At 35.8% G+C, this 57,671-nt stretch carries 56 protein-coding genes and 3 pseudogenes (1 of these 59 running past the window's edge); 42 read left to right on the forward strand and 17 right to left on the reverse strand.

Annotated features, from left to right (window positions below; all coding sequences use genetic code 11):
- Window positions 1-314: RNA-guided endonuclease InsQ/TnpB family protein (locus ACFQ3N_RS09920; protein ID WP_390361940.1), on the forward strand; the 314-nt coding region annotated here is incomplete at its 5' end.
- 164 nt (window positions 315-478) lie between these two features.
- On the opposite strand, the pseudogene trhA reads toward ACFQ3N_RS09920, so the two are convergent.
- Both trhA and tnpB (ACFQ3N_RS09930) read right to left on the reverse strand, forming a co-directional pair.
- Window positions 479-853, reverse strand: a pseudogene (gene trhA / locus ACFQ3N_RS09925) (PAQR family membrane homeostasis protein TrhA); the annotation flags it as partial.
- A 78-nt stretch (window positions 854-931) separates the two neighbouring features.
- Window positions 932-1,846 (reverse strand): annotated as a pseudogene (gene tnpB, locus ACFQ3N_RS09930) (IS200/IS605 family element RNA-guided endonuclease TnpB); the annotation flags it as partial.
- 454 nt (window positions 1,847-2,300) lie between these two features.
- Here tnpB (ACFQ3N_RS09930) and cbpB point away from each other — a divergent pair.
- From cbpB to ACFQ3N_RS09955, 5 genes are all read left to right on the forward strand, one after another.
- On the forward strand, window positions 2,301-2,744 hold the full coding sequence (cbpB, locus tag ACFQ3N_RS09935; protein ID WP_390361942.1) for a cyclic-di-AMP-binding protein CbpB: 444 nt from the start codon (window positions 2,301-2,303) through the stop codon (window positions 2,742-2,744).
- Window positions 2,745-2,839: 95 nt separating this feature from the next.
- Window positions 2,840-4,327, forward strand: a complete 1,488-nt coding sequence (locus ACFQ3N_RS09940) for an MDR family MFS transporter (RefSeq protein WP_390361944.1) — start codon at window positions 2,840-2,842, stop codon at window positions 4,325-4,327.
- A gap of 68 nt (window positions 4,328-4,395) precedes the next feature.
- Window positions 4,396-5,115, forward strand: a complete 720-nt coding sequence (gene dapD / locus ACFQ3N_RS09945; protein ID WP_390361946.1) for a 2,3,4,5-tetrahydropyridine-2,6-dicarboxylate N-acetyltransferase — start codon at window positions 4,396-4,398, stop codon at window positions 5,113-5,115.
- A gap of 13 nt (window positions 5,116-5,128) precedes the next feature.
- Window positions 5,129-6,250 carry an N-acetyldiaminopimelate deacetylase gene (locus ACFQ3N_RS09950; protein WP_390361948.1) on the forward strand — a complete coding sequence of 374 codons (1,122 nt, stop codon included), beginning with the start codon at window positions 5,129-5,131 and terminating at the stop codon, window positions 6,248-6,250.
- Between the two features lie 71 nt (window positions 6,251-6,321).
- On the forward strand, window positions 6,322-6,564 hold the full coding sequence (locus ACFQ3N_RS09955) for a YkuS family protein (RefSeq protein ID WP_390361950.1): 243 nt from the start codon (window positions 6,322-6,324) through the stop codon (window positions 6,562-6,564).
- Between the two features lie 144 nt (window positions 6,565-6,708).
- Here ACFQ3N_RS09955 and ACFQ3N_RS09960 read toward each other — a convergent pair whose 3' ends face one another.
- Entirely contained in the window at window positions 6,709-7,542 is an 834-nt protein-coding gene (locus ACFQ3N_RS09960; RefSeq protein ID WP_390361952.1) for a mechanosensitive ion channel family protein, read from the reverse strand.
- A 317-nt stretch (window positions 7,543-7,859) separates the two neighbouring features.
- Here ACFQ3N_RS09960 and ACFQ3N_RS09965 point away from each other — a divergent pair, with 317 nt between their 5' ends.
- From ACFQ3N_RS09965 to ACFQ3N_RS09985, 5 genes are all read left to right on the forward strand, one after another.
- Window positions 7,860-8,402, forward strand: coding sequence for a peroxiredoxin (locus tag ACFQ3N_RS09965; RefSeq protein ID WP_390361954.1), 543 nt, complete (start codon window positions 7,860-7,862; stop codon window positions 8,400-8,402).
- Window positions 8,403-8,529: 127 nt separating this feature from the next.
- On the forward strand, window positions 8,530-8,982 hold the full coding sequence (locus ACFQ3N_RS09970; protein ID WP_390361956.1) for a TlpA disulfide reductase family protein: 453 nt from the start codon (window positions 8,530-8,532) through the stop codon (window positions 8,980-8,982).
- Between the two features lie 418 nt (window positions 8,983-9,400).
- Window positions 9,401-11,152, forward strand: a complete 1,752-nt coding sequence (locus ACFQ3N_RS09975) for an ABC transporter ATP-binding protein (RefSeq protein WP_390361958.1) — start codon at window positions 9,401-9,403, stop codon at window positions 11,150-11,152.
- A 12-nt stretch (window positions 11,153-11,164) separates the two neighbouring features.
- On the forward strand, window positions 11,165-13,006 hold the full coding sequence (locus ACFQ3N_RS09980; RefSeq protein WP_390361960.1) for an ABC transporter ATP-binding protein: 1,842 nt from the start codon (window positions 11,165-11,167) through the stop codon (window positions 13,004-13,006).
- A gap of 525 nt (window positions 13,007-13,531) precedes the next feature.
- Entirely contained in the window at window positions 13,532-14,197 is a 666-nt protein-coding gene (locus ACFQ3N_RS09985) for a potassium channel family protein (protein ID WP_390361962.1), read from the forward strand.
- A 763-nt stretch (window positions 14,198-14,960) separates the two neighbouring features.
- Here the strand turns inward: ACFQ3N_RS09985 and ACFQ3N_RS09990 are convergent.
- The 4 genes from ACFQ3N_RS09990 to def all read right to left on the reverse strand — a co-directional run bounded on the left by ACFQ3N_RS09990 (window position 14,961) and on the right by def (window position 18,167).
- Complete coding sequence (locus tag ACFQ3N_RS09990; RefSeq protein ID WP_390361964.1) at window positions 14,961-15,215, reverse strand: hypothetical protein; 255 nt, start codon at window positions 15,213-15,215, stop codon at window positions 14,961-14,963.
- Window positions 15,216-15,228: 13 nt separating this feature from the next.
- Window positions 15,229-16,896: a ribonuclease J1 gene (gene rnjA / locus ACFQ3N_RS09995; RefSeq protein WP_390361966.1), complete on the reverse strand. Its 1,668-nt coding sequence runs from the start codon at window positions 16,894-16,896 to the stop codon at window positions 15,229-15,231.
- A 2-nt stretch (window positions 16,897-16,898) separates the two neighbouring features.
- Complete coding sequence (locus ACFQ3N_RS10000; RefSeq protein ID WP_390361968.1) at window positions 16,899-17,108, reverse strand: DNA-dependent RNA polymerase subunit epsilon; 210 nt, start codon at window positions 17,106-17,108, stop codon at window positions 16,899-16,901.
- A gap of 507 nt (window positions 17,109-17,615) precedes the next feature.
- A complete protein-coding gene (gene def / locus ACFQ3N_RS10005; RefSeq protein WP_390361970.1) occupies window positions 17,616-18,167 on the reverse strand; it encodes a peptide deformylase in 552 nt (183 codons plus the stop codon).
- A gap of 269 nt (window positions 18,168-18,436) precedes the next feature.
- On the opposite strand from def, the gene ACFQ3N_RS10010 reads away from it, so the two are divergent.
- The 5 genes from ACFQ3N_RS10010 to lpdA all read left to right on the forward strand — a co-directional run bounded on the left by ACFQ3N_RS10010 (window position 18,437) and on the right by lpdA (window position 24,456).
- A complete protein-coding gene (locus ACFQ3N_RS10010) occupies window positions 18,437-19,144 on the forward strand; it encodes a YkyA family protein (RefSeq protein WP_390361972.1) in 708 nt (235 codons plus the stop codon).
- Window positions 19,145-19,628: 484 nt separating this feature from the next.
- Entirely contained in the window at window positions 19,629-20,711 is a 1,083-nt protein-coding gene (pdhA, locus tag ACFQ3N_RS10015) for a pyruvate dehydrogenase (acetyl-transferring) E1 component subunit alpha (protein WP_390361974.1), read from the forward strand.
- A 3-nt stretch (window positions 20,712-20,714) separates the two neighbouring features.
- The gene (locus tag ACFQ3N_RS10020) at window positions 20,715-21,692 is read left to right on the forward strand and encodes an alpha-ketoacid dehydrogenase subunit beta (protein WP_390361976.1); all 978 of its coding nucleotides are present in this window, start codon (window positions 20,715-20,717) and stop codon (window positions 21,690-21,692) included.
- 28 nt (window positions 21,693-21,720) lie between these two features.
- The gene (locus ACFQ3N_RS10025; RefSeq protein WP_390361978.1) at window positions 21,721-23,043 is read left to right on the forward strand and encodes a dihydrolipoamide acetyltransferase family protein; all 1,323 of its coding nucleotides are present in this window, start codon (window positions 21,721-21,723) and stop codon (window positions 23,041-23,043) included.
- A gap of 3 nt (window positions 23,044-23,046) precedes the next feature.
- Window positions 23,047-24,456, forward strand: coding sequence for a dihydrolipoyl dehydrogenase (lpdA, locus tag ACFQ3N_RS10030; protein WP_390361980.1), 1,410 nt, complete (start codon window positions 23,047-23,049; stop codon window positions 24,454-24,456).
- A gap of 416 nt (window positions 24,457-24,872) precedes the next feature.
- On the opposite strand, the gene ACFQ3N_RS10035 is transcribed toward lpdA, so the two are convergent.
- Window positions 24,873-26,393 (reverse strand): glycine betaine uptake BCCT transporter, encoded by a 1,521-nt coding sequence (locus ACFQ3N_RS10035; protein ID WP_390361982.1) that lies wholly within the window; start codon window positions 26,391-26,393, stop codon window positions 24,873-24,875.
- A gap of 396 nt (window positions 26,394-26,789) precedes the next feature.
- Between ACFQ3N_RS10035 and ACFQ3N_RS10040 the strand changes: the two genes are divergently transcribed.
- Together ACFQ3N_RS10040 and ACFQ3N_RS10045 are read left to right on the forward strand one after the other, a co-directional pair.
- Window positions 26,790-27,656: a polysaccharide deacetylase family protein gene (locus ACFQ3N_RS10040; RefSeq protein ID WP_390361984.1), complete on the forward strand. Its 867-nt coding sequence runs from the start codon at window positions 26,790-26,792 to the stop codon at window positions 27,654-27,656.
- Window positions 27,657-27,955: 299 nt separating this feature from the next.
- On the forward strand, window positions 27,956-28,060 hold the full coding sequence (locus ACFQ3N_RS10045) for a GapA-binding peptide SR1P (protein WP_390361986.1): 105 nt from the start codon (window positions 27,956-27,958) through the stop codon (window positions 28,058-28,060).
- A 49-nt stretch (window positions 28,061-28,109) separates the two neighbouring features.
- On the opposite strand, the gene ACFQ3N_RS10050 is transcribed toward ACFQ3N_RS10045, so the two are convergent.
- A complete protein-coding gene (locus ACFQ3N_RS10050) occupies window positions 28,110-29,582 on the reverse strand; it encodes an aminotransferase class I/II-fold pyridoxal phosphate-dependent enzyme (protein ID WP_390361988.1) in 1,473 nt (490 codons plus the stop codon).
- Window positions 29,583-29,766: 184 nt separating this feature from the next.
- On the opposite strand from ACFQ3N_RS10050, the gene ACFQ3N_RS10055 reads away from it, so the two are divergent.
- Window positions 29,767-30,723, forward strand: a complete 957-nt coding sequence (locus ACFQ3N_RS10055) for an NAD(P)H-dependent flavin oxidoreductase (protein ID WP_390361990.1) — start codon at window positions 29,767-29,769, stop codon at window positions 30,721-30,723.
- 18 nt (window positions 30,724-30,741) lie between these two features.
- Window positions 30,742-31,023: a UPF0223 family protein gene (locus ACFQ3N_RS10060; protein WP_390361992.1), complete on the forward strand. Its 282-nt coding sequence runs from the start codon at window positions 30,742-30,744 to the stop codon at window positions 31,021-31,023.
- A gap of 22 nt (window positions 31,024-31,045) precedes the next feature.
- Here the strand turns inward: ACFQ3N_RS10060 and ACFQ3N_RS10065 are convergent, their stop codons facing one another.
- Window positions 31,046-31,663 carry a YktB family protein gene (locus ACFQ3N_RS10065; protein WP_390361994.1) on the reverse strand — a complete coding sequence of 206 codons (618 nt, stop codon included), beginning with the start codon at window positions 31,661-31,663 and terminating at the stop codon, window positions 31,046-31,048.
- A 262-nt stretch (window positions 31,664-31,925) separates the two neighbouring features.
- Here ACFQ3N_RS10065 and tnpB (ACFQ3N_RS10070) point away from each other — a divergent pair.
- The 3 genes and pseudogenes from tnpB (ACFQ3N_RS10070) (at window position 31,926) to ACFQ3N_RS10080 (ending at window position 34,444) form a co-directional block, all read left to right on the forward strand.
- A pseudogene (gene tnpB / locus ACFQ3N_RS10070) lies at window positions 31,926-33,098 on the forward strand (IS200/IS605 family element RNA-guided endonuclease TnpB).
- A 199-nt stretch (window positions 33,099-33,297) separates the two neighbouring features.
- A complete protein-coding gene (locus tag ACFQ3N_RS10075) occupies window positions 33,298-33,489 on the forward strand; it encodes a hypothetical protein (protein ID WP_390361996.1) in 192 nt (63 codons plus the stop codon).
- 148 nt (window positions 33,490-33,637) lie between these two features.
- Window positions 33,638-34,444 (forward strand): inositol monophosphatase family protein, encoded by an 807-nt coding sequence (locus ACFQ3N_RS10080; RefSeq protein ID WP_390361998.1) that lies wholly within the window; start codon window positions 33,638-33,640, stop codon window positions 34,442-34,444.
- A gap of 14 nt (window positions 34,445-34,458) precedes the next feature.
- Here ACFQ3N_RS10080 and ACFQ3N_RS10085 read toward each other — a convergent pair whose 3' ends face one another.
- Window positions 34,459-34,629 carry a DUF5325 family protein gene (locus ACFQ3N_RS10085; protein ID WP_390362000.1) on the reverse strand — a complete coding sequence of 57 codons (171 nt, stop codon included), beginning with the start codon at window positions 34,627-34,629 and terminating at the stop codon, window positions 34,459-34,461.
- Window positions 34,630-34,765: 136 nt separating this feature from the next.
- Here ACFQ3N_RS10085 and ACFQ3N_RS10090 point away from each other — a divergent pair, with 136 nt between their 5' ends.
- Complete coding sequence (locus ACFQ3N_RS10090; RefSeq protein ID WP_390362002.1) at window positions 34,766-35,068, forward strand: YlaH-like family protein; 303 nt, start codon at window positions 34,766-34,768, stop codon at window positions 35,066-35,068.
- 548 nt (window positions 35,069-35,616) lie between these two features.
- Here ACFQ3N_RS10090 and ACFQ3N_RS10095 read toward each other — a convergent pair.
- The gene (locus ACFQ3N_RS10095; protein WP_390362004.1) at window positions 35,617-35,820 is read right to left on the reverse strand and encodes a YlaI family protein; all 204 of its coding nucleotides are present in this window, start codon (window positions 35,818-35,820) and stop codon (window positions 35,617-35,619) included.
- A gap of 141 nt (window positions 35,821-35,961) precedes the next feature.
- Here ACFQ3N_RS10095 and ACFQ3N_RS10100 point away from each other — a divergent pair, with 141 nt between their 5' ends.
- Window positions 35,962-36,270, forward strand: coding sequence for a hypothetical protein (locus ACFQ3N_RS10100; protein ID WP_390362006.1), 309 nt, complete (start codon window positions 35,962-35,964; stop codon window positions 36,268-36,270).
- Window positions 36,271-36,320: 50 nt separating this feature from the next.
- On the opposite strand, the gene ACFQ3N_RS10105 is transcribed toward ACFQ3N_RS10100, so the two are convergent.
- Both ACFQ3N_RS10105 and ACFQ3N_RS10110 read right to left on the reverse strand, forming a co-directional pair.
- On the reverse strand, window positions 36,321-36,923 hold the full coding sequence (locus tag ACFQ3N_RS10105) for a YhcN/YlaJ family sporulation lipoprotein (RefSeq protein WP_390362007.1): 603 nt from the start codon (window positions 36,921-36,923) through the stop codon (window positions 36,321-36,323).
- Window positions 36,924-37,157: 234 nt separating this feature from the next.
- The gene (locus ACFQ3N_RS10110) at window positions 37,158-37,646 is read right to left on the reverse strand and encodes a hypothetical protein (RefSeq protein ID WP_390362009.1); all 489 of its coding nucleotides are present in this window, start codon (window positions 37,644-37,646) and stop codon (window positions 37,158-37,160) included.
- Window positions 37,647-37,864: 218 nt separating this feature from the next.
- Between ACFQ3N_RS10110 and ACFQ3N_RS10115 the strand changes: the two genes are divergently transcribed.
- From ACFQ3N_RS10115 to pyc, 3 genes are all read left to right on the forward strand, one after another.
- Window positions 37,865-38,173: a YlaN family protein gene (locus ACFQ3N_RS10115; RefSeq protein ID WP_390362011.1), complete on the forward strand. Its 309-nt coding sequence runs from the start codon at window positions 37,865-37,867 to the stop codon at window positions 38,171-38,173.
- A gap of 243 nt (window positions 38,174-38,416) precedes the next feature.
- Window positions 38,417-39,607 (forward strand): putative lipid II flippase FtsW, encoded by a 1,191-nt coding sequence (gene ftsW, locus ACFQ3N_RS10120; RefSeq protein ID WP_390362013.1) that lies wholly within the window; start codon window positions 38,417-38,419, stop codon window positions 39,605-39,607.
- A complete protein-coding gene (gene pyc, locus ACFQ3N_RS10125; protein ID WP_390362014.1) occupies window positions 39,595-43,038 on the forward strand; it encodes a pyruvate carboxylase in 3,444 nt (1,147 codons plus the stop codon). The genes ftsW and pyc overlap by 13 nt, the downstream gene beginning before the upstream one ends.
- A 218-nt stretch (window positions 43,039-43,256) precedes the next feature.
- On the opposite strand, the gene ACFQ3N_RS10130 is transcribed toward pyc, so the two are convergent.
- Window positions 43,257-44,213, reverse strand: coding sequence for a COX15/CtaA family protein (locus ACFQ3N_RS10130; RefSeq protein ID WP_390362016.1), 957 nt, complete (start codon window positions 44,211-44,213; stop codon window positions 43,257-43,259).
- A gap of 493 nt (window positions 44,214-44,706) precedes the next feature.
- On the opposite strand from ACFQ3N_RS10130, the gene cyoE reads away from it, so the two are divergent.
- From cyoE to ACFQ3N_RS10165, 7 genes are all read left to right on the forward strand, one after another.
- Window positions 44,707-45,645, forward strand: coding sequence for a heme o synthase (gene cyoE, locus ACFQ3N_RS10135; protein ID WP_390362018.1), 939 nt, complete (start codon window positions 44,707-44,709; stop codon window positions 45,643-45,645).
- 109 nt (window positions 45,646-45,754) lie between these two features.
- Window positions 45,755-46,807: a cytochrome c oxidase subunit II gene (gene coxB, locus ACFQ3N_RS10140; protein WP_390362020.1), complete on the forward strand. Its 1,053-nt coding sequence runs from the start codon at window positions 45,755-45,757 to the stop codon at window positions 46,805-46,807.
- A 53-nt stretch (window positions 46,808-46,860) separates the two neighbouring features.
- A complete protein-coding gene (gene ctaD / locus ACFQ3N_RS10145; protein WP_390362022.1) occupies window positions 46,861-48,714 on the forward strand; it encodes a cytochrome c oxidase subunit I in 1,854 nt (617 codons plus the stop codon).
- A 1-nt stretch (window position 48,715) separates the two neighbouring features.
- A complete protein-coding gene (locus ACFQ3N_RS10150) occupies window positions 48,716-49,339 on the forward strand; it encodes a cytochrome (ubi)quinol oxidase subunit III (protein WP_390362023.1) in 624 nt (207 codons plus the stop codon).
- Window positions 49,340-49,663, forward strand: a complete 324-nt coding sequence (gene ctaF / locus ACFQ3N_RS10155; RefSeq protein ID WP_390362071.1) for a cytochrome c oxidase subunit IVB — start codon at window positions 49,340-49,342, stop codon at window positions 49,661-49,663. It begins immediately after the preceding gene.
- A 304-nt stretch (window positions 49,664-49,967) separates the two neighbouring features.
- Window positions 49,968-50,876 (forward strand): cytochrome c oxidase assembly factor CtaG, encoded by a 909-nt coding sequence (ctaG, locus tag ACFQ3N_RS10160; RefSeq protein WP_390362025.1) that lies wholly within the window; start codon window positions 49,968-49,970, stop codon window positions 50,874-50,876.
- Window positions 50,877-51,014: 138 nt separating this feature from the next.
- Window positions 51,015-51,470, forward strand: a complete 456-nt coding sequence (locus tag ACFQ3N_RS10165) for a DUF420 domain-containing protein (RefSeq protein WP_390362027.1) — start codon at window positions 51,015-51,017, stop codon at window positions 51,468-51,470.
- A gap of 90 nt (window positions 51,471-51,560) precedes the next feature.
- On the opposite strand, the gene ytvI is transcribed toward ACFQ3N_RS10165, so the two are convergent.
- A complete protein-coding gene (gene ytvI, locus ACFQ3N_RS10170; RefSeq protein ID WP_390362029.1) occupies window positions 51,561-52,619 on the reverse strand; it encodes a sporulation integral membrane protein YtvI in 1,059 nt (352 codons plus the stop codon).
- Between the two features lie 137 nt (window positions 52,620-52,756).
- On the reverse strand, window positions 52,757-53,122 hold the full coding sequence (locus ACFQ3N_RS10175; protein ID WP_390362031.1) for a YugN family protein: 366 nt from the start codon (window positions 53,120-53,122) through the stop codon (window positions 52,757-52,759).
- Window positions 53,123-53,272: 150 nt separating this feature from the next.
- Here ACFQ3N_RS10175 and ACFQ3N_RS10180 point away from each other — a divergent pair, with 150 nt between their 5' ends.
- The 7 genes from ACFQ3N_RS10180 to rsmD all read left to right on the forward strand — a co-directional run.
- Window positions 53,273-53,701: a CBS domain-containing protein gene (locus ACFQ3N_RS10180; RefSeq protein WP_390362033.1), complete on the forward strand. Its 429-nt coding sequence runs from the start codon at window positions 53,273-53,275 to the stop codon at window positions 53,699-53,701.
- A 136-nt stretch (window positions 53,702-53,837) separates the two neighbouring features.
- On the forward strand, window positions 53,838-54,905 hold the full coding sequence (locus tag ACFQ3N_RS10185) for a CAP domain-containing protein (RefSeq protein WP_390362035.1): 1,068 nt from the start codon (window positions 53,838-53,840) through the stop codon (window positions 54,903-54,905).
- Between the two features lie 117 nt (window positions 54,906-55,022).
- The gene (gene ylbD / locus ACFQ3N_RS10190) at window positions 55,023-55,421 is read left to right on the forward strand and encodes a YlbD family protein (protein ID WP_390362037.1); all 399 of its coding nucleotides are present in this window, start codon (window positions 55,023-55,025) and stop codon (window positions 55,419-55,421) included.
- A gap of 11 nt (window positions 55,422-55,432) precedes the next feature.
- A complete protein-coding gene (locus tag ACFQ3N_RS10195; protein ID WP_390362039.1) occupies window positions 55,433-55,666 on the forward strand; it encodes a YlbE-like family protein in 234 nt (77 codons plus the stop codon).
- A 61-nt stretch (window positions 55,667-55,727) separates the two neighbouring features.
- Window positions 55,728-56,165, forward strand: coding sequence for a YlbF family regulator (locus tag ACFQ3N_RS10200; protein ID WP_390362041.1), 438 nt, complete (start codon window positions 55,728-55,730; stop codon window positions 56,163-56,165).
- A gap of 66 nt (window positions 56,166-56,231) precedes the next feature.
- Window positions 56,232-56,507: a YlbG family protein gene (locus tag ACFQ3N_RS10205; RefSeq protein ID WP_390362043.1), complete on the forward strand. Its 276-nt coding sequence runs from the start codon at window positions 56,232-56,234 to the stop codon at window positions 56,505-56,507.
- 629 nt (window positions 56,508-57,136) lie between these two features.
- On the forward strand, window positions 57,137-57,671 hold the 5' portion of the coding sequence (gene rsmD / locus ACFQ3N_RS10210; protein WP_390362045.1) for a 16S rRNA (guanine(966)-N(2))-methyltransferase RsmD. Its footprint extends 20 nt past the window's final position; the window shows 535 of its 555 coding nt (coding positions 1-535); its start codon is at window positions 57,137-57,139; its stop codon lies off the right edge, out of view.

The raw sequence follows: 57,671 nt of genomic DNA on the forward strand, positions 1-57,671 counted from the left end.
ATGCTGTTGTGATTGAAGATTTAGATATGAAAGGGATGTCGCAAGCTCTAAAGTTTGGTAAAAGTGTTGCTGATAATGGTTGGGGAATGTTCACTTCTTTCTTACAATACAAACTAAAAGAACAAGGGAAACAACTTATCAAAATTGACAAATGGTTCCCATCCACCAAAACTTGTTCTAATTGTGGTTCAGTAAAAGAAGTCAAATTATCTGAACGTACCTACCAATGTGCTTGCGGTCTAAGTCTCAATAGAGATTACAATTCGGCACTCAATATCAAAAAAGAAGGCATTCGCTTATTAGCAAGCGCCTAATAAAAATATAAACTTTTGGAACAAGAGGGTTAGCTTGGTCAATTTCGTCTGCTACCAAAAGTGACGATTACCCAAGAAGCCCCCACTTCAAGCAACCCGTAAGGGTGGTAAGTGGTGGGAGTAGTTCACAAAACGTGTTATCCACTTGGATAAGACGCTTAACACTAAATCACATAATAAAATACGGTAAAGAAATGAAATGTTGAACCGGCAATAACAAATAGATGCCAGACTGTATGATGGTACGTAAATGGACGAAACATATAGAAAATGGCTCCGACGGTATACAAGATTCCTCCGATCATAAGTAGCATGATGCCATTACCATGCATAATACGTGTTAGAGGATCCCAGATAATGATAATTAACCATCCCATTAAGAAGTAAAAAAGCGTTGACAGGATCAGGAACTTTTTTACGAAAAATATCTTGAATATTACTCCTATTAGTGCAATGCCCCAAACAACACCAAATAAAATCCAACCTAGTTCACCTCGTATATGTACGAGTAAAAAAGGTGTATAAGTACCTGCATTGAACTACCCGCCACTTACCGACCTTGCGGCCTGATTGAAGTGGGGATTCCTAAGAACACCAGCGTAACCGCTAGTTATTGATTAGTCTACCCCCGTAGTCCCTACGGTTAGAAGCCTTATAGCCTCATTTTTAAGATTTAATCCTGCGTTAATATCGCGGTCGTGGAATGTTTTGCACGAAGGACATTCCCATTCTCTTAACCCTCGATCTTTAACGTCTTTATTTTTGTAGCCACAACACGAACATAGTTGAGAACTCGGAAAGGTTTTACCTACTTCTACTACTGACTTACCATACCACTCAGCTTTGTATTTCAACATCGTCTTGAATCGATACAAGGAAACGTCAGCGATCGCTTTAGCACTCCTCTTATTTTTCATCATGTTGGATACTTGCAGACTCTCTATTCCGATTACATCGTGGTTTTTGATGATATCCGTAGAGGTCTTATGTAAGAAATCAGTACGCTTTTTTTCGATTTTCTCATGAATTCTGGCAACCTTTGTTTTTTGTTTATACCAGTTGCTTGAACCAATGACACGTCTTGAAAGGATTTGTTGGGCTTTTATAAGCTTTTCTTCTAAGGACTTGAAATAGCGGTCATTTTTGTATTTCTTGCCATCTGAAAGGATAGCGAAGTCCTTTAATCCTACATCAACACCTGTACTAGAGTTTGTTTTAGTTAATTCGCTTACTTCTGTTTCTGCAACAATAGATGCAAAATACTTTCCGCTTGGATTACGCCTAATCGTCGCATTGATAATACGACCATCTATTTCACGACTTTTGGCATAACGAACGAGCCCGAGCTTTGGTAGCTTGATATGCTTTTCTAAAACATCCATATTGCCGTTCGTTTGTTTTGTACTATAAGACTGCACGTTATTCTTTTTACTTTTAAAGCGAGGTGCTTTAGTTTGTTTTTTATAATAGCGTTGATACCCGTCGGCTAAGTTTCCAACTGACTTTTGTAGTGAAATACTGTCTACCTCTTTTTAGAAAACTTGGCTTTCGCCATTATGGCTTGGCGATAAGCCAAGTTTTCTAATGAATGTATGAATTTTCATTTTCGATTCCTTCTTTATTTCGTAAGTATTTTAATCATAAGACGAATTAAATATGTATGACTTACGCTTATTTTTATTTTAATTCGTCTAAAGGTTAGACAATTCAATGTCTGCTTCATATTATATATAGGGATTTACTTTATAATGTTACTTTTGAACCTAAGCGTTTAACATGTTAAAAGGTTGTTCCGAAGATAAGGTTTTTCTAATTAATATAAGACTTCCTATCTGAAAATATTTTGGAATTTCTATCGTGTAAAAGATGTTTCCTATTATTAAGTATGGTAAACTATTTATGTGGAAACGAATGTTTATTCCTTTTCCAAAGATATACCCCATAAGTATAAAGTGATGTTTACTATTCAAAAAGGGGCGTTTACGAATGAGTATGATACAAGATAAGCAATTGACAGATATTGTAGTAGAAGATTTAATGATTTCTTCTGAAAAGGTAGCACATGTGCAACTAAATAATCCATTAGAACATGCCTTATTGGTTCTAGTGAAATCAGGCTATTCAGCTGTTCCGGTATTAGATTCAACATATAAATTAGTAGGTACAATTGGAAAGACGCTAATTCTAAATCAAATTTTAGGTCTTGAACGTTTTGAGATGGAAAAGCTATCAGACATGCGTGTTCATGAAGTGATGCATACAGATATACCTTCTATTGCTAAAGAAGATTCGTTTATGGATGGGTTGAAGGCTATTATTAATTATCCATTTGTTTGTGTAGCAGATGAAGAAGGATACTTTGATGGCATCTTAACTAGACGGGCTATCTTAAAGCATATACAACGGGACTTGTATACGACTAAACAATAAGCATTGAGTTTCTTGATAATTTACACCCTTGCCAGTTTATAATGGACTTGGGTGTTTTTTATGGATTAAAATACTGCAAAAAGCAGGGATTACATATGGAAGATTTTATAAAAGAAAAAAAAATGAAACGACCTCTAGTTTTGGTTGCTGTAATGTTAGGTATGTTTCTTGCTGCTATTGAAGCAACAATTGTTGCTACTGCTATGCCAAGTATTGTTGCGGACCTGGGCGGTTTTTCCCTTTATAGCTGGGTGTTTTCAGCCTATTTATTAACGAACGCAGCCACTGTATTAATATTTGGTAAACTATCAGATATATTTGGCAGAAAACCTATATTCGTTATTGGTGTCACGATCTTTTTAACAGGTTCAACCCTTAGTGGTTTTAGTACTTCTATGGTTATGCTTATTATATCAAGATTTATCCAAGGTATAGGTGCAGGCGCTTTAATGCCCATTGCGACAACCATTGTTGGTGACATTTATAATAAAGAGGAACGTGCGAAAATTCAAGGTTATCTAGCTAGTGTATGGGGGATTTCAGCTGTCTCTGGCCCGCTTCTTGGTGGTTTTTTTGTAGATATATTAAACTGGCGTTATGTGTTTTGGATGAATATTCCCTTAGGTATTTTGGCAATGTTAGGTATTATTTTCTTCTTAAGGGAAGATATCAAAAAGAAGAGAAGTTCCATTGATTATGCAGGAGCGATATGGATCGTTGTTTCTGTGTTTTCCCTGATGTTTATTTTAGTTGAGGGCGGCGTAAGCATTGCTTGGAATTCCTTCGTTATGGTTGGTTTGATCGGTACAACCATCATTGGATTAGTATTATTTTTTTATCAGGAAAGAAGAGCATCTGTACCAATGATGCCGTTTGACATTTGGAAAATACGTATCATTACTGTTGCTAATTTGACATCACTTACAACAGGTATGATTTTAATTGGTGTCTCGAGTTATTTACCAGCTTTCGTGCAAGGAGTCATGGGGTATTCAGCTACAATTGCAGGATTCACCTTAACAACAATGTCAATTGGATGGCCAATAGCTGCCACAGTAGCTGGCAAGTTATTATTAGTCATTGGATACCGGAATACTTCTTTATTAGGCGGGGTTTCCTTAATTATTGGAGGTATATTGTTTTTCCTCTTAACTCCTGAAAAAGGTCCCATATGGGCAGGGACTGGATCTTTCTTTATTGGTGTTGGGATGGGTCTCACTAATACTTCCTTTATTGTTGGAATTCAAAGTACAGTAGGCTTTGAAACACGTGGGGTAGCTACCGCTGCCAATATGTTTATGCGTTCATTAGGAAGTGCGCTTGGTGTGGCATTACTTGGGGGATTATTAAACGGCAAAATTAATACATTCATAGAAAATGAAGGATTAGCGGATCGTATTTCCGTTGACTCAGCTAACAAATTATTAGACCCTCACCAAAACGCATCATTGACTGAACAAGCTAAATTAGTGTTGCAAGAAGGGTTAACTTCAGGACTGCATCTTGTTTACACTGGTATTCTGGTATTAGCTTTGATTAGTTTTATACTTATAAATTTTATGCCAAAAAAGGAAAATGAGTAGTTGTTTCTTGCGAGGTAAATCATGGTCTGCTAAAGTAAAATAAATAGATGTTGTAGGAGGAAGTAGAAGTGAAAATGATGGATGCAAATGAAATTATCAGCTTTATTTCAAACAGTAAAAAAAGTACTCCCGTAAAAGTTTATGTAAAAGGGGAGCAGCTTGATCAAGTAACATTCGGAGAAACGGTACAAGCATTTGTAGAAAAAACGAGTGGTGTAATCTTCGGCCAATGGAATGATATAAAAGAAGTATTGGATAGTAATTCAGAGACAATTTCAGATTATGTTGTAGAAAATGACCGAAGAAACTCGGCTATTCCATTACTTGACTTAAAAGGTGTAAATGCTCGAATTGAACCAGGAGCTGTTATACGTGATCAAGTCGTAATCGGTGATGGTGCAGTGATTATGATGGGATCTATGATCAACATTGGTGCAGTCGTTGGTGAAGGTACTATGATTGATATGAATGCTGTATTAGGAGGTCGTGCAACGGTTGGGAAGAATTGTCATATTGGTGCAGGTACTGTTTTGGCCGGAGTTATTGAGCCACCATCAGCAAAACCTGTTGTTATAGAAGATGAAGTAGTAATTGGTGCAAATGCTGTTGTTCTTGAAGGAGTGACAGTAGGAAAAGGTGCAATTGTTGCAGCAGGAGCTATAGTAACAAAAGACGTTGCTCCTAATACGTTAGTTGCTGGAACACCTGCAAAGGTTCTTAAAGAGATCGATGAAAGTACAAAATCAAAAACAGAAATTAAGCATGAACTTCGTAAATTAGACGAGTAAGTAGGGGATATGGATGGAACTTTCAGACTTACAAACCATTAGAAGAGAATTGCATCAAATTCCAGAATTGGGTTTTCAGGAAGTGAAAACCCAATTATATTTATTAGAAAAAATTCAACGTATGAAAAAATCACATGTGGAGTTTCAAAAATGGAAAACTGGTTTAATCGTACGAGTGGCAGGAGTGAATGCTTCTAAGACAATAGGATTTCGTTGTGATATCGATGCATTACCTATTAATGAACAAACCAATTATCCATTTCAATCGATCCATGAAGGCAGAATGCATGCTTGCGGACATGATTTTCATATGACGATAGCACTTGGAGCATTACAGGAAATTATTGAAAATCCACTTAACGATCATGTTGTTTTTATTTTTCAACCAGCTGAAGAAGGACCAGGCGGAGCGTTACCAATGCTTCAGTCGGAAGAACTTAACAAATGGAAACCAGATGTCATATTTGCATTGCACATTGCACCGGATTTACCTGTTGGTACTGTATCAAGTAAACCCGGATTACTTTTTGCAAATACAAGTGAACTGTTCATTGATTTTGTAGGTAAAGGTGGACATGCTGCTTATCCTCATTTAACCAAAGATATGTCAGTTGCAGCCAGTAGTTTTGTTGTTGAACTTCAGCAAATTGTTGCTCGGGGACTTGATCCACTAGAATCTGGAGTTATTACAATTGGAAAAATGGAAAGTGGATTTGTACAGAATGCGATCGCTGAAAATGCGCGTTTGGAAGGAACAATTCGAACGATTGATCCAACAACAATTGATACGGTTAAACAAAAAATTGAAATGATGGCTAGAGGTTTTGAAATCAGTCATGATTGTTCGATTTCCATTGATTATGGGGCTAACTATTATCAGGTCTACAACGAAGAGCGTTTTGTTGATTTATTTGCTAACACTGTTCAACAAGCAGGAATTACGTATCAAGAAGCTTCAGCTGCTATGACCGGTGAAGACTTTGGCTATATGTTAAAAGAGATTCCTGGTTTTATGTTTTGGCTAGGTGTTGAATCTCCTTTTGGCTTACATCATGCCGGGTTACAGCCCAATGAACAATCCCTTGAGGTCGGAGCTAAGACTGTTGTTAACACGATCCAGGCTCTCTCTGTTTAAGTGTATACCTTCTCTTGTTTTGGAAAAACTAGGTACGAAACTTTTCTATTAACCAGAGGAGGTAAGGAAAAATGGCACGAATCGGTGTGGAAGGATCATTAACAGATGTAAAAGAAGCACTTATGGAAATGGGTCATGAAGTGGTAGATTTACGTTCAGAAGAGGATGCAGCGTATTGTGATTGTTGTGTTCTATCAGGACAGGACAAAGATGTAATGGGCATGTCAACCACGAGTATCGCCGGACCAGTGATCAATGCTCACGGCTCTAATGCAGAAGATATTTGTCAAATGGTCGATCAAAAATTAAGCTAATTTACTTATAAATAAGGCTATCCCATAGTGGGATAGCCTTATTATCTATAGCTTCTGAAGCTATAAATTTTGGATTCTGTAGATAACTTAGTAATTGTGTAAGTCACTTCCAGCTTCTGTGACTAGAAACTTTGGCTTTTACTCCTATGATTCTTTTTGAATAAATACTTGATGTGGATATGGGATTTCAATATTTTCAGTATCAAACATTTCCTTAATTCGTTTTCTCATGTCACGTTCACAGCCAAATTGTTCTCCATTCTCTGTTTGTCCGACAACTCTAAGCACTACATCTGATGAGCCAAAGCTTTGTACTCCTAAAACGTTAGGTCCATCCTTAAAGCGCTCATCTGTTTGAAATTCTATACAAACCTTTTCCAACACAGTAATTGCTTGATCAATATTATCATGATAGCTAATGCCAATATCAACAAGTGCCCGCATATTACCTCTTGAATGGTTGGCAACACCTTCAATATGACGATTCGGCACGAAATTTAATGTTCCATTAAAACCACGGATTTTTGTAGTACGTAACCCTACTTCTTCAACAATCCCATCAAATCCTCCTGCAGTCACATAATCGTCAATTTCAATCTGTCTTTCCAGTAATATGAAAAAGCCTGTTACGACATCACTTACCAGACCCTGTGCACCGAAACCAACTGCTAATCCAATAATCCCAGCACCTGCTAGCAGTGGTCCAATATCAAGGCCTAGAAGAGCAAATAACATGATAATGAATATAAATATCATGACGTAAGAGAACAAGTTAACTAAGAGCTTTTCTAATGTTCTTACCCGTCCAGGCGAGATCCTTTCATTCTTACCAGCTCTTTGTATGGTCTTTTCAATAGCTTTTCTGCCAATCGGTACAAAAATAAGGAATGCAATAATAAGTAGTAGTATTTTTGCAATAATTGGTCCTATTATACTTACGATCTCACTTGGATCTAGTGATATTCCAAAAATATCCATATGTATTCTCCTTTCAAAAACCACATATCATTCACTATCTTTTCAATAAATACCCTTTTAAGTAAGCTCGTAAACTATACATCTTTTGTTATTCTCAATTAGTGGACAACTTCTTCTGTAGGTGTTAGTGTAGTTTTAGTTTGTGATGTTTAGATTTATGCCAGTTGGAAATAATGACATCATGTTACTATATGATATAAATTGTGACAAAATCTTGTCCTTTTTATATTAATTATCACTTAATATTGACTTAAATTAAGTCCTGGATTATAATTTACGTTGGACAAAATTTAATACTTAATTCGGAGGGATTACATATGGCAGAAAGAATGGTAGGCAAACAAGCACCACGTTTTGAAATGGATGCTGTAATGCCAAACAAAGAGTTTGGGAAAGTAAGTTTAGAAGAAAATATGAAAAACGATAAGTGGACTGTCCTTTTCTTTTATCCAATGGACTTCACATTTGTATGTCCAACGGAGATAACTGCAATGTCAGATCGATATGATGAATTTGAAGATTTAGATGCAGAAGTAATTGGGGTTTCAACAGATACGATCCATACACATAAAGCATGGATTAATACATCACGTGATGATAATGGATTGGGTGAATTAGAATATCCATTAGCAGCAGACACAAACCATGTTGTATCACAAGATTATGGAGTATTAATTGAAGATGAAGGTGTTGCATTACGAGGATTATACATTATCAATCCAGAAGGCGAATTACAATACCAAACCGTTTTCCATAACAACATTGGCCGTGATGTTGATGAAACATTACGTGTACTACAAGCACTTCAAACTGGTGGCCTTTGCCCAGCAAATTGGAAACCAGGTCAAGAAACATTATAAAACGTTTTTCATATATAAATATGGATAATATAGAAAGGAGCTGCCTCATCATTTGGATATTTCTTTACAGCAAAGAAACCATCTTTAGCTGAGTCGGCTTCTTTTTAATACTTCAGGAGGTAGCGAAATGAAATTAAGATCTCACATGCCTGAACTAGAAGGCGCAACAAAATGGTTTAATAGTAAAGCAATCGAGAAAAGCGATTTGATTGGTAATCAACCGACATTAATTCATTTCTGGTCTGTTAGTTGCGGATTATGTAAGGAAGCAATGCCAAAAGTAAATGAATTTAGAGATGAATATAAAAATAACTTGAATGTAATTGCAGTTCACATGCCTCGATCAGAAAAAGATTTAGATCTTGATCAGATTAAAGACGTTGCAAAAGAGCATGATATCTCGCAACCGATTTTTGTTGATAATGACCATACATTAACCGATGCGTTTGAAAATAAGTATGTACCTGCATACTATGTTTTTGATGCAGAAGGTAAACTAAGACACTTTCAAGCGGGTGGAGGCGGCATGAAAATGCTCCGTAAACGTGTTAATCGAGTGTTAGGTGTTACGGATAAATAAAGTCTTCCTTGCAAAACTCTGGCTAACTAGCCGGAGTTTTTTTCGGGTAGTAAAGGAAAGATATAAAGTGAAAGTTATGTATATTTATCTACAGAATCTGCCACGTTCAGCGCAAAATCCTAGACAATCGAGACATAAGCAGAATCGACTCCCGTGTGGAAAGGACGTCCACACTATGCGATCTGCTTATGCTTGTCGTTTCTTTCAAGGCGCTTGCGCTTTTGTTTTGTAAAAAAAAATTTTTTCAAAATATTTGACGACAAAACAAGTATCTCTTATGTATAATATATAGTTATAATTTGCGGAAAAATGGGTGAGTTAAAAAACTTTAAAAAATTAAGTTAAAAGTGTAGCATTTTATTTCGGAACCCGTTATATTAGTAGTTACGTGAAATGTACATCAGGAGGAGGGAGTACGTTGGATACATTTAAAAAATTAAAGCATTTTTATTGGCCTTATAGGAAGTATTTCTTTATATCACTGGTTTTTTTATTATTTGTAACATCCATAACAGTTGTGTATCCAATCATTATACAACAAACAATAGATGAGGTAGTGGCGAAGGATCGGTATTCATTAATACCTTATATTGCTGTTATATTTTTTATCTTAATGTTAGTAAAAGGATTGGCGACATATTATCATCAGTACCTGGGAGATTTATTTGGGATCACATCTGTATATAAATTACGTGAGGCTTTATATGAAAAGCTGCAAGTGTTGTCATTTAAATATTATGATAATGCTAAAACAGGTGATTTAATGTCGAGGCTAACAGCAGATGTAGAAGGATTTCGCTTTTTCCTTTCTGTTGGTTTTGCAGAGCTTTTACGCATAACCTTACTCATATTGTTAAGTTTAAGTGTTATGTTTTATTATTCAATACCACTAGCTCTTGTAACAATGGCTGCTATGCCATTTTTAGCAATTGTAGTATTTCAATTTGATAAACGTGTCCATCCGGCATTTCGAAAGATAAGAAAGTCGCTTGGTCTATTAAATACACGTGTGCAAGAGAATATAAGTGGGATGAACACGGTAAAATCATTATCCAGAGAAGATTTTGAGATAGGAAGGTTTTCATCTAGTAATGATCATTATCGCCAAAATTATTTGAATACTGCTAATATTTGGGCAAAGTATTTCCCTTTAATGGAGTTTATCGGGAACGTTTGCGCTGTCGTACTATTAGCATTTGGTGGTTATTTAGTTATTAATGGTGGTCTTGCTCTTGGTGAATTAGTCGCATTTTTTAGCTTGGTTTGGTATATAATGGGACCTCTCATGAATTTAGGTTTTATTATTAATCTATTCTCACAATCGAAAGCATCTGGAGAACGGCTGCTAGAAATCTTAGATGCCAAAGAAGACATAGTCGAAAAAGATAATGCTATAGACACATCCATCAAAGGACATGTTTCATTTAATAATGTCACTTTAACGTATGTTGAGGACGATGATTCTGCGTTGAAAGATATAACGTTTGATGCACCATCTGGAAAAACTATCGGATTAATAGGTGCAACCGGTTCTGGTAAAACAAGTATTACACAGTTGATCACACGCTTTTATGAGCCTGAAGAAGGGAACGTATTAGTTGATGGTAGACCGGTATCTGAATATAAATTAAAAACATTACGTAAGCATATTGGCTTTGTTTTACAAGAACCATTTTTATTCTCCACTTCAATAAGACAAAACATAGCATATGGAAATCCGGATATGTCAGAAGAGCAAATCATAGATGCCTCCAAAAGGGCGCAGGCACATGACTTTATCATGGAAATGCCTGAAGGGTACGACACGATGTTAGGCGAACGTGGAATGGGATTATCAGGTGGTCAAAAACAGCGTATTGCGATTGCAAGAGCTATTTGTATTGATCCAAGTATTCTAGTATTAGATGATGCAACGTCAGCTGTGGATATGGAGACGGAATTTAAAATTCAAAAAGCTTTAAAAGAAGTAATGAAGAATCGAACTACGTTTATTATTGCTCATAGGATTTCGTCGCTTAAACATGCAGATGAGATTTTAGTGTTGGAAGACGGGGCTATTGTAGAAAGAGGAACACATGATGAATTAGTAACAAATAAAGGAGCTTATCAACGTATCTATGATATTCAGTATCAAGATCGTGAAGCTATTATGAATACAGCTCAATTATAAGGGGGGAGCAACTTGGCTAATCATAAAGAAAATAAAGAAGGCAGTCGTCATTTGAAACGATTCTCATACACCGTCGATCAAGCAGTTGAAAAGCCTTTTAACTGGAAACAGATGTTGCGCCTACTAATATATGTGAAACCATATTCTAAAACATACTTACCTGGTGCAATTATTGCCATGTTGATTTCAACCGCAATCCGTTTAGCTGTACCATTATTAATAGGTAAGGTAGCTATAGACGTTGCGATTGCAAACGAGGATCCCACCATGCTTACTTATCTCGTTCTTGTCATAGGTGTATTGTATTTAATAAGTTATGTAGGAAACGTGTTTCGGATAAAATGGGTTAATATTCTTGGACAGAATGTCATATTTGACATACGTCAGCACCTTTTTGGTCATGTGCAACGCTTGTCACACCGATTTTTTGATCAACGTTCAGCAGGTTCGATATTAGTTCGGATTATGAATGATATTAACTCATTACAGGAGCTTTTTACAAACGGTATCATTAATTTATTAATGGATGTAGTTACCCTTTTAGGTATCGTTGTCATATTGTTTGCATTGAGTCCTAAATTAGCGTTAGCTGTCATTATTATACTGCCAATTATGTTTTATATTTCGACTCAGCTTAGACGCAAAATTCGTCGTTCCTGGCAGGATGTACGTATTCAGCAATCTCGCTTGAATTCTCATTTAAATGAAAGTATTCAAGGAGTGCGAATTACACAATCATTTTCACAAGAAAAAGAGAATAATGAATTCTTCGATGGTATAAATACAGATAATTATTACAGCTGGCGTACAGCAACCAGAAAAAGTGCTATGTTCAGACCCTTTGTTGAAATGAGTAATGCAATAGGGACCATTATTCTAATTTCATATGGAGCTTATTTGATCCTGTTAGGTGAAGAAAATGGTGGGATTGCAATCGGTACTTTTGTTACGTTTGCCTTCTTTTTAGGGATGTTTTGGGAGCCAATATCAAGACTTGGACAAATGTATAATCAGCTATTAATGGCCATGTCTGCATCTGAACGTATATTTGAGTTTTTGGATGAGCAACCAAATGTAGAAGAGATAGAAGGTGCATTTGAATATACTGACATGAAAGGTGAAATTGATTTTGACCAAGTACAATTTTCATATAATGCAGACCGCATCGCATTACATGAAATTTCATTAAAAATTAAACAGGGCCAAACAATAGCACTAGTAGGCCATACAGGTAGTGGTAAGTCCACAATTGCTAATTTAATTAGTCGCTTTTATGACCCAACACATGGTGCCGTTAAAGTCGATGGCCATAACTTACAGGATGTCTCTTTAAATAGTTTAAGGCAAAATATTAGCGTCGTACTGCAGGATACGTTCATATTCTCTGGAACCATTATGGAAAACATTCGTTTTGGTCGTCCTGATGCAACAGACGAGGAAGTCATGGGGTCAGCTAAAGTTGTAGGTGCTGATGAATTTATTCAGCGTTTGGCAGAGGGGTATGAAACAGAGGTTGAGGAACGAGGAAATATACTATCAGCTGGTGAAAGACAGTTATTGTCATTCGCTAGGGCTCTGTTGGCTAACCCACGTATTATAATACTGGATGAGGCAACAGCCAGTATTGATACAGAAACTGAGGTAAAAATACAAAAAGCTCTTCGTACTTTGTTACATGGAAGAACGGCAATAATAATTGCACACCGCTTATCAACTATAAGAGACGCTGACAATATTTTTGTATTGGAAAATGGGAAAGTTCTTGAAAATGGAAGTCATAAAGAATTAATGAATCAACATGGCGAGTATTTCCATTTAGTGAAATCACAATTTCAAATGATAGACGCTATTTAACTAACCAAGCAGCTCCTGATGTAATGGCAAAAGGAGTTGTTTTTTTAGGTAGTTTTCGTACGCATTGTTACTTTTTTATCTTCGTAGTTGACATAAACTACCGACGTAACTTGAGATGATGGTTGATGCTTATACTCGCTCTGGAAATACACTACGCGCACCTTAGGGTGGCTGGCGAGCTTCTTCATGCTGACGCATTTTTAGAATCTCACCATGCCTTTCCTCACGCAGGACAAGGAAACAGCACGTGTCTGAAGACCCCATAGGAAGCGGTTTTCACTTCTGAGGAGGCTGAAGCCGTGCCCGCGGAAAGCGACTGCCCGGAGCGACAATCACGTTGATATGTCGCATTATATATCTATTCTCTCAAAAGCAACAATCTTTACGAAAACAGCCTTTTTTTATTAAGGATCTTTTAGAAAACAGCTTTTATTAAAGAAAAGACTACTAACAATTTTACTCTTTAATATAGTGTGATAGACTAAGTAAAAGTAGTAAAGTAGTAAGAATGATGGAGGAAATGGTATGAAACGAGATTTTGCAGTTATAGGACTAGGGCGATTTGGTGGTAGTATATGCCGGGAATTAAGTATGGAAGGCATGCAAGTGTTAGCAATTGATAATGATGAAGATAAAATAAATGAGTTTAAAAATATTGCATCACATGCCGTGATAGCAGATTCAACAGATGAGGCTACTTTAAAAGAATTAGGAATTAAGAACATTGATCATGTCATTGTGGCAATTGGTGATAATATTCAAGCAAGTATCTTAACTACAGTAGTATTGACAGATCTTGGCATAAAGCAAATTACTGTTAAAGCTCAAAATGATTACCATGAAAAGATACTTAACAAGATAGGTGCGGATGTAGTAGTACATCCCGAAAGAGACATGGGAAAGCGGATTGCACATAATATTATATCTAATAATATTCTAGATTATCTGGAACTTTCAGATGATCACAGTATTGTTGAGGTTAAAGTAGGGGATAAGATGCGTGGTAGAACATTAATTGACTTGGATATCCGAGCTAACTATGGTTGTAACGTTGTAGCAATCAAACGTGGTAAAGAGATTAATGTTTCACCTGATGCTGAAGATATGTTAAAGGAAGAGGATGTATTAATTGTTATTGGTTCAGATAAAGATATTTCGAGATTCGAGAAACAGCTCGTAATTGAAGATTAATTAGAAAAGGATCTGTATCGTTTAGCGATACAGGTCCATTTTAATTGCTGAGGAAATTATAAATTTTGGAGCATCCTCCTTACGGTAATTTGTGATAAAGCTTGATGAAATGTGAACTTTGGCTTTTAGATTGTGAACTTTGGCCACTTTGGTAAAAGCTTCGGCCAATTTACCCTAACCTTTGGCTTTTAGCTCAAATATGCTCCGCTAACCTCGGAAAATAAGACTTTTTTCCGTTGTACCTGATTGCAAATGTCGGTTCCTTTTACCATTTCTGGCTTACCGTCATGGCCATGATGCTTTAACGATCCAACCTTTAGATGAAAAGTTGTTTCATCAATGTTGTTTTACCAGAATTTTTGTACTCCTCTACTTGTACTATAGGAAAATTCGCCATATCAAACATCTCATTTTTGAATAAGAAAATAGGAGAAAGCCTAAATTGCTTTTATCTACCAAAAAAAGGCTGATCCATAAATATGAATCAACCTTTAGTTAATCGTTTCGGCTTCGTCAAGCTCCAACATCCCTGCTGCTAGTACGACTTCTGACACAGTCCATACATCCCTACGACAGATAGGGTAAGGAAAGGCATCGCATGAAGATTTTCAAAGACGTGGGAGCTAAGCGTGTAAGGATATTTACACTTCCGCGTTCATCAATCTAGAATGCCTAGTGCTATTTTTGCATAACGGGACATTTTATCTTTGCCCTATGGTGGACTCCAAACGATGTCTACACATACTTCTTTTGCTTCTGAACGTTAAAATTGATTATTATTTTGGTGCAAATTTGACATATCGCTTTGTGCTTGAGTATTTGTATCTCGTTCATGTTTTGCAGCATTAAAGGGGATTCCAGTTGAACGGCCATTTTTTTTATTTTTTCGGTCTTTAATTAGTGTAAGTATGACAAGTAGTAAAACTGGAATAGCGAAATAGAGCCACAACATTGTAACACCACCGATACGTGTAGATTTTAAAAAGGGATGACATTGGTTACTTATAACGAATGTCATCCCTTGATGTTAATTATACTTCCATTATTATTGGTAAGATCATTGGTCTACGTTTTGTTTTGTCATAAAGGAATGGTGCTATGGTATCTGTAATTTCATTTTTAATTTCAGACCATTGTGTTGTTCTTCTTTCCATTACTTTATTTAAATGAGAAGCTACAAGCTTTTGAGCCTCATTGATAAGATCTTCTGATTCTCGCATATATACAAACCCGCGAGAGATAATGTCTGGACCTGAAGCAATTTTAAACTCTTTCATATTAATACTTACTACTACCATAACAAGTCCTTCTTCAGATAATATCCGTCGATCACGTAACACAATATTTCCAATATCACCGATACCACTACCATCCACATACACAGAACCAGATGGGATCTTTCCTGCTACCATTGCGTTATCTTTTCCTAGAGCTAGTACATCTCCAATGTCCATAACGAATGATTTATCATAGTCTACATCACATGCTGCAGCTAGCTTCGTATGTTCTTTTAACATACGATACTCACCATGAATCGGCATAAAGTATTGTGGTCTAATAAGACGTAACATTAACTTTTGTTCTTCCTGACTGCCGTGACCAGATGTATGAATGTCGCTTAATGGTCCATGAATGACATCTGCTCCAGCACGATAAAGCTTATTAATTGTCCGGCTAACACTTACGTTATTACCAGGGATTGGTGAAGAAGAAAATACGACCGTGTCACCAGGAATAATTTGTATTTGTCTATGTGTACCATTCGCAACTCGAGATAGAGCAGCCATTGGTTCACCTTGAGAACCAGTACAAAGAATGGTTACTTCATTTGCAGGTAGTTTATTGATTTGATTTGCCTCAATAAACGTATCCTTTGGAGCAACAATATAACCTAATTCTTGTCCAATTCTTATTGCTGATTCCATGCTACGACCAAACACAGCCACTTTACGATTATGTTTAACTGCACCTTCGATCACTTGTTGCAGTCTATAAATATTAGAAGCAAAAGTTGCGAAGATTAGTCTCCCATCAACTCTTGAGAATATATCACTAATATTCCCACTTACAACCTTCTCAGACATAGTGAAGCCGGGTACTTCACTATTTGTACTATCTGAAAGTAAGCAAAGTACGCCTTCTTTACCTATTTCAGCCATTCTTGACAGATTTGCTGGTTCTCCAACGGGTGTGAAGTCAAATTTAAAATCACCTGTGTGAACAATGTTTCCTGGTGGTGTTTTAACGACTATCCCGTATGAATCAGGGATACTATGTGTTGTACGGAAAAAGGAAATAGATGTTTTACGGAATTTTATAACATCGTCTTCTTGAATTGTATTTAACTTTGCAGTTCTTAATAGTCCATGTTCATCCAATTTGTTTCTAATTAATCCAATTGCAAGTTTCCCTGCATAAATCGGCACATTAATTTCACGTAAGAGATACGGGATTCCCCCAATATGATCCTCGTGTCCGTGAGTAATGAATAAGCCTTTAATTTTATCTTGGTTTTGTATTAGGTAAGTGTAATCTGGAATAACATAATCAATTCCAAGTAACTCATCTTCAGGAAATTTAATGCCAGCATCGATTAAAATTATTTCATCCTGAAATTGAACACCATACGTATTTTTCCCTATTTCACCTAGTCCACCTAATGCAAATACAGCTGCTTGGTCATTCTTTACAAATTTCATAATTAGACTGACTCCACTGCGAAGTGCTCAGATTGCTTTTCATATTCTAGATGTGCTGGATCTAATGGATGGATGAATTCAATATTATAGTTGCGATCTTTAAGTTTAATGCGTACGTCTTTCTCAGCGTCAGCTTCAATGTAGAGACTTTTTGTGCGTTCACGTACAGGGACTTCATAGGGTAATTCTTGATAAAAAACTTTGTAAATCATATTATCTCTCCTAACTTCTTTTACATGTCTTAGTTTATTTTTTTCATTACGAAATATAGCTGCTCCGTAACAGCCTGTAATGAGAGTTCAGTTCGTTTAAATTATTTCCGTAACAACATTAATTACATCATGTATAAACCTGTTCTTGCTGTGATTGGTATTTTATTGTGATTTCTTTTCACAAGTAGTAGGTACACGTTCTTTGCCTAAAAAATCCTTCCAGCGTTTTTTTAGCTTTTCTTTTAGGCGTTTTAACATGAGAGATACATCTCCTTTCTAAATTTTTAAAAGAAAAGCAATAAAAACGTTCTACCGATCCAATCCCGATTACTTATAGTATAATATGGATTGGCAAATATTGAAATGAAAACACTTCATTTTAGTAAAAAATTGTTAATATTGCAGGTGAAAGATATCTCTAGAACGCTTGAATTCCTTTATGGATATTTTTTGCTTAGAATGGATTCTTATACAGAATTCATTTTAATAAAGAAAAGCGAATGATATTTACTCTATTGGTTTGGCGTTTTCTGGAGCTAAATATGGATTTTCTTTGTTTATGTAATCATAGAACATGATACCATTTAAATGATCAATTTCATGTTGAAATACGATAGCAGGATAATCTCGTAAACGTAATTTTAATTCATTACCTTCTTGATCATGTGCTTTAACGGTAATCCTTGCATAACGAGGTACATAACCTTCTACATTTCTGTCAACAGAAAGACAACCTTCCCCTGAAGTTAAATAGGCTTTTTCAACGGAGTGACTAACTATTTTAGGATTAATTAAACCGTGGCTATAGAGTTTTCCTTTCAAATCTTCAAAATGTACAGCTACTATACGTTTGTTAATCCCTAATTGAGGTGCAGCTAATCCTACCCCCGGACGCAACTCATATTCAGCAGCAATTTGATCATCTTGGCTATTTTTTAAGAAGGTAATCATATTTTCTACTAATTCCTTGTCTACTTGCTCTATTGGTACTTGAACTTCTTTAGCAATTTCTCGTAGTGAGGGGTGTCCTTCTCGGACGATGTCTTTCATGGTTAGCATAATATATCTCTCCTTACATTTACCTATATCTCATAAATTGGTTATAACGAACTTTTATATTTAGTTTATCATATAATCGTGCTAATTCGTTATGATAACTATAAATGATAGTAATCATAATATATCGATAGATAGCATAGTTTAATGTTAGGACAAGCATAAAAGTTATCGATTCTAATCATTTTGTACTGGTAAATTTATGTTATACTATGTTTATTATAAAAAAGGAACATTGCTCATATGCACCTGAGAATGAAGGAGGAAAAATAGTGTCATACAAAAATTTAATAGTATATATGGCATTGGGTTTACTTGCAGTTTTATCAGCATGTAATGGTACTTCTGCTCAAGAGGAAGTCTATAATCACTTAGAGAAAGCAGTAACATTAGAAGAAACGTTTCAACAACAGCAAGAGCCGATTGCTGAATTAGAACAAAAAGAACAAGAGTTATATAGTGAAATTATAGATTTAGGTATGGATGAGTTAGACAAAATAAAAGAACTTTCCAACGAAGCAATTGGTGTAATTGAGGAACGTTCCGAAAAAATTGAATTAGAAAAAGAAAGCATTGATTCTTCAAAAGGGGAATTTGTTCAAATTGAGCCTTTAATTGAAGATATAGAATCTGAAAATGCCCAATCTAAGGCAAGTGAAATGTACGAGGTAATGATGAATCGATATAAGGCATATTCTGATCTTTATAGTGTATACAATGAATCATTAACATTAGAAAAAGAGTTATATACTATGTTACAAGAAGATGATATTGAACAAGAGGATATAACAGAACAGATTAATAAGATCAATAGCAGTTACCAGGAAGTAATAGAAGCTAATGAATTATTTAATGAATATACAGTGGAGTATAATGCACTAAAAAAAGAATTTTATGATGTAGCAGAAATAAGTGTGGAATATGAGGGTGATTCTCCAACAAGTGGGGAAGAGGATACAGATGAAAGTGAAAATGACTAACTATATAATAATGAAAAGAAAGGGAACTAAATCTACCCAGGTTTAGTTCCCTTTCTTTGTTTTTTAACAGGTATCATCACTATTCAAGTATTAAAAAATGTTGAATAAGTAAATATGATTTTTGTTTCTATTTTAACTTTTTAATGAATGAATCAGAATAATACAGTTCATTTAATGCATTGTAACAGTTTAGGTCAAACGAAATATGTGTTAAAAGTTTGCTATAAAAATATGTGAATTAGAAAAACAAAGTGTTTGACCTAGTAGGTGATTATAGGCTAAACTAATTTATAATGATAATTGTACCAGTTGAAATCGCACTATTAATGTAACAGTTTTTGAAACGGTATTTGAAAATGATTAGTAAAAATCAAAAATGGGTACAAGAATAAGAGCATAATGGTACAGATTTTTTTCATTTTTTGGGAAGGCTAGAAAAGAAAAAAATAATAAAGGATATACAGAAAGGAAGAGGTGAACTATTTTGAAACACGTATTAGAAAGTGTTGAAAGTCAGTTCGAAATGTTCCAAATTCTTAATGAAGATGGAAAGATTGTCAATAAAGATGATATGCCCGACCTCTCGGATGATGACTTAAAAGAAATTATGAGAAGAATGGTTTATACACGAATCCTAGACCAACGTTCTATTGCATTGAATCGTCAAGGACGTTTAGGTTTTTATGCACCAACTGCAGGTCAGGAAGCATCACAATTGGGAAGTCAATATGCCTTAGAACAAGATGACTTTCTATTACCTGCATATCGTGACGTCCCACAGCTTATTTGGCAAGGTCTTCCGTTGTATCAGGCATTTTTGTTCTCTAGAGGGCATTTCCATGGGAATCAATTTCCAGAGGATGTGAAAGGATTAAGCCCACAGATTATAATTGGTGCTCAATACACACAAGCTGCTGGTGTTGCACTTGGGATGAAAAAACGTGGCAAGAAATCAGTTGCTGTAACATATACAGGTGATGGCGGTACATCTCAAGGGGATTTCTATGAAGGAATCAACTTTGCAGGTGCATACGGTGCTCCAGCTATATTCTTCATTCAAAACAACCATTTTGCTATTTCTGTTCCGGTAGAAATGCAAACAAATGCAAAAACACTTGCTCAAAAAGCAGTAGCAGCAGGGATTGAAGGAATTCAAGTAGATGGTATGGATGTGCTGGCTGTTTATGCCGTTACAAAAGATGCTCGAGAGCGTGCAATTAATGGGGACGGCCCTACATTAATTGAAACAATAACATACCGTTATGGACCACATACAATGGCTGGTGATGATCCAACTCGTTACCGTACTGATGAATTGGATGACGAATGGGAAAAGAAAGATCCACTTGTACGTTTTCGTAAATTCCTAGAAGAGAAGAAACTATGGTCTAGTGAGGACGAAGATAAAGTTATTGAAGAAGCAAAAGGAGACATTAAGAAAGCTATTAAAAAAGCAGATGAATACCCTAAACAAACCGTTACGGATCTAATCGAAAACATGCATGAAGAACTTCCACCGAATCTACAAGAACAGTTGGAAGAATACAAAGAAAAGGAGTCGAAGTAAATCATGGCACAAATGACAATGATTCAAGCAATCACTGAAGCAATGCGCAATGAATTGAAAAATAATGAAAATGTGCTTGTATTTGGTGAAGATGTTGGCCAAAATGGCGGTGTATTCCGTGCAACAGAAGGATTACAGGATGAGTTTGGCGAAGAACGTGTATTTGATACGCCACTTGCCGAATCGGGAATTGGCGGCCTTTCAATAGGTTTAGCATTACAAGACTTCCGCCCAGTTCCGGAAATCCAGTTCTTCGGCTTCGTTTATGAAACAATGGATGCAATCAATGGTCAAATGGCTCGTTTGCGTTACCGTACAGGTGGCACGCAATCAATGCCAATAACAATCCGGTCTCCATTTGGAGGTGGGGTGCATACACCTGAACTTCACGCGGATTCCCTTGAAGGTTTGATTGCACAACAACCAGGAATAAGGGTTGTAATTCCATCAACACCATATGATGCAAAAGGATTATTAATTTCTTCCATAAGAAACAATGATCCGGTCTTATTTTTAGAACATATGAAGCTGTATCGCTCATTCCGTGGTGAGGTACCTGATGAAGAATATACAGTTGACCTTGATAAAGCTGATATAAAACGTGAAGGTAAAGATGTAACACTTATAGCTTATGGGGCAATGGTTCATGCTGCATTAAAAGCAGCTGAAGAATTAGAAAAAGATGATATTGATGCTGAGGTCATTGATCTTCGCACAGTTTCCCCTATCGATATAGATACTATTTTAGAGTCAGTTAGGAAAACAAATCGTGTGGTTATGGTTCAAGAAGCACAACGTCAGGCTGGTGTCGGCGCACATGTTATCTCAGAAATACAGGAAAGAGCTATCCTGCATCTAGAAGCACCAATATTACGAGTGAATGCACCAGATACAGTCTATGCGTTCTCAGCAGCTGAAGAGGTATGGCTTCCAAATCATAAAGACATCGTAGAAAGAGTTAATCAAGTAATCAACTTTTAAATAAAATTATAGATTGGAGGTAGTAATAATGGCATATAATTTTAAATTGCCTGATATTGGTGAAGGTATCCATGAAGGTGAAATTGTAAAATGGTTTGTTAAAGAAGGCGACGAAGTAAAAGAAGATGATGTGCTTTGTGAAGTGCAAAATGACAAAGCCGTTGTTGAAATACCATCTCCAGTAGAAGGTCCAGTTACAAAAATACATGTTGAAGAAGGTACTGTATCGGTGGTTGGAGATACAATCATAACAATTGATGCAGAAGGTTATGAATCAGATGAAGGTGAATCTGAGGAGACCGGTAAAGAAGATAAAGAAGAAACATCTAAAGATGATAAACAGGACATGAATGACGATAAACAGGACACGAAAGACGAAAAACAACCAGACACAAAGGCAGATAATGATGATGAATCTGAATCAGATAATAAGCGTGTAATTGCAATGCCTTCTGTTAGAAAATATGCACGGGACAACGATGTTAACATTCAAAAGGTAAATGGCTCAGGCAAAAATGGCCGCATCCTGAAAGATGATATTGATAGTTACTTAAGTGGTGATCAAAAGTATGACACTAAAGATACCAAAGAGGAAACTACAACAGAAGATAAACCATCGATCGAGGCACCAGTAGCACCAAAAGGAGAATATCCAGAGTCTCGCGAGAAAATGAGTGGTATTCGTAAATCAATCGCAAAAGCAATGGTTAATTCAAAAACAAAAGCGCCACATGTAACATTAATGGATGAAGTCGATGTTACGGAGCTTGTTGCACATCGTAAGAAATTTAAAGCTGTAGCAGCTGAACAGGAAATTAAGTTAACTTATCTACCGTACGTTGCTAAAGCACTAGTGTCAGCCTCCAAAAAATATCCTATTTTAAATGCGGCTGTCGATGATGAAACAAATGAGATCATTCATAAGCATTACTATAATGTAGGTATTGCTGCTGATACTGATAAAGGTCTACTAGTACCTGTTTTAAAAGATGCTGATCGTAAATCAATTTTCACCATATCAAAAGAGGTTAATGAATTGGCAGAAAAAGCTCGTAATGGTAAACTAGCATCTGAAGAGATGAAAGGTGCATCGAACACAATCACTAATATTGGATCTGCTGGGGGACAGTGGTTTACTCCGGTTCTTAATTATCCAGAAGCAGTAATTCTGGGAATTGGCCGTATTGCAGAGAAGCCAATTGTTCGTGATGGAGAGGTTGTAATTGCTCCTGTTCTTGCACTTTCAATGAGTTTTGATCATCGTATTGTAGATGGAGCTACTGCACAATTAGCTTTAAATCAAATCAAGCGATTATTGAACGATCCACAATTAATTATGATGGAGGCGTAGATTATGGTAGTAGGAGATTTTCCAATTGAGTTAGACACATTAATAGTAGGGTCTGGTCCTGGGGGATATGTAGCAGCTATAAGAGCAGCACAGTTAGGACAGAAAGTTACTATTGTAGACAAAGGTAATTTAGGTGGAGTGTGCTTGAATGTCGGTTGTATTCCTTCTAAGGCATTAATTCAAGCTGGTCACTTAACTGAGTATGCTCATGGTAATGAAGAATTGGGAATTAAAACGGAAAATGTATCTGTTGACTTTTCAAAGGTTCAAGAGTGGAAGGGCAGTGTTGTTAATAAGTTAACAACTGGTGTAGAAGGACTTTTAAAGGGTAACAAAGCTGACATTGTTAAAGGTGAAGTTTATTTTGTAGATAAAAATACAGCTAAAGTTATGGATGAAAAAAACTCTCAAACATATACATTTAATAATTGCATTATAGCTACAGGCTCCACACCAATTGAAATTCCTAGCTTTAAATATTCTGATCGCGTTCTGGATTCAACGGGTGCACTTAATCTTGATGAAATTCCAGAAAAGATGGTTGTAATCGGTGGAGGATACATTGGAATTGAGTTAGGATCTGCATATGCTAACTTTGGAACCGAGGTAACGATCATAGAAGGTACAAAAGATATTCTTGGCGGATTTGAAAAACAAATGACACAGCTTGTTAAAAAGCGTTTGAAGAAGAAAAACGTTAAAATTATTACTGAAGCAATGGCAAAAGGTGTCGAAGAGTCCAAAGACGGTGTTAAAGTAAGCTATGAAGCTAAAGGTAAAGAGGAAACAATTGATGCTGATTATGTACTTGTAACAGTAGGTCGTAGTCCAAATACAAAAGAGATTGGCCTTGAGCAAGTTGGAATCGATGTTGACGATAAAGGACTTGTCAAAATTAACAAACAATGTCGTACAAATATAGATAACATCTATGCTATCGGGGACATTGTAGACGGACCACCTCTTGCACACAAAGCTTCTTATGAAGGTAAAGTGGCTGCTGAAGCAATTAGTGGCGAAAAGTCAGAGATTGACTATATCGGAATTCCATTAGTAGTATTCTCTGATCCAGAACTTGCTTCTGTTGGATATAATGAAAAAGATGCTAAAGATGCAGGATATAAAGTGAAAGCTTCTAAATTCCCATTTGCAGCAAATGGCCGTGCATTATCATTAAACAATAGTGATGGTTTCTTAAAATTAATTACTAGAGAAGAAGATGGTCTTGTTATCGGTGCACAAATCGCAGGGCCAAACGCAAGTGACATGATTGCTGAATTAGGTTTAGCAATTGAAACTGGTATGACAGCTGAGGACTTGGCGTTAACTATTCACGCACATCCAACGCTTGGAGAAATAACGATGGAAGCTGCTGAAGTAGCTATGGGTACTCCAATTCATATGATGAAATAAAATTAGGGAGCCGCATGATTGTGGCTCCTTAATTCTGGAATTTATTAAAAAAGGCTAGACCACGTTAAAATGGTCTAGCCTTTTTTTAGCAGATAAGAAAGTATAAAACTTTCTTATCTGCATAAGTGCAACTAGGTCATTCGCCATAAAGACTTGGCGAAAGCCAAGTCTTCTAATAGTTTCAGGAAATTATAAAATTTGGAGCCTGTAGAAAATTTATTAACTGTTTGAGCGACGTACAGGACAAGGAAGGCTACGACGGCAAAACATCGCACGAAGAAAAAGCGAACTTTTTTTCAAGGACGTACTAGTGCCGATGACGCCACAGGATAAGGAAAGCTTCCCTGAAAAAACAAAAAGTGCTTTTCTTTTCCAAGACCGTGGCGAACATAGCGCGCTTGTGCTTTGGGTCGTATTTATCTTTTCTTTTTTAGATCTATTTCTTTCGCCTCTTCTTTAAACGATTTTAGTAAGGAAAATATCATGAGTATGATGATGATGGCAAATGGGAAAGCGGCGATAATCGATGCCGTTTGTAATGCTCCTAATCCACCTTGCCATAATAATACTGCAGCTGCACTTGATTGGATTATTCCCCAAATAAATTTCACTTTATTAGGTGGATATAAACTGCCGCCGGTTGTCTGCATTCCTAGTACAAAAGTTGCTGAATCGGCTGATGTTATAAAGAAGGTACTAATTAATAGTATTGCAATGATTGACGTGAACGTACTTAAAGGAAATTGTTCTAAGACAGCAAATAATGCTGCTTCTGTACCTATATCATCTACATGCTGCATGATATCTGCACCTTCAAAATATTCTAAGTTAATTGCTGATCCGCCAAATACGGAGAACCACAATGCACCAAAGATCGTCGGTACTAGTAAAACGCCAAGTACAAATTCTCTGATTGTTCTTCCGCGTGATACACGCGCAATAAAGGTACCAACAAATGGCGCCCATGCAATCCACCATGCCCAATAGAAAATGGTCCAATCTTTAATCCATGTGTTATCTTGATTGAAAGGTGTCATCCTAAAACTCATGCTAGGTAGATTTTGAATATAACTACCAAATGTAGTAGTAAATAAATTCATGATGAAATTAGTTGGTCCCAAGAATAGCAAAAATAACATTAACGTTATGGCTAAAATAATATTAACGTTACTTAAGTACTTAATACCTCGATTAAGACCGGTCATAGCAGAAATCATATATAAAACAGTTACGATCGCAATTAATACTAATTGCAACGTTATGGATTGATCAAGGTCTGTTATAAATGATATACCACCACTAATTTGAATGGCACCAAATCCTAACGATGTTGCTACACCGAAAATCGTTGCAAATACTACAATAAAATCAATTAATGTACCCCATGGTCCCTTAACACGTTCACCGAGTAAAGGTTCTAAAATAGCACTTACAACACCGGGTGATTGTTTTCTGAATTTAAAATAAGCCAGAGCTAAAGCAACAATTGCATAAATAGCCCAAGGGTGTAATCCCCAGTGGAAAAAGCTGTATTGCATAGCTGTTTTAGCTGTATCGCCAGTTGTTTCTTCTCCAAAAGGCGGTGAATGGTAATGAGATAAAGGTTCAGCTGCTCCCCAAAATACTAAACCAATCCCCATACCTGCACTAAATAACATGGCAAACCAAGTTATATAATTATACTCAGGCTCATCACCAGGTTTGCCAAGCTTTATATTTCCATATTTAGAAAATATTAAGTATATGGCAAATACCAAAAATGCAGAAGCACTTAACAGGTAAAACCAACCGAATTTATCCACTATGAAAGTTTGAATAATACTCGTTACGTTATTCAAATTAGCTTCAGGTAGTATATCTTCTGGAATAATACCCCAGACAATAAATAAAATTGCTACAATTGCCGAAATATAAAATACGCGGGTTACTTTCTTCATTAAGTCAAATCCTTTCTGATATCTTATTCAATAAAAGTACACATTTTTTTATACAACTTAGTATTTAAACACAACATTCTTTAATGTTCAAACTAAACATTCGACATCTTTTTTAGTATGTACTTACTATAACCTTTTTAAGGTTATATGATTCGACCGAATCTTTATAGACTTCCTATTTTCTTACCCTTTCAGAAACGATTGTAAACAATCCATAAATATTTATGAATATGGTATAGTCAAATACAGCCTAATTTAGATATAATATGACAAAGGTATTTTTTTAGTAGATAAGAAAGCCTAAAACTTTCTTATCTACATAAGTGCAACTAAGGCTTTGTCCATTAAGGCTTGGCGATAAGCCAAGTTTTCTAAAAAACAACAGGAGGGGACATATTGAAGAAGTATTTTTGGCTTTTAATAGTATTAATCTTTTTTACCGCATGTGGAAGTAATGAATCTACTGAAGAGATAGAGAAGGAAAACGTGAATTCAAGTGATCAGACAGAGGACGAGTTACAGGAAGAAAATGGGGATAGTCAACAAACCGATGATGAAGATCAAAATGAGGAACCAGAAGAATACACGGAAGAAGAAACAATAGAAGCTAGATATAAAGTTAATGAAAATGCTACAGTTGTCCCACTGAATGATGAAATAAATGAGGAAGTTGTATTACTTACTATTGATGACGCACCTGATACATATGGGTTAGAAATGGCTAAAACACTTAAGAATCTGGATGTTAATGCAATTTTTTTCGTGAACGGACATTTTATTGATACTCCTGAAGAGGAGGAAGCTCTACAAGAAATTTATGATATGGGTTTTGCTATAGGCAACCATACATTTAGCCACAAAAATTTAAAAAATATATCCCAAACAGAACAAACAGAAGAAATTGTTCATTTAAATGACAGGATAGAGGAGATTATAGGTGAACGTCCTTTATTTTTCCGTGCTCCACATGGTGTAAATACCGACCATTCCAATCAAGTTGCTGGTGAAGAAGGAATGGTAGTAATGAATTGGACTTATGGATATGATTATTTTGAACCATACATGGACGTAGATAAATTGACAGAAGCAATGATTACTGGAGAAGGCCCAGAAGTAGATGTGCCGTATTCACTACTGAAGCCTGGTGCCAATTTATTAATGCACGCTAGAGAGTGGACAGCAGAAGCGCTAGAAGATATCGTTGTTGGCCTGCAGAATAAAGGGTATGAGATGGTTGACCCAAATTTAATAGAAACAAAGTAACATCCATGCAGTCAGCTAGGGAATAGCTGGCTGTTTTTTTGGTAGATAAGAAAAATTTCTTATTTACATAAGTGCAACTAAGGCTTTCGCATTAAGGCTTGACTATAAGCCAAATTTTCTAAAATTTCCTGAATAATGTATACTATTTCCTTATTTATGATCATTATTATCACGTTCTAAAAACAATAAAATAACATATATATTAAATGTGTTATACTTTTAATCTTGAAAATTGTAATGTAATACATTATAATAATGTTATACAGTTAATTAATTTTAATAAAAGGAGTTGGACCAGAATGGGCACAATCGTATGTCAAGATTGCCAACAAGTTATCGAACATTATGATGAAGAAAAAGTAACTACCCTTTATGGAACCTGTCCTACTTGCAATGATAAATAATTTAAAATGATATAAAAACGAAGCTGCATTGGCATAATGCAGCTTCATCTTATTTAAAGGGCTTATGTTCTTTTATAACGTGAATGGTACTAAGTGTTTCATCTTCAAGTCCCTGAACAGGTAATCCTGCATTAATGTTTTTGTTTATATATGCAATATTATCTTCTGTAATAATTTCACCAGGTATAAATATAGGAATTCCTGGTGGATAAACCATAATCGACTCTGCACTAATTCTTCCTGCTGAATTTTCAAATGGAATAGTTTGGGTTTCGGCATAGAAAGCATCTCTTGGTGTTAATGCCAACAATGGTATGGAGGGGACAGTCACCTCTATTCTTTTTTCTTCCACCTGTTCTTTTTTGTTTTCAGAAAGATGTTTTAATGCAGACACAAGTTTTTCTATTGTATAGAAAGAATCTCCTGGTGTGATGACACATAATAGGTTATACAGATCTGATAATTCAACTTCTATTGCATAATTTTCGCGTAGCCAGACTTCTGCATCGTAACCAGAAATGCCTAATTCTTTTACAGAAATAATAAGTTTTGTTGTATCAATATCATAAATTGCCTCGCTACCAACTATCTCCTTCCCAATACATGAGATGTGGGGGATGTTATTTATTTTGCTTCTAGCATGATCAGCAAGTTCAATAGCTTGTTCTATTAGTTCATTGCCTTTTGTTGCAAGTTGTTTTCTAGCAGCGTCGAGTGAAGCTAATAATATATAGGATGTTGACGTAGTGGTTAGCATAGACATAACCATTTGTATGCGTTCAGCAGCTATTAAATTGCCTTTTAAATTTAATACAGAGCTTTGTGTTAATGATCCTCCTAATTTATGCACACTAGTTGCTGCAAGGTCTGCACCTGCTTGCATAGCGGATAATGGGAGTTTGTCATGAAAATGAATGTGTATTCCGTGTGCTTCATCCACTAACACCGGAACATGATAAAGATGTGCGATAGAAACTATTTCCTCAAGGTCAGCTACCACTCCAAAGTAGGTAGGATTAATAACTAAGACAGCCTTTGCATCTGGATGTGCTGTCAATGCATTTTTTACAGCTGAAGGCGTGATACCATGAGAAACACCTAACACATTATCAAGCTCTGGATGAATAAAGATAGGTGTAGCACCTGAAAAAATGATTGCCGAAGTAACTGATTTATGAACATTTCTAGGAACAATTATTTTGTCTCCTGGGTTGCATACACTTAATACCATTGTCATAATGGCACCGCTTGTTCCTTGAACAGAAAAATACGTGTGATCAGCACCAAAGGCTTCTGCTGCAAGATCTTGTGCCTCTTTAATAATTCCATGGGGGTGATGCAAATCATCTAATGGAGCAATATTAATTAAATCAATAGCAAACACATTGTCCCCGAGGAATGCCCGGAATTCAGGTTCAGTTGCTCTTCCCTGCTTGTGACCAGGGATATGGAATTGGATAGGATTTTTTTTGATGTGAGCTAATAATCCAGAAAATAATGGAGTTTGGTATTGTTTGTCCACTTAAAACACCTCGCTATAGAGAGCATAAAATAACTAATGTATTATAGCAAACTAATATAAGGAAAGCCAATAAGTATTTATGTTATGCGTTGTTAATTAAAAAATAATCTGTATTTCTAAAATTAGCCATATAACAGTTATACATGGTAGGATAAGATAAAAATAATGATGGGGGAGAGAATAGATGAGTTGGCAAACGAGAGTTACAGATTTACTACATATTAAATATCCAATCATTCAAGGAGGGCTTGCATATCTAGCATATTCTGACCTTGCAGCTGCCGTTTCGAATGCAGGTGGATTAGGTCAAATAACTGCAATGAGTTTAGACAACCCAGACCAATTACGTAATGAAATTAAACGCGTAAAAACATTAACAGATAAGCCATTCGGTGTTAATTTTGCAATTGGCCAACAAAGAAGACCATATGAGCATATGGTAGAAGTGGCAATTGAAGAAAAAGTTCCTGTTATTTCCGTTACAGGTGGAAATCCTAAAGGTGTATTGGATATGGTCAAGGACCATCCTATTAAAAAACTAGTACTTGTAGCTGCTAGAAGGCAAGCAGAGAAAGCTGAGGAACTAGGTGCAGATGCAGTTATGGTTGTTGGACAAGAAGGTGGAGGTCATTTAGGTCGGGGGGATATTGGAACATTTGTCTTAACACCTCAGGTTGTTGATCATGTATCCATTCCAGTTATTGCTTCTGGGGGTATTGTGGATGGCCGCGGAATGATGGCGGCACTTGCTTTGGGTGCAGAAGGAATAGAAATGGGTACTAGGTTTATAGCAACAAAAGAATGTGTTGATGCTCATCCCAGCTATAAACAAGCAATTCTTGATGCCGATGAGAATGCTACAGTAGTAATTAAACGCTCACTCGGAACACCGGCAAGAGCTTTGAAAAATCCATGGACAGAACAAATCCTTCACATAGAGAAGAAAGAAGAGGGATATGAATCACTTAAGGGTTATATAAGCGGTAATGCTAACAAGCGTTATATTTATGAAGGGAAAGAAACAGAAGGGTTTGGTTGGGCTGGGCAAGCTACAGCACGTATTCATGATTTGCCAACCGTTCAGGAACTAATTACTGCGATGATGGATGAAGCAGAAGAAATTAGACAAAGATGGAAGTAGAAACAGAGGTGATTATCAATGGATTATAACTATCCAATTGATGAAACATGGTCAAAGGAAGAGATAATTGATGTGGTTAACTTTTTCTCTTTAATAGAGAAAGCTTACGAGGATAAAGTAAAACGTGATCAACTAATTGCATCCTATAAAAGATTCAAACAAATTGTTCCATCCAAAAGTGAGGAAAAACAGCATTTCGCTTCATTTGAGAAAAATTCTGGTTATTCAAGCTACCGGGTGGTAAAAGAAGCAAAAGAAACAGAGCATGAATTTTTAAGCATGAATCAAGGTACCCGTTAAACGTATACGGATACCTTTTTTATTATCTTACTTGTAATGCCTTTTTATAGAATGGTATTAACGAATCCACTGTTTGTTTCACTGTTTCTATGAAAGCTTCTCCGTCAGAAGTACGATGATCATCAAACGCTAGATGTTTCCCGATAAGAAATTCTGCTTTTTTGACATCACGAAATCGTTCCAGATGGCTAACCTCTAATTCGTTCAATGGAATCGCATCTTTTTTAGTATGATCGAGAGATACTACATAATCCTTAGGAAGTTGTTTAATTTCGTTAAAGCTCTCGATAAAGGATTTCGCCATTTTCTCCTTATTATCAAGTTCATAAATAAGTGCTAACCAAATAAAAACATGATCATCAAATAAACCTACTTGAAAATGTGGGTGTTTTTTGTAACCACGTTTATTATCAGCCACAGCTAACCAGGTGTCATTAGGTGGATTGACTGTTCGTCTGGCATGTCTTGCAATGTGTAAAAAGACTTCGTTTCCCAAGTGAACAGATAAGTAATCTACAAGATCTTCACCAATCATTTGAAATTTGGGTTGTATTCTTGTTTGGATTGCTTCCATTCTTTCCTCGAGACCATCTATTTGGAATGTATTAAAGTCTGCTTTTGAAAATCCCTTAAATTCCATTCATATCATCCTTTATATTTAGTTTATAATAATTATTATTAAGCATGGATGAATGCAAGTCAAGTTTTTATCTGAAATAGGCGATAAAACCCCCATTTTCAAGGAATGAGAAGGGCGTCAACCCAATGAGTAAGCGGGGGATGAATCGCCTTCGGACAAGGGATGGCTTTTGCTATCTCATAGTCCGACATACAATCAAGAGAAACAAATGTTCGTATTTTGTCTCCTTTTTTATATAATTGGATAGAGGGGGTGAAAATCAATGAAAGTGAAAAAAGCTTACAAATTTCGAATCTATCCAAACAAAAACCAAATAGTCTTCATTCATAAAACAATTGGATGTTCTCGTTTTGCTTATAACTATTTCGTAGGTAAGCAAAAAGATAAAGATGTATATTGGTATATGGTGAATGAGATGGTACAAAATGGTCAGCTTCCTTAGAACAATTGGAAAGGTGGTTTTTTTAATAAAAACCAATCCATTAAAGGTGTTCGTGAATTAAAAGAATACTATCCATTCTTGAAAGAAGTAGATAGCATCGCTCTTCAAAAATCAGTTGAAATTGTAAATGATTCCTATACACGTTACTACAAAAAACAAAACGATGAACCCCGTTTTAAATCCAAGAAGAACCCTATTCAATCGTACACGACAAAATATGCAAATGGAAATATCTCTGTTTTGGATAAACATATCAAACAACCAAAGCTGGGTCTCGTCTGTTTTGTCAAAAGTCGTGAAGTAGAAGGGCGTATCATGAACGCAACCATTAGACATAATCCTTCGGGTGATTATTTCATTTCAATTTTGACAGAAACCGAAGTTGAACCACTTAGAAAGACAGATTCATCCGTAGGGATAGATGTAGGACTAAAAGACTTTGCTACTCTTTCAGATGGTGCAGTCTACCCAAACCCTGAATTTTTTCGACTATTAGAGGAAAAGTTAGCAAAAGTCCAACGTATCTTATCAAGGAGACAAATTGGATCTGCTAATTGGCATAAACAAAAAATAAAAGTCGCTTGTATTCATGAGAAAATCGCTAATGCTAGAAAAGATATGTTGGACAAAATCTCTACCGAGATTGTCAAAAACCACGACATCATCGGGATTGAAGATTTGTCGGTGAAAAATATGTTAAAAAACCATCATCTTGCAAAAGCAATTAGTGAAGTATCATGGTCACAATTCAGAACGATGCTAGAATACAAAGCGAAATGGTACGGAAAAGAAGTCGTAACCGTAGCCAAAAACTTTGCTTCAAGTCAGCTATGTTCTAATTGCGGTCACAAACACAAAGACGTTAAAAATCTTGCTTTGCGTGAATGGACGTGTCCAACGTGCAACAGTTATCACCAAAGAGATTTTAACGCAAGTATCAATCTTCGTAATGAAGTATTACGATTAACCGCAGGAACTGTGAGGATAGCCTAATCCACAACTGACCAATAGGTTGGTGTTCTTAGGAATCCTCCACTTCAATCAGACCGTAAGGTCGATAAGTGGTAGGTAGTTCAAATCTGTTTATATTTGTTTCAAAGTGGGAAAAGTAATAAAAGAAATAATAAATTAGAACAAATTATTTAAAAGCAACATATATATAATAAAAGCCTTAGGAAAGGTTGTGGAAAAGTTGAAATATGTAATAGAGGCATTACGACGTCAGGAAGCAAAAGAAAAATTACCGGTTATTCGCATGGAGATCGATTATGAGCTTGTTACACTTCACGATGCATTACAGGTTGATGATAAGGTGGAAATTATTAAGTCAAAAGAACGGTTGGAGCAATTACGACTGCAATTGCTTAGGATAGAAAATGAATAGATGGTATAAAACGGGACCTCAATGAACATGATTCATATTAATATATGAATACATATTGAGGTTCTTTCATGATTTTGATTCAATTTCATGACTACAGTCCTCCTATTTGATACTATGAGAATACACAATAAATAGTGGAGGAAAACAGATGAATAACGAATTACGTAATATACATTACTTACAGGCTAAGGAATGGATATTTGAGGCGGGTAGAACCATTAGAAAAAAAATTAATGATCCTATGGTTGTAGATACAAAATCAAGCGCAAAAGACCTTGTTACTACAATGGATAAAAACACGGAATACTTCTTCGCTGAAAAGATTAGAAAAACATATCCTGATCATTTTCTTTTAAGTGAGGAAGGTTATGGGGACGACTTGGATTCAATGGACGGTACTGTTTGGATAATTGATCCGATTGATGGCACGATGAATTTTGTTCATCAGAGGCGCAATTTTGCTATATCAGTAGGTATTTACCATCAAGGTGTTGGAGAAATTGGCTTCATTTATGATGTAATGAGTGATGTTTTATACAGTGCCAAACGAAATAATGGGGCATTTAAAAATGATGAAAAATTAGAACCATTAAAAAAACATATAAACTTAGATGAATCCATTATTGGTTTAAATCATTATTGGCTATGTAATAATCATTTAGTTGATGAGATGGAAATGCAGAAATTAGTAAGAAAAGTCCGGGGAACGAGGACCTATGGTTCTGCGGCACTAGAATTTGCATTTGTAGCAGAAGGTATTATGGACGGTTATTTGACAATGAGCCTAGCTCCGTGGGATGTAGCAGCCGGAATTATTATTGTTAATGAAGTAGGGGGCATCACTACGAATATAAGTGGGGATCCTGTGAACATGCTTACGACTAATTCGGTATTAACGTGTAATCCCTCTATAAAGAATACAATCATAAATGATTATTTGTATAAAAAGAAGTGACCCAGTCGACTGAGTCACTTTCTCTTTCTCTTTAACGATAATCCATAACCCATAATTGCGAATCCTATAATTAAAAATAATAGAATTAACCAGATATTGCGAAAGGCAATTGCGATTCCAACTAGTAAGAACATCAAAATTACTAGAGACGCTAATAAAAGCATGGGAAAATTTAAATTTTTCATGATGACACCTCTATTTCTACATCAATTAGTATATAATATCCGCATGGAAAATTCAAAATGTTAATATAGTACTAGCATATGAATAAGAATTTTAGTATGATTAGAAAAGAGTTTGCAAGATTATTGGAGGAAACATATGATTTACGAATACATCATTAATAATTATGGTACAGAACACACTTACGCTATCTTTTATGTGCTTAATCTTATTTTTGGTATCCTTGCATTTAAATTGGGTTTTGCTAGAAAGCTACCAGTTATAAAATCAATATTAGTTTATATAATGCTTGCAATAGGAACATATATTATAACCATTTTCAGTATTCTTCCAACTGCAATGACACAAAAGCCGTTACCTATGACAGAAAGTTTAATTGTTATTGCCCTTGTAATGGGATTATATCGAATTCGTCTACATCAACAACGAAAATCAAAATAGCATAACTTAACGAAAGGCTGTTTTCCGAAGTATGGAATCTTAACTCGCAGTTGATATATAATGCGACGTAACTTGAGATGATGGTTGGTGCTTTTACTCGCTCTGGAAATACACTTCGCGCACCTTAGGGCGGCTGGCCTATCCTCCCGCAGGATAAGGAAAGCTCCGGCAGCATTACATCGCACGCAGAAAATTGGTCTGTATTTTCAAGGAGTCTTCGTCTATTCCGGTTGCTAATATAGTGCTATCTGATAATTAATAGCAGCGTAGCGAGAAAAAACTTATAATGCAGCTTTACCAGTTCGGGTGAGCGGAGGGAGGTGACTCCTGCGGGAACAGCACGTGTCCGAAGACCCCGCAGAGTGGTTTTCTCGAGGAGGCTGAGGCCGTGCCCGCGGAAAGCATCCGCCCGTAGCGATCCCGGACGGCGGCAATAGCACAACTTATAGAAATCAACTAAGCGTTACGTCGCATTTTATATCTATAGCAACAAACTCATGCGAAAAGAGCTTAACGAAAAAACTCCCATTGGGAGTTTTTATTGTTAGTTAAATTAATTCGTCTTTTCGTTTCTTTTTCTCATATAATCGAAAATTACCAGTCGCATGTCGCTTTCTGGTATTTTCATCAACTCTGTTGTAGCATGTATCACATAAATACATATGAATTCTGCGATTTCTTAATCGTTTAGCTTCGAAAGAGTTGTCTTCAATGGATTCAATCGTATCGCAAATTACACATTTAACTTGCATATTTTCACCTCTAAACTAGGCTTTTATACCTTATACTATAACATATGATAGGCGACTAGTGAAAGAGGTATATATAGAAGGTTTTATCTTAAAATAGATTGGGAACAGTTATATAAGATAAATAGTTGAAAGGGCGATTCGATGAAAAAACGATGTGCTTTATCAGTAGTTGGAGCAATGGGAGCAAGTGTAGCAAGTGTAGCAGGTTATTTCTTAACAAAACAGGAAAATAGAGAAAAAGTTAAAGAAAAGGCAAAGTCTTTTACAAAAAGAATGAAGCGTAATGATACGCATTCAACGTTAGAAGATGCTGGCATTCCAGATCAAACGGGAAATAAAGATCCTGCACAGCTTGAAAATGCAAAAATGGTCTCTGAAGGTTCACAATTTGGCGTTGAATATTATAATGAAGTTAAAGCAGAAAATAATGAAGATAGTTTTAAAAAATAAATATAAGTAAGAGGGGGTTTTCTTCCTTTAAGAAAACCCCCTCTTACTTTTTATTCCTGATTCTGTTGATGTGATTGCTCTTCTTCAATTTCATCTAACTGTTGTTCATCTTCTTCTGGGATTACTTCTTTATTTTGGTCTGGACCTTGTGGTCGGTCATCATTGATGGGGAAGTCCGGCATATATCTACCTACTATTGCGGACAGTTCATCCACAACTCCTTGGACGGGATGTCCTTGGTTAATTTTATTTCCCATTCCACGTAGTCTTTCCATAACGTCCGCATCGGCAACAACCACTGCAGTTTTACCATATGGGTCATGTTGTAAAGCTTCTAAAACTGAATACTTAATGGACCCTACTCTAGAACGGTCTAGTTCTTGATCGACATCGATTCCTACAACAGCATATGGACCTGCTACGACAGATGCAGCATCATTAACATTTGGCACACTACTTGCAATGTTTGCCAAATGATCAGCCATTTCTCCGTTATTTAAATCTTTTCGTTGATTAGGATCAGAATTCTCTACCTGAACAAAACGATCTGTATTATTTGTATCCTCAGTTGGCAAAGATTCCTCCTCTTGTTGTTGACAGCCAACCATTAAAATAACAATTAAGCTTGAAAGTATCCCTAAACGTAAAATCATAAAGTACTCCTCCTTTAAAGGGACATAGGCTAAATCCTGTTATTTTATTTTGGTTTTAATGGGTTAAATTATACTTATAGCGTCAAATTTCCATAAAAACAGATTAGAAAACTTGGCAATCGCCAAGTTTTTATGGCGAATGGCCTAGTTGCACTTATGCAGATAAGGAAAGTTTTATGCTTTCTTATCTGCCAAAAAAAGCTGTTACAACATGTAATCAGCTTTTTACGGAATCTATTCTATTATTATTTTTTGAACTCCAACGATTGGATTATCTTTATTTGAGCCATCTTGATAATAAAGGTGGACAGGACCGTTCTCTTTTAATGGCTTACCATCAATAGCGAAAAGTAAGTAACTATTTTTTAGCTGTGTGAGGGAAACAGATACATCATCTGAATCGGTAACAAGCTTGGCTGATTTTGCATTGTTTTTAATTTCTGCATGGTCGATAAATTCATGAAGTGGCATTACATATGAATTTTCTAAAATTTTCTCTCTCTCAAATTTGGAAATACTCTTATTTACTGGAGGGTTAATCTTTTGTTGATATATTTCACGATTCCACCTTTGTGCTGCTTGCTCCAATTCATCGACTTCTTCAGTAATATTATTTTTTTCATTGAACGCTTCGTCTAATAAAACTTTACGATCATCAAAAATCCATACTGTAGGATCGAGTGTTATGCTATATGTAACATTTCCTATAATAGGTACTATCATTATTTTCCCACCTTTTTTATATTTCTTTAACAAGAATAGCAGACATATATAATTTTTTCATCACTTAAGTACGCATGAAGAAAAATTCAAATTTAATTTTAATTTTATTTGCATTTTCCCACATCTAACGATAATATAAATAGAAGGAAACTTATTTTATTTAGAAAGTAAACAATACTATCAATCATACCTTTTACCATTTAAAATGGTGAAAAGCTATGTCTCTAACGGAGGGGATTAATTTGATTCCTGAGGTGACTGTAGATCATCGTGAAAAAGCTTATGCCCTTCTTAAGGCTGATGCAGATAAAATATTGAGGTTAATAGAAGTTCAAATTGAAAACTTAACTATGCCCCAATGTCCATTATATGAAGAAGTTTTAGATACACAAATGTTTGGTCTGTCACGAGAGATCGATTTTGCTGTGCGACTAAACTTAGTCAGCGAGACTGAAGGTAAAGTTCTTCTGGAAAATTTGGAGAGGCAGCTCAATATATTACATGATGCAGCACAAAAATCAGTATGACATATTTATTGTACTGATTTCATGTGTTTACAATTAACCAAAACTTTGCCGGCTTATAAATGGCAAGGTTTTTTTATTTAAGATCTACCTTTAAATCTATTATATAATAAAAGTAATCATATAGGATGGAAGTATATGATAAGACATATTCTCAAAATATGATACACTATTCAATGTAATGTGTTATACTTTTTGAAATTCAATTATCTTCTATCTTAATTACATATGTTGGGGAGAAGTAAGATGATGCAGAAATTAAAAGATTATGATTTCACGTTAATGATAACACCAATACTTCTATCAGCTTTTGGGTTAGTAATGATCTATAGTGCCAGTATGGTTGTTGCAGTAGTTGAAGGACTTGAAAGTACACATTATTTTTTTAGGCAAATTCAATGGTTTACAATCGGATTATTGGGTTTCATATTTTGCAGTATATTCCCTTACAAGTACTATCAGAATTTAATGAAGTTATTGATTGTTATTATTATTCTGCTATTAATTAGTGTATTATTTTTAGGTACAACGGTTAATAATGCAAGGTCTTGGTTCCAATTCGGTCCTGTTAGTTTTCAACCAGCTGAATTTGCAAAAATAGGTCTTATTATGTATTTGGCATCTATTTACTCAAAAAAACAATCGTACATACATGACTTTAATAAAGGAGTATTACCCCCACTTATCCTTACCGGGATCATTTTAGGACTAATTGTATTGCAACCTGACATTGGAACTGCTGCTATTATCTTTCTAATTGCATGTTCAGTTATTTTTAGTGCAGGAATCCGATTTAAACATCTATTAATCCTTGTTTTTATAGGTTTAATTGTTGTAGCAATTGCAGTACCAAATATGGTTACAGACGTGAGAGTTTCCCGTTTTACAGGAGCATACCAGCCGTTTGAAGCCCCTGAGACCGGTGGATATCAGCTGATTCAATCCTATTTAGCTATAGGTGTTGGAGGAATAACAGGAGAGGGGCTTGGTCAAAGCGTACAAAAGCTGGGTTATTTAACACAAGCTCATACTGATTTTATAATGGCCGTCATCGCTGAAGAATTAGGCTTCATAGGTGTAATAATTGTTATAAGTATGATAGCTACCATTGTCTTACGTGGTATTTTTATTTCAAGAAAATGTAAGGATAGCTTTGGAGCATTGTTAGCACTTGGTATTTCATCCATGGTAGGTATTCAAGCATTTATTAACTTGGGAGCAATATCTGGTATTTTACCTATTACAGGTGTCACATTACCATTTGTGAGTTATGGTGGATCATCTTTATTGGTATTGCTAGCCTCCATGGGTATTTTAAATAATATAGCAAAAACCGTTAAACAGCATGAACAACAACAACCTGCAACGGTGCAAACAGAGCAAAATGAAGAGAGATATGCATTTAATAACAGAGGAGGAAAAACATGGCTGAGTTAAATCAAATTAACAAAGTTTTAGTCGCAAATCGTGGTGAAATAGCAATTCGGGTTTTTCGTGCTTGCACCGAACTCAACATACGAACTGTTGCAATATATTCGAAGGAAGATACAGGATCATACCATAGGTACAAAGCAGATGAGTCCTATTTAATTGGAGAAGGAAAAAAACCGATTGATGCTTATTTGGATATTGAGGGTATTATTGAGCTTGCCAAAAGTGTTGATGTCGATGCTATTCACCCAGGTTATGGTTTCTTATCAGAGAATATTCACTTCGCTAAGCGTTGCGAGGAAGAAGGAATCCAGTTCATTGGGCCTACAAGTGAACATTTAAATATGTTTGGCGATAAGGTTAAGGCAAGGACACAAGCTATTCATGCCGGACTGCCAGTAATTCCAGGTACGGATGGGCCAGTATCTTCTTTAAAAGAGGTAGAAGCATTCGGAGAAAAACATGGGTATCCAATTATCATCAAAGCATCACTTGGTGGGGGTGGCCGTGGTATGCGGATTGTTCGAGCAAATAGTGGTCTTTCTGAAGCGTATGACCGTGCAAGATCAGAGGCTAGAGCAGCTTTTGGTAGTGATGAAGTGTACGTTGAAAAGCTGATTGAAAATCCTAAACATATTGAAGTGCAAATTATGGGTGATATACATGGGAATTTGGTTCATTTATATGAAAGAGATTGTTCCGTTCAAAGGAGACATCAAAAAGTAGTTGAAATAGCCCCAAGTGTCTCACTGTCTGAGAGTTTAAGAGAAGAAATATGTCATGCAGCTGTTGATTTAATGAAAAATGTAAATTATGTCAACGCAGGAACAGTCGAATTCCTGGTCACGGATGAGGATTATTTCTTTATTGAAGTAAATCCACGCGTACAGGTTGAACACACCATAACAGAAATGATAACTGGTATTGATATTGTTCAAACACAACTAAAAGTAGCAGACGGACAAGACATTCATTCGTCTTCTATTGGCATACCAACTCAAGATAAAGTTGTAACAAATGGCTTTGCTATTCAATCTCGAGTAACTACGGAGGATCCTCTTAATAATTTTATGCCGGATACCGGGAAAATCATGGCATATCGTACAGGGGGCGGATTTGGTGTTAGACTCGATGCTGGGAATGGATTTCAAGGCGCGGTTATCTCGCCTCACTATGATTCCTTATTAGTAAAAGTGTCAACCTGGGCATTAACGTTTAATCAGGCAGCACTAAAGATGGTTCGTAATTTAAAAGAGTTTAGAATCCGGGGTATAAAAACAAATATCCCGTTTTTAGAAAACGTTATCCTGCACGAAAAATTTCTATCCGGGCAATATAGTACAACGTTTATTGATCAATCTCCGGAATTATTCGTCTTTCCAAAACGTAAAGACCGTGGTACAAAAATGCTTACTTATATTGGACATACTACTGTGAATGGTTTTGAGGGGTTAACTAAAAAGAAAAAACCAGTGTTCAGTCCCCCGGCTGTTCCAAAAGTTGGGTTACGAGAAGAAATCTCCGCTGGAACGAAACAGATTTTAGATGAACGTGGCCCAGAAGGTTTAGCTAATTGGCTTAAAGAACAAAATAATGTCATGCTAACGGACACAACTTTTCGTGATGCACATCAATCATTGTTAGCGACACGTGTAAGAACAAAGGATTTATTGCAAATAGCTGAGCCAACTGCACGCATGCTCCCTGAGTTATTTTCTGTGGAAATGTGGGGCGGTGCTACATTTGATGTTGCTTACAGGTTTTTAAAAGAAGACCCGTGGGATCGATTATTGAAAATGAGAGAGAAAATGCCTAACGTGTTAATGCAAATGTTATTACGTGCAAGTAATGCAGTTGGGTACAAAAATTATCCCGATAATCTAATCAATGAATTTGTAGAGAAAAGCGCAGCAGCTGGAATAGACGTGTTCCGTATATTTGATAGCCTGAACTGGGTAGAAGGTATGAAACCAGCTATTCAAGCAGTCCGAGAAAACAATAAGATTGCAGAGGCATCGATGTGTTATACAGGTGATATCCTAGATGCTGGTCGCTCTAAATATGATTTAGCATATTATCAAAATTTAGCAAAAGAACTTGAGAATTCCGGTGCACATATTTTAGGGATAAAAGATATGGCAGGCTTACTAAAGCCTGAAGCTGCATATCAATTAATTTCTACCTTAAAGGAAACCATAGATATTCCTATTCATTTGCACACACATGATACAAGCGGGAATGGAATACACATGTATGCCCGTGCAATTGATGCAGGGGTAGACGCCGTTGATGTTGCAAATGGGCCGATGGCTGGTTTGACATCACAACCAAGTGCCCAAACGTTATATCATGCATTAGAAGGTACGAGTCGTCAGCCTAAGATAAATATAGATTCCTTTGAAAAACTTTCGCATTATTGGGAAGGAATTCGAGAATATTATCAGGATTTTGAAAGTGGAATGAAATCGCCACATACAGAAATATATTTTCATGAAATGCCTGGTGGACAATATAGTAATTTAAAACAACAAGCTAAAGCGGTTGGACTTGGAGAACGTTGGAACGAGGTGCAAACTATGTTCCGACAGGTCAATGATATGTTTGGTGATGTTGTGAAGGTCACACCTTCATCTAAAGTTGTAGGGGATATGACTCTGTTCATGGTTCAAAACAATTTAACCGAAGATGACATTTATGAACGCGGAGAATCTATTGATTTTCCAGACTCTGTTATTGAATTTGCTCAAGGATACATCGGACAGCCTTACCAAGGGTTCCCTCAAGAATTGCAACGTATCATTCTAAAGGGGAAAAAACCTATTAAAGTAAGGCCTGGTGAATTACTTGATCCAATTGATTTCCATCAATTGAAACAATCTCTTTTCAAATCACTTGATCGCCAAGTAACCAGTTTTGATATGATTTCATACGCACTATATCCAAAGGTATATATGGATTATCAAAAGGTCTATGAGAAATATGGAAATATTTCCGTTCTAGATACACCGACTTTTTTCTATGGAATGAAACTAGGCGAGGAAATTGAAGTGGAAATTGAACAAGGAAAAACATTGATCGTTAAATTAGTGTCTATTTCAGAACCTCAATCAGACGGAACGCGTGTCGTTTATTTTGAATTAAATGGTCAATCACGTGAGGTTGTTGTTAAGGATGAGAATGTAAAATCACAGCTTATAACAAAACCTAAAATTGACCCGAACAATGAAAAACAGATCGGCGCAACAATGCCGGGAACAGTTATTAAAGTTATTTGTGAAAAAGGGGAAAAGGTAAATAAGGGTGATTATTTATTAATCACAGAGGCGATGAAGATGGAAACAACAGTTCAGGCTCCATATTCTGGTGTAATTAAAGAAATATACGTCAAAAATAATGAGGCAATAGCTGTTAACGATTTACTGATTGAATTTGAGTAGTAAATGAAAAGGTAGAAGAAATCAATTGATTTCTTCTACCTTTTTTTAGGCTTTAGGAAATTATAAATTTGGAGTCTGTGGGTCATTTATTGACTGTGTAAGCCACGTCCAGCTCCGACGTACATGACAAGGAAGGCTTCGACAGCGAAACATCGCACGAAGAAAAAGCGAACTTCTTTTTCAAGAACGTGGCGAACTTAGTCTGTAAGGGCGCTTCTTTAATCTATAGAGGTCACGGTGGATTCGTCCTGATAACTTAATTCTTTTTCATACTTGGCACTTCTGGATGATAACAATATAAAGTAGCTAATCATCCCAAAATAACAAGTAATAACCAATGCATGGAGTAATGCAATTCCAAGATTTAACCTTGTAAATATAATCATAGCACCAAAAAAGACTTGAAGACTTATTAGTACTAATGTAGCGCTCCATCCCCAATACATGATCCGATTTGTTCGATAGTTTCTGATTACTTTGATGAAAAAGATAATCGTCCAAATAAATAGAAGTCCAGCAAATAACCTGTGCCCCATTTGAATCCATTGTACAAAATTGAAATTACCAAACGCTAAAGGTGAACTGTTTGTACAAAATGGCCAGTCACTACAGACTAAATTCGCATTGGTATGGCGAACCAGTGCACCCGTATATACGACGAATAACGTGTAAGCTGCCAATAAGTATATCTCAATGCGGTGTCTCTTTTGTACAATCAGCGATTTTGTATCAAATTTCTTATCAATTTCAAATATTAAAAGCATTAATAGAAAAATGGCTGCGAATGATATGAGAGAGATTCCAAAATGTGCGGCCAGCACAAAGTCAGATTGTCCCCACATTACTGCTGCTGCACCAATTAATGCTTGCAAGACTAAAAAAAATAGGGATAAAAAAGCTAAAAATTTCACTTCACGAATATGTCCAATAAACTTCCAGGAAAGTATAGACAATGTTAGAACTACTACCCCAACAGTTCCTGAAACTAATCTATGACTTAGCTCTATAATAAGTTCAGGTGTTATATTAGATGGTAAGAATTCTCCATCACATAATGGCCAGCTTGCTCCACAGCCAGCACCAGATTCCGTTTTTGTTACCAGTGCACCACCTATAAGAATAAAAATCATTCCTATTGTAGCGACAACTGATAGTGATTTTAATGTTTTGATCATGAATTAAGCCTCGCTTTATGTCTTATGTCAGTTACGCTATCTATATCATAATCCTTGCATATAGATTAAATCAATATAATTATGCACATGTCATAAAAACGACAATACATATCTTATCACTATTTATCACTATTTTCACTATAGAAAAATAAAAAACTCTTGCATTGTTGACGGTTATTTGCTAGAAATAGTGTAGGGGATATTTGCTTAGCTACACTACTGTGCCCATTTTGTGGGCAAACTACATATGCAATATTAGAATGGATGAAGGCTTCTAAGCCTTTCATTTTATTTTAGGCGTAAATTTCACAATTCTGTCACATTTAACGCTCTGAAAGCTAGTACAATAAAGCTATGTGGTTAAATAGAATGTAAAAGCATTCCATGATACAATTATTTTGATAGACAGGATACTTTTGGGAATACTTGATATTATGGGTAATGCTCGATATTGTGTTTCTATTGTTGGGATGTTAAAGGGGGGATAAATGTGATGGATAAGGTTGAAAGCAATCCACAGCTAGTGGGTAAAACGGTTATTACGAATGAAAAAGACACTACATTATTTGCGGATTTAAAAGCGCTGATTAAAGTAGGGATCGTTAATTCAAATTTGATAACAACTTTTGCCGGCTTTTGGTTGGCTTTGTATTTTACAAACATGTCATTTGCAGCAAATTGGGGAGTATTTATCTTGACAATGGCAGGAAGTGCTCTAGTTATCTCAGGAGGATGTATCCTTAATAACTGGTATGATGTAGATATTGATCCGGTAATGAAAAGGACTAAAAACAGACCTACTGTTACAGGTAATATTTCACTAAATATGGCATTATTTTTGGGGATTGCTACAACTACTGCTGGTCTAATTCTATTATTGCTTACCACTAAAGAGGCAGCCATTATTGGGTTCCTCGGTTGGTTCACTTATGTTGTTTTATATACAATGTGGTCGAAACGAAGATATACACTTAATACTGCTATAGGAAGTCTTTCAGGGGCAGTCCCCCCTTTAATAGGATGGGCAGCTATTGATCCAAATCTCCATATAGTAGCTATTGTCCTGTTTCTTATTATGTTTATTTGGCAAACCCCTCATTTCTTAGCGTTGGCTATGAAAAAATGTAAGGATTATAAAGCAGCAGGGATACCAATGTTGCCAGTTGTTCATGGTTTTGAATTTACAAAACGGCAAATAGTTGTATATATTGCATGCTTGTTACCTCTGCCTTTTTTCTTATCTCCTTTAGGAACTACATTTTTAGTAATTGCTACTCTATTAAATGTAGGTTGGTTAGTAATGGGAATAAGTGGCTTTTTCATGAAAGATGATTTGAAATGGGCAAATATGATTTTTATTTACTCGTTAAATTATTTAACAATCTTGTTCTTAATGATGGTAGTAGTAACACTGGATTTCCCCTTTATTTAAAATTAGTTTTTTAGTATCTAGTTAGAATTACTTAATCATCAAGGTTTCATATGTACTTTTCGTATGGAAATGATAAAGAAGTAAAAAAGAGAAAGAGAGGTATTAATACATGATAGGTTGGATGGGAAAATTTCGAGCTCTGTTTCTGTTAAGTTTAGTAGCACTTGTTCTATCAGGTTGTGGAAAGGAGAACTTAACAGCTCTTGTACCTAAAGGTTATGGTGCTGAATCCTCCATGGACTTGATTATTCTTACAACTGTAGTTATGTTATTTGTATTTTTAATCGTTATGCTTGTTTATGTAATTGTTTTAGTACGTTTTCGGAAGAAAAAGGGTCAAGAGGATTTCATTCCGAAACAAGTGGAAGGAAACAAAACGCTTGAAACTATTTGGACAATTATTCCTATATTGTTATTATTAGTAATTGCTGTTCCAACAGTGGCTGCTACATTTGATTTGGCAGATCAAAACGGTTCAAGTGAAGGCATAAACATACAAGTAACCGGTAATCAATATTGGTGGCATTTTAACTACATGGGTGAAGAAATACAAACTAGTCAGGACTTATACATTCCTGAAGGAGAAAGAGTATACTTAAACATGTTATCCTCCGATGTTATCCATTCATTTTGGGTACCTAGTATTTCAGGGAAAATGGATGTTAACCCTGAAAACGAAAATAGAATGTACATCGAAGCGTACGAAGAAGGCGTATATTGGGGTAAATGTGCTGAACTTTGTGGACCTTCTCATTCCTTGATGGACTTTAAAGTAGTTGTTGTAAGTCCTGAAGAATATGATCAATGGATAGAAGATATGCAGAATGTTGACCCTGAAGAAGAACCACTAGATGCGGTTGCACAAGAGGGTAAAGCACTCTTTGAAGAAAATAGTTGTATGGGTTGTCATGCGATAGGCTCATCACCAGCTCAAGTTGGTCCAAATTTAACTAACTTTGGAGATCGTTCAACTGTTGCAGGTATTTTAGAACCTACAAAAGATAATTTGACCACCTGGATTATGGATCCGGAATCAATCAAACCCGGAAATAAAATGACCGGTAATTATCCTGACCTTACTGAAGAGGAAGCAGATAAAATTGCAGAGTACCTAATGCAATTGCAACCATCTGAAGTAACACCAGATAGTGCAGGAAATTAATACACATAAAAAAATATTTTAAGGGATGTAAGACGTAAAGGGAGGTTACAGTAGTGAGTAAAGCAGCTACTCAGAAAAGAGGATTCGGCGCTGTATTATGGGATTATTTAACCACTGTTGATCATAAAAAAATCGGTCATTTGTATTTATTTGGCGGTGGCTTTTTCTTCATACTTGGTGGATTAGAAGCAATGATAATCCGAATTCAGCTAATCAAACCAAACAATGATTTTGTAAGTGCTGGTTTGTATAATGAAATGATTACAATGCACGGTACTACCATGATATTCCTGGCAGCCATGCCGATATTATTAGGGTTAATGAACGCAGTTATGCCATTACAGATAGGTGCAAGAGATGTTGCCTTTCCGTTTTTGAATTCGTTAGGCTTCTGGCTATTTCTGTTTGGTGGTATATTGCTGAACTGTAGTTGGTTTTTAGGTGGTGCTCCAGATGCTGGTTGGACAGCATATGCACCGTTATCGACGACTACACCTACTCATGGTGTTGACTTTTATATCATGGGACTACAATTATCAGGTGCGGGTACATTAATAGGTGGAATTAACTTCCTCGTTACGATTGTTAATATGCGTGCTCCTGGTATGACATACATGCGAATGCCATTATTCACCTGGACAACATTTATAGCAAGTTCACTGATTTTATTTGCCTTTCCGGCATTAACAGTTGGCTTATTCCTATTAATGTTTGACCGTATGTTCGGTGCTGCTTTCTTTGATGTAGCTTTAGGTGGTAATTCCATTATTTGGGAGCATATATTCTGGATATTTGGACATCCGGAGGTATACATTTTAATTTTACCTGCGTTTGGTTTATTCAGTGATATATTCTCTACATTTTCTAAGAAACGATTATTTGGATATACGGCAATGGTATTCGCAACAGTGTTAATTGCATTTTTAGGATTTATGGTTTGGGCCCACCACATGTTTACAGTTGGCCTAGGCCCAGTAGCGAACTCTATATTTGCAATTGCAACAATGGCAATAGCTGTTCCAACTGGTATTAAAATATTCAACTGGCTCGGTACGATGTGGGGCGGAAGTATTACAATCAATTCAGCAATGTTATGGGCATTAGCATTTATACCATCCTTTACTGTCGGTGGTATGACTGGGGTTATGGTAGCTTCAGCAGTTGCTGACTATCAGTACCATGATACCTATTTCGTTGTTGCACACTTCCACTATGTAATTGTTGGTGGAACCTTATTTGGTATACTAGCAGGTCTTCATTACTGGTGGCCGAAAATGTTTGGTAAGATCCTTCATGAAGGTATGGGTAAACTTGCATTTTGGACATTTTTCATTGGATTCCATTTAACATTCTTTATTCAGCACTTCCTAGGATTAATGGGTATGCCACGTCGTTACTGGGTGTACCTAGAAGACCAAGGATTAGATTTCGGTAACCTTGTTAGTACGATAGGCGCATTCTTTATGGCGTTTGGGGTTATAGTATTTTTGATTAACGTTATTTACACAACCGTTAAAGGAGAAAAAGCTGCTGATGATCCATGGGATGGCCGTACGCTTGAGTGGGCAACATCATCACCACCTGCTTTTTATAACTTTAAACAAACACCACTTGTACGTGGCTTAGATCCTTTATGGATTGAAAAGACAGATGGAAATGGTAAAATGACACCTGCAGAACCATTAGGTGATATTCATATGCCTAATAATTCATTTGTACCGTTTGTAATGTCTCTAGGATTCTTTATTGCAGGGTTTGGTTTTATTTATCAAACCGATCATAAAGCATGGTTAATCGTACTGTTTGCTGGAATGGCAATTGGGCTTGGATCCATGTTATACAGATCACTAAAAGATGATCATGGATATCATATTACAAAAGAAGAACTTGAAAGGGAGGCTGACTAACATGAGTCACGATCATTCCTTAAACCCTGAAACAATGCCAAATGAACCAGAAAAAGCCACCCTCGAAGGAAAAAACAAATTTACTGGATTATGGTTCTTTCTAGGCGGGGAAACGGTTCTATTTGCTACTTTATTCGGAACCTATTTAGCTTTGAGAAATTCAACAGCTGGGGGACCGTCATCAGAAGAAATCTTTGGTCTAGAACTTGTGTTTATTATGACCATATTATTACTAACAAGTTCATTAACAAGTGTTTATGCTATGTACCATATGAAGAATAATAACTACAAGAAAATGCAATTATGGTTAATAATCACAGGTTTACTTGGACTTGGATTCCTATCATGTGAAATATATGAGTTTGTACACTATATTACACATTATGAATTTACTTTCCGTTCATCGGCATTTGGGTCAGCCTTCTATACATTGGTAGGATTCCATGGAGGTCACGTATTATTTGGACTGTCATGGCTAGCGGCCTTGTTGATTCGTAATGGAAAACGAGGATTAAACTTATACAACGCACCTAAATTTTATGTATTCAGTCTCTATTGGCACTTTATTGATGTCGTATGGGTATTTATCTTTACTGTTGTATATTTAATGGGAAAGGTGGGTTAAATAATGGAAAACACCAATTCCGATAACGTAAATCCGTACCAGAAACAGAAAAATAAGGAAGAAATGAAAAAACAATTAATTACCTTTGCAGCTATGATTGTGTTTACTCTTATTGCTTTTTCAATCGTTGCTACAGAGTTAATGCCTAGTATGTTTGTTGTACCCATATTGCTAATATTAGCAGTGATTCAGGTTGGGTTTCAGTTTTATTACTTCATGCATTTGAAGGATAAAGGGCATGATATGGTGGCTGTCATGATTTTCGGTGGAGTATTTGCTGCAATGCTAACTTTAGCTGGATTAGTGGCTATTACGTGGTGGTAATTAATTCAAGCAAATAATTGAAATGATCGGGAGTATTTTCCCGATCATTTTTTCTTAGTAGATAAGAAAGTATAAAACTTTCTTATCTACATAAGTGCAACTAAGGCTTTCACCATTGGGGCTTGCACTCCAGAGCATAAGGGCTTCTAAGAAAGCAAAGTACGCTTACTAAGAATTCCTTTAACGGTAAGCCCAGTTTTCTAACGTTTTGTGTTTTTTACCAAATTTGTCACATAACATTGTTTGTAATATGATGAAATACGTTATAATAATAAGATATTATCCTATTTGGAGTGAATTTACCATGTGGTTAGAATTACAAATTTTCGGTTTCCGTGCCCTTTGGAGTCCATACTTTTTCTTATTTGTATTGGGACTTGCTTTAGCGTATTTTCTTATAACCGGTCCGTTCCGTCATAAATTTGGTGGGGAGGAACGGCCAAGTGTAAAACAGCAAATAATGTTTTATATAGGCTTACTGTTACTATATATTGTGAAGGGTGGTCCAATTGACCTCTTATCACATATTATGCTAACAACTCATATGATTCAAATGGCTCTCTATTATTTAGTTTTTCCTATTCTAATGCTAAAAGGAATTCCAGTTTGGATTTGGGAAAAGATTTTATATAAACCAGTAATTAAGCCAGTTATAAAGCTCTTGACTATGCCGATTATTTCTTTATTACTGTTTAATACATTATTTTCAATGTATCACTTACCAGCAATTTTCGATTATGCAAAATCTTCACAAGTTGTTCATACATCCATTTCACTTATTATTCTTTTTGCGGCTTTTATCGTGTGGTTGCCAATATTATCACCGCTCAAAGAATTCGATCGTATGAAGCCAATATTAAAACTTGGTTATATATTTGCTAACGGAGTGTTGATTACACCAGCATGTGTATTAATTATTTTTGCAGATGTTCCTTTATTTGCAACATATACTCAAGATGGTGCATGGATGCAAGCGTTAAGTTTATGTGTTCCTGGAGATGTATTACAAGGACTTACGTATGCAATTTCTGGCCCTGAAATGTTTTCCCCTATGAGTACACTTGAAGATCAACAGCTTGGTGGTATCATTATGAAAATAATGCAAGAGATTACGTATGGTATTATTTTAGCAAGGATATTTTTTGGCTGGTTCAATAAAGAGAGTCTTAAAGTTGACCCATTGCCTTCAGTTAGTCCTAGTGAATCTCATTAGATGAAAATATGGTGAAAAACATGAGTTTCACTTCATGCGAAACTCGTGTTTTTATTATGAGATAGATTTAGAATAATTACTATCCATAGTATTAGGTTATTATGTACAGCAACACTCAATAGAAAGGATTCGTGAAAAATGCATTTATTACCGACGATCAGTACGTTTTTTATTCTTTTGAGTGCTATTTTAGTAGCATTTGGATGGCGCTTCATCATAAAAGGAAAGCCGACACTACATAAAAAGACTATGCTCTTTGCAGCAGTAAGCGCATTATTATTTTTCATCATTTATGTTTCTCGTACTATATTTGTTGGTAACACAAGCTTCGGTGGTCCTGATGAAATGAAACTTTATTATACTATCTTTTTAATCTTCCATATTTTTCTAGCAACAACTGGTGCAGTTTTTGGATTAGTAACGATAACATTGGCACTAAAACGTAAAATCAGTATACATCGTAAAATAGGCCCTGTAACAAGTATTATTTGGTTTTTTACTGCTATAACTGGAGTGATGGTTTATTTGCTGTTGTATGTGCTATATGAAGGTGGAGAAACAACGAGTATGATTAAAGCAATATTAGGATCATAAAAAAAAGTGAGAGCATCTCAGCTCTCACTTTTTTTTGGTAGATAAGAAAATATATTAACTTTCTAGACATAGAAGCCAAGTTTTCTAATCTTAAATTTTTACATTCCATTTAATAATTCCAGCCTCTTTTGCTGAGTTAAAGGCAATCACAAACAATGGGCCAAGAATAAATCCTAATATACCTAAAAGTTTTAACCCTAAAAACATAGCAATTAATGTTGCAAGGGGGGATAACCCTATATGTTGTCCCATCATTTTAGGTTCTATTGTCCTTCGTATAGCAAGTAAAACGATGGCAAGGACAGATAGTTGCACACCCATTACGGTATCGCCAGCTAAGAACATAAAGAGCGCCCAGGGACCGACGATGATAATGGATCCGATTATTGGAATAAAGTCTACAATCCAAATAATTAAAGACATGACGAGTGCAACTTCTGGAACAATGAAAAGCAAGCCAATTAGAGAACCTAAAAATATAAAAATACTTATAAGAAATTGTGCCTTTAAGAATCCTAATACTACTTTTGAAAGTCTTGTGTTCATAAAGGAAACTTTTTCTGCTGTTTCTTTTGTCAACAGATTATATGCTTTTGCTTTAAGTAGAGGCATCTCAAGTAAAAATAGGAATAAAGCGATCAAGTATACTAGAAAACTAATTAAATACTGCGGAACCTTCGCAAAGATTTGAGCAATGTTTTCTAGCGTAATCTTTTCCTTTGCTGTTTCACTTAATGCATTTATATTTTCTTCTACACTGTCCGAAATTGTATCAACGAATTCATCTGGCAGGTTTTGTGTGTAAACTTCAATACTGGATTCCCAATCTTGGTAGATGTTGTTTATTTGATTGAAATGAGAGTTAACATCTTCAACAAAAGTTACAACTTGTGTAACAGTTTTTGTCACAACAAAAGTACCAGCAAATCCAACAATCATAAGAAATAATAAAAATACGATTATAACAGAATTTCTTCGATTGACTTTAACTCTGCGTTGGAATAGTCTTACGATTGGATTCAGCATAAGTGCAGTTATAAAAGCTAGTATTAATGGAACAGAAATAGGTAAGATAAAATAAATGAATGGTATTAATAATACTAATAAAAAAAGTAAAGTCCATTGGCGTTTTGTAATATTGCGAAACAAGGTAATAAGATGTCTCCTTTCGTAAAAACTCATCTATGTACTTATAAAAAATATAGCACTTATTTTGGAATTTGAACAGATAAATAAAACCAACTACTTAAATTCAATATTAGCAGTTGGCTTTATAATGTTATTCTTTATTTTTTGTATGTTTCAATTTCCTCTTTAATTTTTGCAACGAGACCGTTAGCTCGTTCTACAAGGTTTTCTGGAAAATTCTCTTGTTCGCCATATTCTACACCGTGAGGGTAATAGTGTTTTCCTAAAAGTGGTGCTGATAACTTGATTACTGCGTTCCCTTTGTCAACGTCACCTTCAATGGCATATCCTTGTATACGAATATAATATGTAATATTTTTTTCTTTTGAGCCAATTTTATAGTCATATGTTACACGTTCGTAATCCCACTGACCTGCTCGGATAAATGCATTTCTCCCCATTAGGTTATCTAGTGGTTTTACATCAACCATTGCATCTTCAATACCTGTGTTTTCTAATCTCATATTTTCCACCTCACATAATTGTCCTCACAAAACTATAATAGTACGAAATTGATCAACTTGCAATCGAAAAGGAAATTTATTGAATGATGAAAGAAAGTTTTTGTTTCGGGGACAATATAAGTGGATGTCAAAATTTTTAGGAGGGAAATGATGAAATCTGTAAAAGATATCATGAGCACCGATGTGGTATTCTGCAGCAAAGAAGATTCTCTATATGATGCAGCTGTAAAAATGAAAGAAAGAAATGTAGGCGTAATTCCTTTGTGCACTGAAAAAAATGAGCTAGTAGGTGTTGTAACAGATAGAGACCTTGTTTTACGTGGTTATGCAGAGAAAAAAGATTCTACAGCTACCATACAAGAAGTAATGAGCGAACAGTTACATTCTATAGCTCCGGATACATCTGTCCAAGAAGCAAGTGGATTAATGGCTGATCATCAAATACGAAGGCTTCCGGTAGTTGATGACGGTAAATTAGTAGGAATGCTCTCCTTAGGTGACCTTTCATTAGAAGACATGTCCAATGATGCTGCTGGTCATGCACTAGAGGAAATTTCAGAACGGCCAGAAGTACATTAATATAGTATAATAAAACAACCGTACACGTATGCGGTTGTTTTATTTTTTATTAAAAATGAAATAATATAGAGGTGAATGTAATAAATAGTAATTACATATAGTTAATTAATCAAATAAATAAAAGGGGAAGGCATTTATGCGTTTTATTAGATTTTTGGTAATCATCTTTATAGTATCCTTAGTAGGCTTTTATTTACTAGAAAAGAATGAGTTATCACCAAATGAAGCTGTAGACCAAGTCAGTAAGATTTTAAAAGAAAAGAAAAACATGATGGAAACAAAAGAAATATCAGAAAAACGCACAAAAATACCCCTAGAGGGCGATATTTTTCAGTGGATAGGCAAAGATTCAAACGAGTTAACGAAAGAGCTTGGTGAACCCTTTCGTAATGATTTAAGTGCATATGGATATACATGGTGGGTGTACACGGATCAAAAGGAGCAATATGTTCAGTTTGGTGTTGAAGAAAATGAAGTTAAATCCGTTTATGCAACAGGTAATAATTTATCAACTGAACCGGTTCAAATTGGACAAACTTACGAGTCGATGAATAATGAATTTTCGTTTTCAGAGGAAGTAACATACAGTAAAGGTATATCATCATACACGTTTAGGTTAAACGAAGAAGATCGCCTGACTAGACCACTTGTCAAAATAACGAATGACGTTTTTGTACAGTATTATTTTGATACATTTACCAGTAAACTTTCTTCTATTCGATTAGTTACAGGTGATATTTTATTAAGGCACCGACCTTATGAAGTGGAGTATCGTGGGAGTTTACCTGAAAAACTAGATGTTTCTGAGGAAGAATGGGCTGAAATTGAAAGTGGCATGGAACAACAAATTTTTGATATTACAAACGTAATGAGAAAACAATATCAAAAATCGGGTCTACAATGGGAAGAAAATGTAAGCGAAGTAGCTTTTCTGCATAGTAAAGATATGGAGGAAAATCAATATTTTTCTCACTATGGATTAAACGGAGATGGGTTAAAAGAACGTCTAGGAGCTAAAGAAATATATTATCTTGGTGCAGGTGAGAATATAGCTGCTCAATACCCCGATGCACCTGCAGCCATGGAGGGATGGCTCAATAGCAAGGGTCATAGAGAAGCTTTATTAAAAGACGACTATACTCATTTGGGGGTAGGTGTCTATCGCTTTTACTATACCCAAAATTTCCTTGAGAAACCTTTATAAGTATCTGAAACACTTACATTACAAAATGTAGGTGTTTTTTTTCCGTTCTCACAGTGTTCCCTCGTTATACATAAATTAATTAGTAACAGATAACTAAATAAAGAGGTGGAATTGATGATGGAAAGTAAATTACATCCAACTATACGTGATTTTAAGGCGTTTATAAATAAGCATCCAAGACTAATTGAGGAAGTCAGGAAAAGTGGTAGATCATGGCAAGAATACTATGAGAAATGGATATTGTTGGGAGAAGATGATCCTTTATGGGAACAATACAAAGTATCATCATCAACAGATGATGATACAGATGATGGAAATAAAAGTCATAAAGAACTCTTTGCACAATTAAAGAAGCTTACTGAAAATGTTGATCTGAACAAGATTCAAAAGCAAGCTCATCAATTAAACAGCACTATATCAACGATCCAGGAAGCCTTAGGTCAATTTCAAGCTTCCAATAAGCAAGGTAATCCAAGAAAAAATACTGAGTCTAATTTTAACTGGTTTCAGGATTAAGGAGTGAAAACATGCAACAAAGCATACATGATTATTTAATAACACGTCCAGATCTACAACGTTTTGTACGTTATAATCCTGTTTGGTATCGTTATCTAACACGAGATCCAGCTATGATTTATAAGATGGAAAAAGAGGCTAAGAAGTTTTATGGGAAAACATTTCCTCAGAAATTAGGTAAAATTAGTGATCAAGTTCAAATGGTAAGTATGCTTGTCCAATTTGCCGGTGCAATGAAGGATTAATTGAATTATCATTTCCATGACGAACATAAAATGGTAAGATAATGCTATGGAGGTGATTTATTTGATAGCAACCATGGAATACGTAGATATACTAGATCGATCTGAAGCAATAGGTAAAATGATATTAGAATCAGAAGTAGTAGAGGACTACGAAAATTCCCGTAAAGCACTACAAGAAGATGCAGAATCACAACAGCTTATAAAAGCTTTTATAGATATAAAGAATCACTATGAGGATGTGCAACGGTTTGGCAGTTATCATCCAGATTATAATGAGATTATGAAAAAGGTCCGGACTACCAAACGAGAAATGGACATGAACGATAAAGTTGCAACCTTTAAAATTGCAGAACGCAATTTGCAGAAGCTATTAGATGAAGTCAGTGAATATATTGCAACCAGTACTAGTGAACAAATTAAAGCTCCTAAAGATGGTGCTGCATTGACAGATAGTGGATGCGGTTGTGGCAGTGGCGGAAGTTGTGGTTGTGCATCTTAATAACATTGAAGGAATCGTTTTATTCTGTTACACTATTTGCAAACAAAATGTTAGTGAGGATAAAATATGAGGACGAATCGTCAGGGTTTAATTGTCTGGTTTCAACATATGAAGAATATAAAACAAATTAAACGATATGGGCATCTGCTTTATACATCAAAAAAACTAAAGTATGCTGTTATCTATGTAGACCAAGAAGGATTGAAAGAAGTTGAAACAAGGTTATCTAAGCTTTCTTTTGTATCCAAGGTTGATCGATCACAGAAACCTTTTATCGAGACAAACTATGAAAATGCAAAACCTGACAAAGCCAAACAATATGATTATAAAATGGGAATATAATAACCATTGCGATGTTACTTCACGTAACATCCGCAATGGTTTTTTTAGTGATAAGTGCAACTAAGAGTTGGCAATAACCAAGTTTTCTAAGTGGATATAATTACAGAACAAAAGCGCAAGCGCCCGTTTAGCGACGTATGGGCTGGACTTATCGTAAGGAGGATCAGGAAGCCCACTAGTCGTTGGGCGCTGGAGCTGGACGCGGCTTACACGGTCAATAAATTATCCACGTGTTCCAAAATTTATAATTTCCTAAAACATAAAAAAACCTGCAGAAACAATTCTGCAGGTCCCTTTGTTTCCTTGTTAGAAAACAAAAAGGCAAAGGGAGAGGAGAAACCGGAGGAAGAACTTATGGGGAAGTTTAAGTCTTCTCCGTGTTTTGAAACAACCTAGCTACGCTTTAGCTGTCTCATTAAGTTATTATGGACGAGCATTAAAATTATATACACTTCAATAGTGTTTTTATAAAGATTTTTATGGTAGGATTATGTCGGAAACTGTCTTATATTTTTTTGGTAGATAAGAAAGCATAAAAATTTCATATCTACATAAATGCAACTAGGAATTTCGCCATTTAGGCTTGGCGAAAAGCCAAGTTTTCTAAAAGTGAAATAGAGGTGATTTGTTTGCGTGTTATCGCAGGAACATACAAAGGACGACAACTAAAAGCAGTACCAGGTAAGTCAACAAGGCCTACCACGGATAAAGTGAAAGAGGCTGTGTTTCAGGCTATAGGTCCTTTTTTTGACGGTGGTGCTTGTTTAGATTTATTTGCAGGAAGTGGATCATTGGGAATAGAGTCAATTAGTCGTGGAATGGAAAAAGCGATATTTGTTGATAAACATCCAAAAGCAATACATACTATACATGAAAATTTAAAAGCTTTGAACTTGGAACAAAATGCTGAGGTGTTTCGTGCTGATGCAAATCGTGCTATCACAGCTGCAGCCAAACGCAGCTTGACATTTGATTTAGTATTGCTTGATCCACCATACGGCAAAGTTAAGTATGCAGATTTCTTGAATGAACTTGTTAAATTACAGTTATTAAATGAAAACGCTATTATCTATTGTGAACATGATATGCGTGAAGTGTTACCTGAGAGTGATGATGATCTCATCAAGTTAAAAAACGTGAATTATGGCGGAACCATAGGTGTTA

This window comes from Virgibacillus byunsanensis (assembly GCF_042675965.1).
Lineage (GTDB): Bacteria > Bacillota > Bacilli > Bacillales > Amphibacillaceae > Virgibacillus_R > Virgibacillus_R byunsanensis.

Bases quoted from the DNA above. Each gene is read 5' to 3' on its own strand.
- cbpB (WP_390361942.1), top strand. From the start codon at position 2,301: ATGAGTATGATACAAGATAAGCAATTGACAGATATTGTAGTAGAAGAT.
- ACFQ3N_RS09940 (WP_390361944.1), top strand. From the start codon at position 2,840: ATGGAAGATTTTATAAAAGAAAAAAAAATGAAACGACCTCTAGTTTTG.
- ACFQ3N_RS09950 (WP_390361948.1), top strand. From the start codon at position 5,129: ATGGAACTTTCAGACTTACAAACCATTAGAAGAGAATTGCATCAAATT.
- ACFQ3N_RS09955 (WP_390361950.1), top strand. From the start codon at position 6,322: ATGGCACGAATCGGTGTGGAAGGATCATTAACAGATGTAAAAGAAGCA.
- ACFQ3N_RS09960 (WP_390361952.1), bottom strand. From the start codon at position 7,542: ATGGATATTTTTGGAATATCACTAGATCCAAGTGAGATCGTAAGTATA.
- ACFQ3N_RS09965 (WP_390361954.1), top strand. From the start codon at position 7,860: ATGGCAGAAAGAATGGTAGGCAAACAAGCACCACGTTTTGAAATGGAT.
- ACFQ3N_RS09970 (WP_390361956.1), top strand. From the start codon at position 8,530: ATGAAATTAAGATCTCACATGCCTGAACTAGAAGGCGCAACAAAATGG.
- ACFQ3N_RS09985 (WP_390361962.1), top strand. From the start codon at position 13,532: ATGAAACGAGATTTTGCAGTTATAGGACTAGGGCGATTTGGTGGTAGT.
- ACFQ3N_RS09990 (WP_390361964.1), bottom strand. From the start codon at position 15,215: ATGACATTCGTTATAAGTAACCAATGTCATCCCTTTTTAAAATCTACA.
- rnjA (WP_390361966.1), bottom strand. From the start codon at position 16,896: ATGAAATTTGTAAAGAATGACCAAGCAGCTGTATTTGCATTAGGTGGA.
- ACFQ3N_RS10000 (WP_390361968.1), bottom strand. From the start codon at position 17,108: ATGATTTACAAAGTTTTTTATCAAGAATTACCCTATGAAGTCCCTGTA.
- def (WP_390361970.1), bottom strand. From the start codon at position 18,167: ATGCTAACCATGAAAGACATCGTCCGAGAAGGACACCCCTCACTACGA.
- ACFQ3N_RS10020 (WP_390361976.1), top strand. From the start codon at position 20,715: ATGGCACAAATGACAATGATTCAAGCAATCACTGAAGCAATGCGCAAT.
- ACFQ3N_RS10025 (WP_390361978.1), top strand. From the start codon at position 21,721: ATGGCATATAATTTTAAATTGCCTGATATTGGTGAAGGTATCCATGAA.
- lpdA (WP_390361980.1), top strand. From the start codon at position 23,047: ATGGTAGTAGGAGATTTTCCAATTGAGTTAGACACATTAATAGTAGGG.
- ACFQ3N_RS10035 (WP_390361982.1), bottom strand. From the start codon at position 26,393: ATGAAGAAAGTAACCCGCGTATTTTATATTTCGGCAATTGTAGCAATT.
- ACFQ3N_RS10045 (WP_390361986.1), top strand. From the start codon at position 27,956: ATGGGCACAATCGTATGTCAAGATTGCCAACAAGTTATCGAACATTAT.
- ACFQ3N_RS10055 (WP_390361990.1), top strand. From the start codon at position 29,767: ATGAGTTGGCAAACGAGAGTTACAGATTTACTACATATTAAATATCCA.
- ACFQ3N_RS10060 (WP_390361992.1), top strand. From the start codon at position 30,742: ATGGATTATAACTATCCAATTGATGAAACATGGTCAAAGGAAGAGATA.
- ACFQ3N_RS10065 (WP_390361994.1), bottom strand. From the start codon at position 31,663: ATGGAATTTAAGGGATTTTCAAAAGCAGACTTTAATACATTCCAAATA.
- ACFQ3N_RS10080 (WP_390361998.1), top strand. From the start codon at position 33,638: ATGAATAACGAATTACGTAATATACATTACTTACAGGCTAAGGAATGG.
- ACFQ3N_RS10085 (WP_390362000.1), bottom strand. From the start codon at position 34,629: ATGAAAAATTTAAATTTTCCCATGCTTTTATTAGCGTCTCTAGTAATT.
- ACFQ3N_RS10090 (WP_390362002.1), top strand. From the start codon at position 34,766: ATGATTTACGAATACATCATTAATAATTATGGTACAGAACACACTTAC.
- ACFQ3N_RS10095 (WP_390362004.1), bottom strand. From the start codon at position 35,820: ATGCAAGTTAAATGTGTAATTTGCGATACGATTGAATCCATTGAAGAC.
- ACFQ3N_RS10100 (WP_390362006.1), top strand. From the start codon at position 35,962: ATGAAAAAACGATGTGCTTTATCAGTAGTTGGAGCAATGGGAGCAAGT.
- ACFQ3N_RS10105 (WP_390362007.1), bottom strand. From the start codon at position 36,923: ATGATTTTACGTTTAGGGATACTTTCAAGCTTAATTGTTATTTTAATG.
- ACFQ3N_RS10110 (WP_390362009.1), bottom strand. From the start codon at position 37,646: ATGATAGTACCTATTATAGGAAATGTTACATATAGCATAACACTCGAT.
- ACFQ3N_RS10115 (WP_390362011.1), top strand. From the start codon at position 37,865: ATGTCTCTAACGGAGGGGATTAATTTGATTCCTGAGGTGACTGTAGAT.
- ftsW (WP_390362013.1), top strand. From the start codon at position 38,417: ATGATGCAGAAATTAAAAGATTATGATTTCACGTTAATGATAACACCA.
- pyc (WP_390362014.1), top strand. From the start codon at position 39,595: ATGGCTGAGTTAAATCAAATTAACAAAGTTTTAGTCGCAAATCGTGGT.
- ACFQ3N_RS10130 (WP_390362016.1), bottom strand. From the start codon at position 44,213: ATGATCAAAACATTAAAATCACTATCAGTTGTCGCTACAATAGGAATG.
- cyoE (WP_390362018.1), top strand. From the start codon at position 44,707: ATGGATAAGGTTGAAAGCAATCCACAGCTAGTGGGTAAAACGGTTATT.
- coxB (WP_390362020.1), top strand. From the start codon at position 45,755: ATGATAGGTTGGATGGGAAAATTTCGAGCTCTGTTTCTGTTAAGTTTA.
- ACFQ3N_RS10150 (WP_390362023.1), top strand. From the start codon at position 48,716: ATGAGTCACGATCATTCCTTAAACCCTGAAACAATGCCAAATGAACCA.
- ctaG (WP_390362025.1), top strand. From the start codon at position 49,968: ATGTGGTTAGAATTACAAATTTTCGGTTTCCGTGCCCTTTGGAGTCCA.
- ACFQ3N_RS10165 (WP_390362027.1), top strand. From the start codon at position 51,015: ATGCATTTATTACCGACGATCAGTACGTTTTTTATTCTTTTGAGTGCT.
- ACFQ3N_RS10175 (WP_390362031.1), bottom strand. From the start codon at position 53,122: ATGAGATTAGAAAACACAGGTATTGAAGATGCAATGGTTGATGTAAAA.
- ACFQ3N_RS10180 (WP_390362033.1), top strand. From the start codon at position 53,273: ATGAAATCTGTAAAAGATATCATGAGCACCGATGTGGTATTCTGCAGC.
- ACFQ3N_RS10185 (WP_390362035.1), top strand. From the start codon at position 53,838: ATGCGTTTTATTAGATTTTTGGTAATCATCTTTATAGTATCCTTAGTA.
- ylbD (WP_390362037.1), top strand. From the start codon at position 55,023: ATGGAAAGTAAATTACATCCAACTATACGTGATTTTAAGGCGTTTATA.
- ACFQ3N_RS10195 (WP_390362039.1), top strand. From the start codon at position 55,433: ATGCAACAAAGCATACATGATTATTTAATAACACGTCCAGATCTACAA.
- ACFQ3N_RS10205 (WP_390362043.1), top strand. From the start codon at position 56,232: ATGAGGACGAATCGTCAGGGTTTAATTGTCTGGTTTCAACATATGAAG.